The organism is Paraburkholderia sp. USG1 (assembly GCF_031570135.1).
Classification (GTDB): Bacteria; Pseudomonadota; Gammaproteobacteria; order Burkholderiales; family Burkholderiaceae; genus Paraburkholderia; species Paraburkholderia dioscoreae.
On sequence record NZ_JAMWXW010000008.1, the window covers coordinates 228,509 to 286,179 of the forward strand.

A 57,671-nucleotide genomic window follows, 5' to 3' on the forward strand; every position below is an offset into this window, starting at 1 on the left:
TTGATTCGTGCACCGCAGCCTGGCGACAAGGCGCTGCCATTTGGCGCGGACGTGGTCGACGGCAACGGCAAGACCGTGGGTATCGTCGCGCAGGACAGCCGGATTTTCGCGCGCGGACTCGAGGACAAAGGCTCGCTGTTCGTGAAATGGGGCGCGTCGGCCTCCGGGCAATGTCGTATCGATTACATGTTGCCGCCGCAAACAGGTAAGGCAGGAGCGGCCTACACGTCTGTGGAAGGGCACTGCGTGGGTGAGACGCTAACCGAAAAGGCGAACCTTGCTTCCGGCAGTACCAGGCAAACAAATTCGAAGAGCAATTAAATGTCTGCGTTCAAGTTCTGTCCACAACGATCCGGTCGTCTTGACGGACAACACGGACCCGTTCAATCGGTCCAATGTTCTCACTCCGGCCGCGGACTCGACCGCAAAGGGGATTGGTCTTCAGATATTGAATAACAAAGGCGCGCTGGTGTCGTTCGGATCGGACTCATCGGAGCCCTTTACGACCAACCAATGGCTCATCGGTGCGTCACCTGACGGCCGGCTACAAGTGCCTTTGACCGTGCAATAGGTGCGAACGGGGGACGTGGAGGCTGGCTCGATCACAGCACTCGCCACTTTCACGATGTCGTATCAGTAAAGCTTTTGGGGTGGACCCGCCTGAAGCTTCTCCGCCGCACCAGCCCCTTTTCGATACGTCATTCCCCATGACGTGTATCATTCGTTCCCTGCGCTGTTCTGCGCTGGCGATTCCCGTATTGTCGAACGCTCGTTCGTGACCTGTTTCCAACGCGGTCGAGTTGCCGTTGTGACGCGGGCCGCCGGCCCAACTCCCGCAGCCCGACGCCGCCGCGCAAGGCGTGGCACACCGGTAGCCACAAGCCGCCGGGAACCGCCCGAACCCCTATCCGTGACCGCCAGACCCGATGTCAGTCTCCGAACTCAAACGCCGCCGCACGTTCGCGGTCATTTCCCACCCGGACGCGGGTAAGACCACGCTCACGGAAAAGCTGCTGCTGTTCTCGGGCGCGATTCAGATCGCGGGCACCGTGAAGGGCCGCAAGAGCAACCGCTACGCGACGTCCGACTGGATGGAGATCGAAAAGCAGCGGGGCATTTCGGTGGCGAGTTCGGTGATGCAGTTCGAGTACGGCGACGCCGTCATCAATCTGCTCGACACGCCGGGCCACGAAGACTTCTCTGAAGATACCTACCGCGTGCTCACCGCGGTCGACGCCGCCGTGATGGTGATCGACGGCGCGAACGGTGTCGAAGCGCAAACGCTCAAACTGCTCGAAGTCTGCCGCAGCCGCAAGACGCCGATCGTCACTTTCATCAACAAGCTCGACCGGGAAGTGCGCGAGCCGCTCGAACTGCTCGACGAAATCGAGCAGCACCTGGGTGTCGCCGCCGTGCCGTTCACATGGCCGATCGGCATGGGCAAGGATTTCCAGGGCGTCTACGACATCCAGCGCGATCAGGTGCGCCTGTTCCGCGCGGGGCAGGACAAGGCGGGCGGCGAGGTCGAAACGCTGCACGCGCTCAGCGACGAAGAAGGCGAACGCCGCTTCGGCCATGCCTGGGTCAAGGCGAAGGAAGAGATCGATCTGATCACCGGCGCGTCGCCGGATTTCGATCGCGAGCAGTTTCTCGCCGGTCAGCAATCGCCGGTGCTGTTCGGCTCGGCGATCAACAACTTCGGCGTGAAGGAAATTCTCGACGCGCTGGTCGATCTGGCGCCGCCGCCTTCCATGCGCATGACCGTGCAGCGGCCCGTGATGCCGGACGAACCGAAGTTCACCGGCGTCGTGTTCAAGGTGCAGGCGAACATGGATCTGGCCCACCGCGACCGCGTGGCATTCATCCGTGTGTGCTCGGGGCATTTCGAACGCGGCATGGCCGTGAAGGTGACGCGCACGAACAAGACGTTCCGCGCGAACAACGTGGTGACGTTCCTGTCGCAGCGTCGTGAGACGGTGAGCGAGGCCTATCCGGGCGACATCATCGGTATTCCGAATCATGGCACGCTGAGTCTCGGCGATACGCTGACCGAAGGCGAGCAACTGCAGTTCGTCGGCCTGCCGTTCTTCGCACCGGAAATTTTCCAGACGGTGGAAGTGGTCGATCCCATGCGCGCCAAGCAACTTGGCGAAGCGCTCAAGCAACTCGGCGAGGAAGGCGCGATCCAGGTGTTCCGTCCGGAAGTGGGCGGCTTGATGATTCTCGGCGCGGTCGGGCAACTGCAGTTCGAAGTGGTGTCGCACCGTTTGTCGACCGAATACAAGGTCGACGTGCGCATGGCGCCGGCGCGTTACCGCATGTCGCGCTGGGTGACTTGCGACGATGCCGCCGAACTGCGCCGCTTCACCGATTCATACGCGGCGCGGATTGCGCTCGACGCTTCGGATGCACCGACTTATCTCGCGTCGCACGTGTCGGAGATCGAAGTCGCGCAGAAGGCATGGCCGAAAATCGTGTTCAACGAATTGCGCGAGCATTCTGGCGCACCGTTCAAGAGGGCGATGTAAATCCGCAGCGACGGTAGTCGAACGCAAAGCAAGGCAAAGCAAGACAAGCAAATGGCCCCGCCAGAAACGGGGCCATTTGCGTTAACGGCGCTACGACGATTTGTATGCTGCGTCGGCCAGCCGCGCGTTGTCTCCCAAAGACACGCCCTTCCTGGTGCGGTGCCAACCGGCTGCCTGACGGAAGCGCCGCGCGAGCGCCCGACTTCGCCTATGCTGACGAAGACGCACGCCTGACCGCCAGGCGGCTTGCCTTCCCCAGTTTCCGGAGCGCCCGTGACCGTTCGCAATCTCGACGCCTTGTTTCGACCCAAATCCGTCGCCGTGATCGGCGCTTCCGAGCGGCCGGGCAGCACCGGCGCGATGGTGTGGACGCGCGTGCTGGACGGCGGCTTCGAAGGCCCGCTCTGGCCGGTCAACCCGAAGTACCCGACGCTCGGCGGCCATGCCGTGATCGGCGAGACCGGCGACTTGCCGGAAGCGCCCACGGTCGCCGTGATCTGCACGCCTCCGGCCACATGGCCGGGCATCATCCATAAGCTCGGCGGCTTGGGCACGCGCGCGGCGATCATCGTGGGCGAGGTGCGCAGCGATGACGACCGGCTCGCGTTGCGGCATGCGCTCTCGGCGGCACGGCCCAATCTGCTGCGGATCGTCGGGCCAGGCAGTCTCGGCGTGGTGTCGCCGGCGCTGCACGCGCATCTGGGTGCGCCGTCGTGCACGGTGAAGGCGGGCGGTGTCGCGTGGGTGTCGCAGTCGAATGCGCTGACCAATGCCGTGCTCGGCTGGGCACAGGCGCGCGGCCTCGGCTTTTCGCATGCCGTGGCGCTCGGCGCAGAGGCGGACGTGGACGCGGGCGACGTGCTCGACTATCTGGCCAGCGATCCCGGTACGCGCGCCATCCTGCTCGAACTGGACAGCGTGCGCGCGGCGCGCAAGTTCATGTCGGCGGCCCGCGCGGCGGCGCGCAACAAACCGGTTCTGGCGCTACGCTCCGGCCGCGCCGATCCCGCCGACGCGCTCTACACGGCCGCTTTCCGCCGCGCGGGCATGGTGCGGGTCGATTCGCTCGACGATCTGCTCGACGAAATCGAGACGCTGGGCGTGGGCCGCGTGGCGGCGGGCGCCACGGCCACGCTGATTACCAGCGACAGCGGCCTTGCCACGCTCGCCTGCGACGCCTTTGCCGCGGCCGGTGATACGCTCGCGCCGTGGCCCGACGAAGCGTCCGAGGCTCTGCGGCAGGCATTGCCGCATGCCGTCGGCGGCAATCCGCTGCGGCTTGGCGACGACGCGCGCCCCGAGCACTTCGGGACCGCCCTCGAACTGCTCGCGAACCAGCGCGGTTCGGGAACGGCGTTCGTCGTGCATGCGTCGACGCACAGTGCGCCGGTGGGCGAGGTGGCGCAGGCCTTGATCGCGAATCAGCGCTTCGCGTATCGCGGCTTGCTCGCGTGCTTTTTTGGCGGCGTGGATGCCGCCACGCGCGACGCGCTGCACGCTCAGGGCATTCCGGTTCACACGACGCCGCAGCGGCTCGCGCGCGCCTTCGCGCGGCTGGTCGACTATCGAATGGGGCGCGAACTGCTGATGCAAACGCCCGAGGGTTTGCCGGCGCAAATCCCCGCCGCGATCGATGCAGCTCAAGCACAGGCGCGCGAGGCGCTCGCGGAAGGTGGGCATCAACTAATCGGCGTAGCGGCGGCGCAGTTTCTTGAGCGTTTTGGCTTACAGGTGGAAACGGCCCCGCAGGCATTGGACGGCGCGGAAGCGAGCCCCGGTTCAACTGGCAAGCCCATCGTCGACATCGTCGTCGAGCTTCACGACGACGACAACTTCGGCCCCGTATTCCGTTTCACGGCACCAGCGGTCGACGGCATATCCGAACCGCTGCGCGTCTACGGTTTGCCGCCGCTCAATCCCATGCTCGCGCGCGACATCGTCGCGCGTTCGCGCTACGCGCAGCTGATTACGCCGGACCCGGCATTGGCTGCGCTGACGGCGCTCTCGCAAGCGGTGTGCGATGTAAGGGAAATCGTCGGTCTCAGGCTGACACTGCGGGTGTATCGCGATCGCGTGACGGTCGTCGGTCCTTCATTGAGCGTTGCGGCAACGCGCAGCCGTCTCGCGATCGTGCCCTATCCGCGCCGCTTCGAAGAGACGCTGGACTGGCAAGGCTTGCGGGTAACGGTGCGGCCGATCCGTCCGGAAGACGAGACCGCGCACCATGACTTTGTCGAAGCCATGACGCCTGAAGATTTGCGCCTGCGATTCTTCGGCGCGGTGGGCAGTTTCGACCACTCGCAACTCGCGCGAATGACGCAGATCGACTACGACCGCGAAATGGCGCTGATCGCCACCGTGCAAAGCGAAGAAGGTTTCACGCGGACGCTGGGCGTGGTGCGGGCGGTCGCCGATCCCGACAACGAAACAGCCGAATTCGCGGTGGCGGTGCGCTCGGACCAGAAAGGCCGGCGCCTCGGCCAGTTGCTGATGGACCGGATTATCAGATACGCGCGGGCGCGCGGCATCCATTGGCTGATCGGCGAAGCGCTGCGCGAGAACGTCGCGATGATCGCGCTCGCCAAAGCTAGCGGCTTCACGATGACGCGAACGGAAGATCCGGGTGTCGTCGGCTTTCGTATGGCGCTGGATGAACCGGCCGAACCGGGCACGGGGAGCGCGGCGCCAACCGCGCCGGGTTGAACGGATCACTGTTGCGTTGCCTTTACAGCAGGCTGCGCAAACGGCCAAGATAGTTGCTGCGGCGGTGATCGAAGCAGCGAGAGGCGCTGAAGGCCTCTCGCCACAAGAAGCGTGAAGGAAGGGAGCACCTTCTTCAGGCCGGCAGTTTGGCAGCGGCTTCGTCGACTTGCGTGCGCGTTACCGACAGTTCTTCGAGCCATGCGTCGCCATACACCGCACCGGTTTCGCGCTCCAGGCGCGCGATGGTCGCCGCGCAACGGTTCGCATCCTTCGGCGTCGCGATGAACGACTTGACCGAGTCACCGGCTTTGAACGCGTCGAACAAGGGCACGCGAATATCGTCGGGCAGCGGACGGGTCGTCCACTGATACGGTTTGCCGTTAAACGTGAATTGCGGCGGCAGCACGCGTTCTTTCTTCGCGGCCGGAATCAGACCGAAGGTGCGCGCGGCGTCGCCGATCTGCTCGGCCGAAAACAGCTCGTCCGGGCTGATGTCGAATTGCTGGATGAAGGTCTCGATGCTCTGCATCGCCGCCGCGCGATCATCACGGCGCTTTTGCGCATGAGCGACGATGTCGCGCAGTTCGTCGGCTTCTTCAGGCGTGATCGTGAAGCTCGACTGCTTCTGCTGGAGTTCGGAAAAACGCTGGAATTCGGAATCGGTCAGAAGTTTCGCCATTGCTTATTGATGAGCGCGCATGAGCGAACCCATGCGGCGTGATTTTTGAGAGGGTCGCCATTCTAAACCATGTGTGCGAGCGGCCGGTTTTCCAGTCCGGGTGCTGGCTTATTGATAGCTCAACGTAAAGGTCATCCGCCCGCGTACCGTGCCTGATTCAACCTTGCCGGTCGAGATATATTGGGCCGTGAGCGGGATGCCAGTCGTGTTCGCCGACGGGCCGACTAGCCATTGATTTGTCGTACCCGGTGCCGCCGAGTCTGGTCCGAAGCTGACCGGCGATCCGCTACTGTCCAGCACACGCAGGCTTATTCCCGAGGCGGTCGAATCGCCTGTGAGCGTTAGATTGCTGGTTGTGTTGCCCGAATCAGTAGCGTCGGTCAGCGTAACGAAAACGTTGGAGCCGGCCTGGCAGGATAGGTCGATGGTGAAATTCGTATTGCCGGCCGTCGCACCCCGCACGGGGAATGCATTGATTGCAACCGGCGGTAGTGGGACGCCCAAAGACGGAGTCGTCACGTCGCAGGTACTAGCGGCGATTGTCGCTGTACCGATCGAAAGCGTATTTAGCACGGCGGAATCGACATTGTGAGCAATGTCGTGACTTTTCAGCAACGCCAAGGGAAAGTTAAGGATCTGTCCGCTGCTTGCTTCGGCAGAGGTTTTCACAAATTGATATGTGAAAACATAGTCGGCGTTATACGTTGTCCCAGATGCGACAGCCGGCCCAAAATCCCCCGACCTTGTCTTCGACAAAACTGAATTGTTATAAGTGACGTCGGTGACCCGGATTCCGATGCCCGTCAGGTTCGTATCCCACACATCATGCACGGTTGCGTCCACTCCTGCATAGGCGTCGAACTTGAGATAATAGCCGTTGCCTCCAGCATTAACATTATTCGGACAACTTACCCTCAATGTGGTGGACATAGGCGGACCAATCGACGTACCGACTTGAGCGTCGTGCGGCACGGTCACCGTGCCAAAGTCGACTGACCCGTTGCCCGTGATTGAGCATTGGGGAAACGCAGCATCAGCAGGCGCGCTAACTGTCAGTGCGGCGAGAGCTGCGACGCCCAGAGCGGCAAGGGTGAAATATCGATAACGCGCAGTTCGGGGAAGCTTCTCGTGCATGGCAGAGTTTCATGTGCGAGTGAACTCGCAGTTGCGTGGGGGAATCCCAGCAGCCTCGCATAGTAGTTGCTAACCCTGGTGAACACACGCGACGGTTCGTCACGCTACGCGGCGTCCTCATGAAACATCGACAGCGCCTCTACCGTCTCGCGCAGCAGCGCGGTGGCGGCTTCCAGCGTCGGCGCGACGTATTCGTCGATACGCCGCAGATACGGACAGGTGAGCGCGGCAATCGCCTGGCCGGACGGACCCTGGATCGGAAACGTCACGTCGGTCACGCCGAACGTCTGCTGGCTGTCCTTCTGCGAAAAACCCGCCGCGCGAATCCGCTCGCAGGCCTGTTCGAGCGCGTCACGATCGATCGTGACCTCGCCCTTCACCTTGGTGTGTTCGGCCAGCATCTGTTCACGCTGCTCGATGCTTTGAAACGCCAGCATCACGCGGCCCGAACCCGTATCGATCAGCCCGACGCGCGAACCGAGCCGCACCGACATGCCCCACGTACCCGGCCCATCCACCTGCGCGATCACCAGCAGATTGCCGCGGTCGTACACCACGAGGTGACACGATTGTTCGGCAGCATCGGCAAAGCGCTGCATGAGCGGCAGCGCTTCGGAGATCAGCCGGTTCATCGGCGGATGACGATGGGCGAGCGCGTACAGCTTGAGACTGAGCGAATAGCGGTCGCCCGCCGCCGAGCGCACCACGTACTGACGCGCGACCAGCCGTTCGAGCATGCGATACATCTCGCTGGCGTTGCGTCCCAGCAGCTTGGTGATTTCGGCGCGCGTCAGCCCTTCCTTCTGCTCGGCGAGCAGTTCGAGGATGTCGAGGCCTTTGTCCAGCGCCGGGGCGCGATAACGGTCGGCGTCGTCTTTGTCTTCTGCGTCCATCGTGAGCGAGGTTTTGTGTGCTGTTCTCATTATCTGGCGCGTGAGTGTACGTGCGTGACGAATCTCATGCGAGATGTCACCGGTCCAGGGAAAACACGGACGGTTGGTGCAGTGCACATTGCTTGACTTCGAAAAGTCCGTATATGAATAATACGTTCATTGGTGAATGAACGCACGCCAATACTAGATAACAAGCGCAGGACGAAGTGCCGGCATCCCACGTGCCGGTTCACGCAAGTTCAACAACGCATATCAGGAGACAACCATGTCGTTCGCGAAAGAGCCGCACGCGGCTCGCCGTTTGTTCCGCAGTTCGCTATCCGCCGCGGCGGCCGCCGTGTGTTTCGCCGGCCTCGGCGTGACAGGCGCCGCGCAAGCCGCCGAAACAGGCAAGATCGGCCTCGATCTGCCGCTGCTGACGTCGCCGTTCTGGCAGTCGTACAACAACTATCTGCCCAAATACGCGAAGGACATGGGCCTCGACATTCTTGCGCCGGTCAATTCGAACGGCGATCCCGCGCAGCAGATCACGGACATGAACAACCTGCTGAACCTAGGTGCGAAGGGCATCGTGGTCGGCCCGCTGGATTCGGCGGCGATCAGCCGGGCGCTCGACGCCGCCGCGGCGAAGAACGTGCCCGTGGTCGCCGTGGACGTCGCGCCGACGCAAGGCAAGGTCGCGATGGTGGTGCGCGCCGACAATCGCGCGTATGGCGAGAAGGCCTGCAAGTACATTGGCGATCACGTGAAGTCGGGCAAGGTCGTGCAGATCATGGGCGACCTCGCCTCGGTCAACGGACGCGACCGGTCCGAAGCGTTCCGCTCATGCATGAAAGGCTATCCTGGCGTGTCGGTGCTGGAGATCCCTGCGGCCTGGAAAGGCGACGTCGCGGCGACCGCGCTCGACAGCCTGCTGACCGCGAATCCCGACGTGAAAGGCATCTACATGCAGGCTGGCGGCGTCTATCTGTCGCCGACGCTGCAAACCTTGCGCCGCAAGCAGATGCTCTTTCCGGCCGGCGACCCGAAGCACGTGGTGATCGTCAGCAACGACGGCATTCCTCAGGAGTTCGACGCAATCCGCCGTGGCGATATCGACGCGACCGTGTCGCAGCCCGCCGATTCGTACGCGAAATATGGGCTGTTCTATATCAAGGCGGCGTTGGCAGGGCAGACTTTCAAGCCGGGCCCGACCGATCACGGCAGCAACATCATCCAGTTGGCGCCGGGCGTTCTGGAAGACCAGTTGCCCGCACCGCTCGTGACGAAGTCGAACGTCGACGACAAGGCTTTGTGGGGTAACACGGTCAAATGAGCGAACTCACGCCCTCCGCGCCCGTTGTCGAAGCGTTCGAGATCACCAAACGCTTCGGCTCGACGGCTGCGCTGAAAGACGTGAGCATCCGCGTGATGCCCGGCGAGTCGCATGCGCTCGTCGGGCGCAACGGCGCGGGTAAATCGACGCTGGTGTCGATCCTCACCGGCCTGCGCAAGCCCGACACCGGCGAGGTGCGTTTCAGCGGCGTGGCCGCGCCGTCGATCGCGGATCGCGACGCGTGGCGCGAACGTGTGGCGTGCGTCTATCAGCATTCAACGATCATCCGCGACCTGAGCGTGGCGGAGAATCTGTTTATCAACCGGCAGCCGTTGCGCGGCGGCATGATCGATTGGCAGGCCATGCGGCGCGACGCGCGCACGTTACTCGATCACTGGAAGATCGACGTGCGCGAAGATGCTCGCGCCGGCGATCTGACGGTAGAGGCACGGCAACTGGTGGAAATTGCGCGCGCGCTGTCGTATGGCGCGCGCTTCATCATTCTCGACGAACCGACTGCGCAGCTAGACGGCGACGAAATCAAGCGCCTGTTCCGGCGCATCAGCGAGTTGCAGCGCGAAGGCGTGACCTTCCTGTTCATCTCGCACCATCTTCAGGAAGTCTACGAGATTTGCCAGGCCGTGACGGTGCTGCGCGACGCGCGGCATATCGTCAGCGCGCCGGTTTCCGCGCTGCCGCGCGAGCAGTTGATCGAAGCGATGACCGGCGAGCGCGGCGGTCTCGCCGTCGCCGATGCGGCGGCGCGCGACGCGTTGCCCGCCGACACGGCGACCGCGTTGCAAGTCGAAGGCCTCGCGGGTTCCGATTACGAAGGCGTGTCGTTCACCGTCAAGCGCGGCGAAGTGGTCGGCTTGACCGGCGCGACGAGCAGCGGCCGCACGAGCGTGGCCGAAGCGATTGCCGGCCTGCGTGCCGCCAAACGCGGCACGATCCGCGTGGACGGCAAAACCTTGCCGCCCGGCGATGTGCCCGCGGCACTCGCGCACGGCATCGGTTGCGTGCCGAAGGATCGCCACCACGAAGGCCTCGTGCTCACGCAATCGGTTGCGGAAAACGCTTCGATGACGATCGCGCGTTTGCTCGGCAAATTCGGCATCGCGCCGCCCGCGAAGAAGAACGCCTTCGGCCAGAAGATGATCGACGCGCTCGGCATCGTCGCGCAGGGTCCGGAGCATGTGGTGTCCGGTCTGTCGGGCGGCAATCAGCAAAAGGTGGTGATGGCGCGCGCGCTCGCCACTAATCCCAATGTGCTCGTGCTGATCGACCCCACGGCGGGCGTCGACGTGAAATCGAAAGAAGCGCTGCTCTCCGTCGTGGACCGTGTGCGCGAAGACGGCAAGGCCGTGCTGGTCGTGTCCGGCGAACTCGACGATCTGCGCACCTGTGACCGCGTGCTGGTCATGTTCCGTGGCCGTGTCGCGGCCGAATTTTCCGCGGGTTGGCAGGACCACGACCTGATCGCATCCGTTGAAGGAGTCAGTCTCCATGAAGAATAGTGTGCCCAGTCCCGCCTTCGGCACCGCGCAAGCTCAGGCCCAGCCGCTCGCGCAGGCTACGCGCGGCAAACGCGCTCGCTCCGAACTTGCGCGTTTGCGCGAACTGGCGTTGCTGCCCGCGCTCGCGTTGCTGATCGTGATCGGCGCGTTTGTCAGTCCCAGTTTTCTGACCAAAGCGAATCTCATCAGCGTGCTGGGTGCTTCGGCGGCGCTGGCGCTGGTCGTGCTCGCCGAATCGCTGATCGTGTTGACCGGCAAGTTCGACCTGTCGCTCGAATCGACGGTCGGCATTGCGCCTGCCGTGGGCGCGATGCTGGTGATGCCGGCGGCGTCCGCGGGCTTCGGCATGCAATGGCCGGCGGCGGCCGGCTTGCTCGCCATCGTGGCGGTGGGCGCGGTGATCGGTTTTATCAACGGCTTTCTCGTGGTGCGTTTGCGGCTGAACGCGTTCATCGTCACGCTGGCCATGCTGATCGTGCTGCGCGGCATGCTGGTCGGCGCGACCAAGGGCGGCACGCTGTTCGATATGCCGCCGTCGTTTTTCACGCTCGCGACCACCATCGTGTTGGGCTTGCCGTTGTCCGTGTGGCTCGCCGCGGTGGCGTTCGCGATCGCGGCCTTCGTGTTGCGCTATCACCGGCTGGGTCGCGCGCTGTACGCGATCGGCGGCAACCCGGAAGCAGCACGCGCTGCGGGCATTCGTGTGGAGCGCATCACGTGGGGCGTGTTCGTGCTCGGCAGCATGCTCGCCTCGCTGGGCGGTTTGATCGTCACCGGCTATGTCGGCGCGATCAACGCGAACCAGGGCAACGGGATGATTTTCACGGTGTTCGCGGCCGCGGTGATCGGCGGCATTTCGCTCGACGGCGGCAAGGGCACCATGTTCGGTGCGCTCACCGGCGTGCTGCTGCTCGGCGTGGTGCAAAACCTGCTGACGCTTGCCCAGGTGCCGTCTTTCTGGATCCAGGCGATCTACGGCGCGATCATTCTCGGCTCGCTGATGGTGGCGCGCCTCGCAAGCGGCGAAGGCCAGAACTGATGCGCACGCATTCCGGAGAACTTACTTGACCAGCCGCCCATTGCAAACGGACCAAACGGACCAAACGGACTCACGCCTGATCCTCCTCAGCCCCGCCGACAATTGCCTGATCGCGGCGGCGCGCCTGGACGGCGGCACGCAGGTCGAGATCGAAGGCGAGCGCGTGACGCTGGCCAAAACCATCGAACTCGGACACAAGGTGGCGCGCCGTGAACTCGCGAAAGACGACAAGGTGCTGCGCTATGGCGCGGTGATCGGTCACGTGACGGAGGCGGTGGCGCGCGGTGCGCATCTGCATACGCACAATCTCGAAAGCGATTACCTGCCGACGTACACGCACGACGCGGGCCACGAGTTCGTCCATCACTGATGTGAGCACAATCGTGGCCTTCGCGCCGCGCTGGAACGATCATGACTGACACTTCCGTAGCATCTCCATCCGCCGCATCGCAGCAGCCCACGCTGCAAGGTTACCTGCGCCGCGACGGCCGCAAGGGCATCCGCAATGTGGTCGCGGTGGCGTACCTGGTCGAGTGCGCGCATCACGTCGCGCGCGAGATCGTCACGCAGTTTCGCGAACCGCTGGATGCGTTCGACGATCCTTCCGCCGAGCGCGAACCGCCCGTGCATCTGATCGGTTTCCCCGGCTGCTATCCGAACAGCTACGCCGAGAAAATGCTCGAGCGGCTCACCACGCATCCCAATGTGGGCGCGGTGCTGTTCGTGTCGCTCGGTTGCGAGAGCATGAACAAGCACTATCTGGTGGACGTGGTGCGCGCGAGTGGCCGTCCCGTCGAAGTGCTGACCATCCAGGAAAAGGGCGGTACGCGCAGCACGATTCAATACGGCGTGGACTGGATTCGCGAGGCGCGCGGGCAACTCGCCGTACAAGAAAAAGTGCCGATGGCGCTGAGCGAACTGGTCATCGGTACGATTTGCGGCGGCTCGGACGGCACGAGCGGCATCACCGCGAACCCGGCCGTGGGCCGCGCGTTCGATCATCTGATCGACGCGGGCGCGACGTGTATTTTCGAAGAAACCGGCGAGTTGGTGGGCTGCGAATTCCATATGAAAACGCGCGCGGCGCGGCCCGAACTCGGCGAGGAGATCGTGGCTTGCGTCGCGAAGGCGGCTCGCTATTACTCGATTCTCGGCCACGGCAGTTTTGCGGTCGGCAACGCGGACGGCGGTCTCACCACGCAGGAAGAAAAATCGCTGGGCGCGTATGCCAAGAGCGGGGCGTCGCCGATTGTCGGCATCGTCAAACCCGGCGACATTCCGCCGACCGGCGGCCTGTATCTGCTCGACGTGGTGCCGGACGGCGAACCGCGCTTCGGCTTTCCGAACATCAGCGACAACGCGGAGATCGGCGAACTGATCGCGTGCGGTGCGCATGTGATTCTGTTCACGACCGGACGCGGCTCGGTGGTGGGCTCGGCGATCTCGCCGGTCATCAAGGTGTGCGCGAATCCGGCGACGTATCGCAATCTCGCCGGCGATATGGATGTCGATGCAGGCCGTATTCTCGAAGGCCGCGGCACGCTCGACGAAGTGGGCCGCGAAGTGTTCGAGCAAACGGTGGCGGTGTCGCGTGGCGCGGCCTCGAAGTCGGAAACGCTGGGTCACCAGGAATTCATTCTGACCTACAAGACTTTCGAGCCAGTGGGGCCGGCTTGCTTGCCGTCGAGTGCCGCGCCGCAGCACCGGGTGGTCGCGATCGAGCCGCAGTGAGTCGTACCGGGGGGCACCCGGTGGCTTGTTCGCGGGCGTGGCAGCAAGCGGCTGATATACGCTGCGGACAAGTCCCGCTCGTGCATGGTAAAAGATGAATGGGATTGGCGTAAGGAGACGCGCTCAATGACGGCAACGATCGCATCGAAGATCGGGCAACGGCGCCGCATCGGCCGCACGGCGTTGCAGGTGACAGGACTGGCACTCGGTACGGCGCCTCTCGGCGGCCTCTACCGCGATCTGTCCGACGAGGAGGCTCACGCCACCATCGCCGCCGCGTGGGACGCAGGCGTGCGCTATTTCGACACCGCGCCGCACTACGGCAACACGAAGGCCGAGCATAGGCTGGGCGACGTTTTGCGGCGTTATCCGCGCGGCGACTATGTGTTGTCCACCAAAGTGGGACGCCGGTTCGTGCCGCGCACCACGCCTTTCGACGACAGGGAAGGCTGGCAAAACCCGCTGCCTTTCGAAGCAATCTACGACTACACGCACGACGGCATTCTGCGCTCGTTCGAAGACAGCCAGCAGCGGCTCGGCATTGTCGATATCGACATTCTGCTGGTGCACGATATCGGCCGCATTACGCACGGCGACAACCATCCGCACTACTGGCGGCAACTCACCGAAGGCGGCGGTTTTCGCGCGCTGGACGGGTTGCGCTCGGCGGGCGCGATCAAGGCCGTCGGACTCGGGGTCAACGAGGGCGCGGTCATTCTCGACGCGATGGCCGAGTTCGATATCGATTGCGCGTTGCTCGCGGGCCGTTATACGCTCCTCGAACAGAGTACGCTCAACGACCTGTTGCCGGCCTGTGAAAAGCGCGGCGTCAGCATCCTGTTAGGCGGCGCGTTCAACTCGGGCATTCTGGCGCGCGGCGTCGAAGGTGATCTGAAGTTCAATTACGGCGAGGCGCCGCGCGAAGTGATCGAGCGCGTCGCGCGGCTCGAAGCGGTGTGCCGTGCGCACGGTGTGCCGCTGGCGGCCGCCGCCTTGCAGTTTCCGTACGCGCATCCGGCGGTCGCTACCGTGTTGACCGGCGCGCGCAGTGCCGACGAATTGCGCGAGAACGCCGCGTCGTTCGGGCAGCCGATCCCTGCGGGCTTGTGGTCCGCGTTGCGTGACGAAGGCTTGCTCGACAGCCGCGCGCCCGTGCCGGAGGATTGAGTTGACGATGCATATCGATGCCCACCAGCACTACTGGGATCCTGATCGTGGCGATTACGAGTGGCTCACGCCGGAGTTGAAGATCCTGTACCGTGCGTTTGGCCCGGCGGATCTCAAACCGTTGCGCGAGCGCGCGGGCATCGAACGGACGGTGGTGGTGCAGGCCGCGTCGACCATCGACGAAACACGTTATTTGCTGGACATTGCGCGGCATGAGCCGTCGATCGCGGGCGTGGTCGGCTGGGTACCGTTGCTGCTGCCCACGGCACCGGCGGTAATCGAAGCACTGGCGCATGAGCCGAAGTTCAAGGGCGTGCGGCCGATGCTGCAGGATTTGCCGGACGATACATGGATCGCGAACCCCGATCTCGCGCCGGCGATCGAAGCGCTGATCGCGCACGACCTCGCGTTCGACGCGTTGATTTACGCGCGCCACGCCGAGCCCTTCGAAATCTTCGCAACGCGGTTTCCGGCGCTGCGCATCGTGGTCGATCATGGCGCGAAGCCGCCCATCCGCTACGGACGCGCGGGCTATCAAAGCTGGGCCGACGCGATCACACGTCTCGCGCAACTGCCGCACGTGCATTGCAAGCTGTCGGGCCTCGCCACCGAGGCTTCGCCCGGCTGGACCGAGGCAACGCTGCAGCCGTATGCTGACCATCTGCTGAAGTCATTCGGCCCGGCGCGTTTGATGTGGGGCAGCGACTGGCCGGTGCTCGATCTGAACGGAGACTATCTGCTCTGGCATTCGGTGGCGAACACCTTGCTCATCTCCTTGAGCGACGGCGAGCGCGAAGCGGTGTTCGGCGGCAACGCCGCCGCGTTTTATCGACTGTGAATTGCGAAAAGAGACAAGCAACAGCCCATTCAACTGGAGTCGTAGATGACACAAAGATTGGCCGGCAAGACGGCCCTGATCACGGCGGCAGGACAAGGCATCGGACTCGCCACCGCCGAACTCTTCGCACGCGAAGGCGCGCGTGTGATCGCCACTGACATCCGCATCGACGAACTTGCCGGCAAGCCGGTCGACGCCCGCAAGCTCGATGTGCGTGACAACGCGGCGATCAAGGCGCTGGCCGCCGAACTGGGCGCGATCGACGTGCTGTTCAACTGCGCGGGTTTCGTGCATGCGGGCAACATTCTCGAATGCAGCGAAGAGGATTGGGACTTCGCGTTCGACCTGAACGCGAAGGCGATGTACCGCACGATCCGCGCGTTTCTGCCCGCCATGCTGGACAACGGCGGCGGTTCGATCATCAATATGTCGTCGGCGGCGTCTAGCGTGAAGGGCGTGCCGAACCGCTTCGCGTACAGCGCCTCCAAGGCCGCGGTGATCGGGCTGACCAAATCCGTTGCTGCCGACTTCATCACGCGTGGTGTACGCTGTAACGCGATCTGCCCGGGCACGGTGGCTTCGCCGTCGCTCGAACAGCGGATCGTCGACCAGGCTCAGGCACAGGGCGCGACGCTGGACGCCGTGCAGGCGGCTTTTGTCGCCCGTCAGCCGATGGGCCGTATCGGCAAGCCGGAAGAGATCGCCGCATTGGCGCTGTATCTCGCGTCCGACGAATCGTCGTTCACCACGGGCCACGCGCATGTGATCGACGGCGGCTGGTCGAACTGACGCAGGTTCATGCGCGCCGAACTACGAACCGAATACCACTGAAAGGAAGTGTCAGGATGAAACTGCTTCGTTATGGGCCGAAAGGCCAGGAAAAGCCGGGCTTGCTCGACGCACAAGGCAAGATTCGTGATCTGTCGAAAGTGGTCGCCGATATCGACGGCGCCGCGCTGACCGACGAAGGTCTCGCCAAACTGCGCGCGCTCGATCCGGCCTCGCTGCCGCTGGTCGAAGGCAATCCGCGCATCGGCCCGTGTGTCGGCAAGATCGGCAAGTTCATCTGCATCGGCTTGAATTACGCGGATCACGCGGCGGAATCGAATCTCGCGGTGCCGGCCGAGCCGGTCATCTTCAACAAGTGGACGAGCGCGATCAGCGGCCCGAACGACGACGTGGAAATTCCGCGTGGCTCGAAGAAAACGGATTGGGAAGTCGAACTTGGCGTGGTGATCGGTAAGCCTGCGAAATATATCGACGAAACCAACGCGCTCGATTACGTCGCCGGTTACTGCGTGATCAACGACGTGTCGGAACGCGAATGGCAGATCGAAAAGGGCGGCACGTGGGACAAGGGCAAGGGCTTTGACACGTTCGGCCCGATCGGTCCGTGGGTGGTCACGCGCGACGAAGTCGCCGATCCGCAGAATCTGAGCCTGTGGCTCGAAGTGGACGGCCATCGCTATCAGAACGGCAGCACGAAGACGATGGTGTTCGGCGTCGCGAAACTGGTCTCGTACGTGTCGCAGTGCATGAGCCTGCAACCGGGCGACGTGATTTCGACCGGCACGCCGCCGGGCGTCGGCATGGGCGTGAAACCGAATCCGGTGTTCCTGAAGCCGGGCCAGACGATCCGTCTGGGGATCGAAGGTCTGGGCGAGCAAACGCAGAAGACTTACGCGGCGGAGTAAATTTCGCTCGCGAGCTTTGCTGCATGAAGAAAGGCGATTTCTGCATCTACAGGCAGGAACCGCCTTTTTTGTGCGCGCTGCAGATCAGCCGCGCTGTTCCGCGAGCAGTCGCGCAAGCAACGCCACCAATTGATCGACGTGCTTGTCCTCAGTGCGCCACGACGACACGCTGATCCGAAACGCCGGCCGGCCTTGCCAGACAGTCTGGCCGAACCACGTTTCGCCCGACGCCTGCGCGGCTTCGCGAATCGCGACCGTCTGCGCGTCGGTGTTCGCCCGCACCAGTACCTGGTTCAGCACGACGCGGTTCACCACCTCGAAGCCCGCGGCGCGCAGACCTTCGGCAATCCGCGACGCCTGCGCGCAATGCCGGTCGACCATCTCCTGCACGCCGCTGCGCCCGAGCGAACGCAGCGCCGCCCAGATCGGAATGCCGCGCGCACGGCGCGAGAATTCGAGGTTCAGATTCTTCTGCGCGTCATGCGCGCCGCTCAGATAGACCGCGTCGCTGTTCATCGCCGTCGAGAGCGCCTGGGCGTCGCGACAGATCGCCATCGCGCCGTCATAGGGCGTATTGAGCCATTTGTGGCCGTCGGTGGTCCAGCTGTCGGCACCGTCGATGCCCTCGGTCAGCGCCCGTTGCGACGACGCGCGCGCCCACAGGCCGAACGCGCCATCCACATGAACCCACGCACCGGCGGCTTTGGCGCGAGGAATCAGATCCGCGAACGGATCGAATTCGCCGGTGTTCACTTCGCCGGCTTGCACGCAGAAGATCGTCATGTCGTCGAGCGGCGGCAACTGCGCGGGATCGATACGGCCATGCTCATCCACGGGCGCGCTGATCACGCGCTTCATGCCGAAGCCGAGCACACGCAGCGCTTTCTTCACCGTGATATGGGCCATCTCCGAGATCACGACCCGCACCGATGGCGCACCGTCCAGACCGTCGTTGTCGAAATCCCAGCCCTTGCGTGCGAGCAGCGCGCGCCGCGCGGCCGCAATGCAAACGAGCGTGCACGCCGTTGCGCTGGTGCCGAAGCCGATCGCCGCTTGGCGCGGCAGATCGAGCGCGTCGAGTACCCAGCGCGCGGCGATTTTCTCGAGCGTGGCCGCGACCGGCGAGTTGTCGAAGGTCGACGCGCACTGATCCCACGCGCCCATCAGACGCTCGGCCGCGGCGGCGGCCGGCAGCACCGCGCCGATCACGAAGCCGTAATAGCGCGGATCGTTCGAGGCGACCGTGGCAGGCGTTCCGCTTTCGTCGAGCAGGCGCAGCACGTCGGCGGGCGCGTGGCCGTGTTGCGGGAAGGCCTCGTCGAAGGCGGCGAGTTGCGCGAGCGCGGCCGCGTCCGGAAACACCCGGCGCTTACCGATGCCGGCAAGGTAAGCGTGCGCGCGCCGGTCAGCGTCGGCGGCAAGTGCGAGTTCGTCCATAGGGCTCCCTGAATCAATCAAGTATCGAAAGGTGGCGGCGTGATCTCGTGAAGACCCTGCGCCTAGAGATTGGCGAGGTCGCGGCCGAGCTTCTGCAATTCGGCGTCGATCCGCTTGTAATAGGTGAATTTGCCCATCCGCTGCGCGCGCACGAGTCCCGCGTCGGCGAGGATGCGCATGTGACGCGTGGTCGTGGCAGGCGCGATGCCGAGCTTCTCCGTGATGAACGTGCAGCACACGCCGACCGTTTCGATATCGGCGTGATCCTGATAGGGGAAATGCAGCGTCGGCTCCTTCAGCCAGCGCATGACGGCGAGCCGGCTGGCGTTCGCAAGCGCGTTGATGCGGGTGAGGTCGTCTTTCATGAAGCGGCGCGTCCAACGGAGCCATGAGTCGATAACGTTTCGTATATTAGCTAAATGATGAAACGTGGACAAGCGGCTGCACGATGGCGCGAAGTGCTTCGGAAAGAGGCGAAGGCGTCAGTTCCCGTGTTCGTGCTCGCCGCTCTCGCTGATCCGGTTGACGGTGCCTTGCGCGACGGCAATCAGCTTTTCGCGATTGCCTTCCATGACAAACACGTTGCATTGGCAGGTTGCTTGATGCTGACCCGCATAGACCACCTTTGCGCGCGCGATCAGCATGCCGTTGACGGCCGGGCGCAGATAATTGATCTTGTATTCCCCGGTCACGACCTTCGGCCCCAGCAGCAGCGCGCCGGCGAACGTCAGCGCATTGTCGACGAGATAGCCGATCACGCCGCCATGCACGAAGCCGTGCTGTTGCCGCAACTCGTCGCGGATCGGCAGGCTCAGCGTGAGTTCATTGGTGCCCGTGTGCATCAACTCTGCGCCCAACAGCATGCTGAACGGCTGGGCATGCAGTGCGCCGCGCGCCCGGTCGAGGAGGTCGGTCATTGTGATTCCTTCGGGCGTGGCCCGCGGTGGCAATCTGCACTGGCCTGCGTTGTGCAGTCCCTACCCACTCTAGGAAGCGCGCACGCACCGCGTCAAGGTGAATCGGCAATCTGCGCCCTGCATTGTTGTGCGAAACGATTGCAGTAGTGAAGTTGGCCGATGAAAAGGGGATGTAAGACGATCTTTGATGGAATTGGCCTCAAGGGCGGCTCGCCTATGCCGTTAACCCTGACGTAGCTCCCGTTATTCTTTGTCTTCAGGTATTCACGATGTTCAGCAAGATCAAGGTCGCATCCGGCCTGCTGTGTGTTCTGGCCGCGTTCTGTGTTTTCCAGCTTGTCACGATCGGTTTGGGGTTCTGGTCGCTCACGCACACTCATAACGACGTGAACGATCTGTCGAACATCGCCTTGAAGCAGGTGAACGCGGTCAACGAAACGACCCAGCGTCTGATGGACGCGCGCATCAACCTCTCGCGGGCCGGGACGCGCATGGTGCGCGGCGGCTCGGAGCCGACCGACATCGTGCAGCACGCCCGCGAACAGTTGACGGCCGCTGACCAGTCGTTCGCTGCCTTCATGAGCGCGCCCAAGACCGGCGACGAAAACGGCGCCCGCGCCGCCGCGCTTGCCGAGCGCTACAAGAAGCTGCACGATGCGCTCGCGGAACTGGTGCAGTTTCTCGACTCGAACAATATTCAGGCTTTCCTCGATCAGCCGACCCAGTCGTTCCAGGACGCGTACCTCGGCGAGTCGCATAACTTCGTGCAGTTCGGCACCGCCGCGAGCCAGGCATCGCTCGATTCGATCGATACGCGCATGGCGACGTTTCGCGCGGTCAGCATCGTGATTCTCGCGGCGCTGGTGGCCGGCACGTTCGCCGTGCACACGGCGTTGCGCCGGGGCGTGGTGGCGCCGCTGGAAGAAGCGGGCCGTCACTTCGACCGTATCGCGCAAGGCCGGTTGGACCAGCCGATCGCCGCGCACGGCACCAATGAAATCGGCCGCCTGTTCTCGGGCCTCGCCAAAATGCAGGCGAGCGTGGCGCGTACCGTGCAAACCGTGCGCGAATCCGCGGACTCGATCCACCTCGGCGCCGACGAAATCGCGACCGGCAACGCCGATCTGTCGGCGCGCACGGAAAACCAGGCGGCGTCGCTCGAAGAAACCGCGTCGAGCATGGAGGAGCTGACCGCCACCGTGCGCCAGAACGCCGATCACGCCCGTGAGGCCAACGCACTCGCCGGGACCGCGCTCGAAGCGACCTCGCGCGGCAGCGAGGTGGTCAACCAGGTGGTGGAGAAGATGCGCGGCATCGCGCAGAGTTCGGACAAAATCGCCGAGATCATTTCGGTGATCGACGGTATCGCGTTCCAGACCAATATTCTCGCGTTGAACGCGGCCGTCGAAGCGGCGCGCGCGGGCGAGCAGGGGCGCGGTTTCGCCGTGGTGGCGGGCGAAGTGCGGGGCCTCGCGCAGCGCAGCGCGCAATCGGCGAAGGAAATCAAAACGTTGATCAGCGAATCGGTGGCCGAGATCCGGGGCGGTTCGACGCTGGTCGAGCATGCCGGAGAAGCGATGAGCAACGTGTCGACATCAATTTCGCGCGTCACGCAGATGATGGCGGAAATCAGCGCATCGTCGCTCGAACAGAGCACGGGTATCGAGCAGGTCAACCAGGCGGTGGTGCAGATGGATGAGATGACGCAGCAGAACGCGGCGCTCGTTGAACAGGCAGCGGCGGCGGCGGCTTCGCTGCATCAGCAGACGCAGCAGTTGAAGCAGGCTGTTTCCGTGTTCGAAATTTCTGAATCTGTGTTGCGCACGCAACAAATCGACGAAGCACGGGGCCGACCGCTCGATTTCGCGTTGTCGGGCATGCGCGCAATTTAAGCTCGTGCACGCTCAGGAAGGGCCGTCTGGGAAAAGAAAATGGCCCGCCAAAGCGGGCCATTTTGCATCAGACGCAAGCGCCTAAGGGTGCCTCAACGTACCTGACGGTACTTAGGCCGGCTGGATGTTCGCAGCTTGCTTGCCCTTCGGGCCTTGCTTAACTTCAAACGTCACCTTCTGGTTTTCCTGCAGGGACTTGAAGCCGCTGCCTTGAACTTCCGAAAAGTGCGCGAACAGGTCTTCGCCGCCGTCGTCCGGCGTGATGAAGCCAAAGCCCTTTGCATCGTTAAACCACTTCACAGTACCTGTTGCCATTTTTAATCCAGTAAATGTTGTGTGTTGCATTCGCGACCGCTATTTCTCAACGCGAGATCGAGCGCGAAGTAGGAGTTGTATCACGTCTTTATGATGGACGCCAACCAACCAGTATTCGGGTATTCCCCGGCATCGGCCTTTTTTCGGCCTGGCGAGCAATTGGAAGGGTGCTCCGTCCGGTAGGGTAAACTGCTTGTATTACTCTTCCAGGAAAAACATTGACACATTATTTGCAAGAAGAACTTACCTCGTTCTGGAGTCGTTTGACCCCCTATCTGGCGATATTGGAGTCTAAATCCCCTCAAGAAGGCGCCCCTGACCCGGTCGGCCGTATTACTGTCGATACCGTAGACCGCCAGGCTTTCGCCCTTCATACAACCGATCAGAAGCCGGACGGCGACGCATCGGATATCCCCACCGGGCAGAGCGCAACTTATATGCGTTTTAAATCTGCCGGCTCCGACTGGAGCCCCTGGCAGCGCGAAGAGTATTGATCGGGCGGCCGGTTCTCGCGGCCGCGCGGTGGCCGCGCCCGTTGCGTGGCTTGCCGGTGGTGTCAGGCCGGCAACGCTTCATAGGCAGTCGCGAGGTGATAGGGCGTGGTCGACGGCATGTCGGCGCGCGCCACCTCACCCGCCGGCGTCTTGCATTCGAACCAGCCCTGCGGACGCAGGAAACGTTGCTGGAACAGTTCGATTTGCCGTGGCAGCGCGGCGAGCGCGGTTGGCTCGTCGTAGCTTGCCAGCGCGCGCAGATATTCCGTTTGCGCCCAGATCCGCTGGGTCGCGTCCTTGACCCGCCCGGTTTCGTCGAGCGAGGCGCACACGCCGCCTGTCTCCCGGTCCACCCCGTTTTGCTGCGCGAAACTGAACGCACGCGGCATGGCTTCGGCAAGACCGGAGCCTTCGAACACGGCGCCCGCCTGCCTGACCAGCCAGAACCACTCGAACTGGTGACCGGGTTCCAGACGGTTATCGTCCGCACCAATCGGCAATTCGGCGATACAACCCGTAGGCGCATGGATGAAGTGACGGGCGACCGCGCCGGCGAGGCGCCGCAACGCGGCGTCGAAAGCGTTGTCGTGCGTGGCTTCGCGAGCGGCCAGCCAGGCTTCGGTCAGGTGCATCAACGGATTCTGGATCGGCGTGCCCGTTACGCTGGCGAAATCCGCGCTCAGCGCGGCGTTGAACAGATCGCCTTCAGCGGCGAAGTTCGACTGGATCAGCGCCGACGTGCGATGCACGATTTCCAGCGCGTCGCGATTGCCGGAGCGCCGGCCATATTCCGCGCAAGCAAACACGACGAACGCGTGCGTGTACAGATCCTTCGTGGTGTCGAGCGGTGCGCCTTGCGGATCGACGCTGTAGAACCATCCGCCGTGGCGGGTGTCCTGAAAGGTATGCGTCAACGAGTCGAACAGCACTCGCGCATGCGCTTCGTCGCCCGCTTGCGAGAACACGAACAGTTGCCGCGCGCAGGCCATAGCCCGGTAACGCGCGGGAGGTAACGGCTGATGGTCCTCGGCGCTGAGCGCTTCGTAGGGCAGCTTCAGTGCGGTATTAAAACCCGGGCCGCGCCACATGGGCAGCACTACGCCTGTGAAGTGATCGCGCAGCCGGGTAGCGAGCGCGATGGTGGAAGCGGCGGGAGGGTTCATGCTCTGCATAGTCAAATTGATTCAGCTCGTATTTCGAAGCGCCCACGGACTCATGCCGTAGCCTGAGTTGCTGCGCGGCGCGGTTACCGGCAAGCCTGTTGGTGAGCGCGGATGCTACCTGCTTTACGGGCCAGCAGCAGCACGACGACTTGCCGCGCGACCCGCTTAACCGCCTGGCGGCGTGCGGCTTAGCATAAAGCAAACGGATCCCGCTGGCACTCCGGCGCCGACGCGGAAAACACTTCAAATAATTGCCGACAAGGAGGAACAACAATGTTGGGGAATCTCGAACTCATCGCCCGTCTGGTGCTGGCCGCGGCGCTCGGCAGCGTCATCGGCTTCGAGCGGGAACGGCTTTCATGGGCCGCGGGTTTGCGTACGCACATGCTGGTGTGCGTCGGTTCGACGCTCATCATGATCGTATCGGCCTATGGCTTTGCGGAAGTGCTGAGCGGCGAGCACGTGGTGCTCGATCCGTCGCGGATGGCCGCGCAGGTGGTGTCGGGCATCGGCTTTCTCGGTGCGGGCTCGATCCTGCTGCGCGGCGAGATCGTGCGCGGGCTGACCACGGCGGCGAGCCTGTGGTCGGTGGCCGCCATCGGTCTGGCGGTTGGCGGCGGACTGTATACGGCGTCGATCGCGGCGACCATCATCATTCTGATCATCCTTGCCGGCATCAAGCCGCTGGAGCGCCGCTTCATCACCGTCAAGCAACGGCGCCAACTGACGATGATCGTCGAGCGCGGCGCCATGACGTTCCACTCGCTGCACGACGAGCTCGGCGCCGCGAGCCCGCGCGTCAAACAGTTCGTGATGCAGCAAAGCGAGGACGCGCCCGAGTGCGACGAGGTGGTGATCACCTTGCATCGTGTGTCGAATACGGAATATGAGGCGATCTGCAGCCGCTTGCGTCAGTTGCATGGCGTCAAGCAGTTCCGGCAGGACGACGCGACTTCGTAAAAACGGAAAATCCTCGGCGAATGGCTTCGGCGGGCGCGGGCGGCCATGCGACAATGCGGTCTCGAAAAATTCCAACGGCATTGACGAGCGGTGTCCGGCGCCCGCTTTCCGGCGACGACCGCTTTTTTCTCTATGGCAGATTCCGTAGCATCCACGCAGTCCCGGCCTTCGCGCGCAGCTTCGAAGAAGCGGCGTCAGGCCACCGTCTCGACCGAAACTGAAAACAAGCTGGCGCGCGCCGCGCGCTCGGCACAACGTCTCGCGCAATTGAGCGACGCCTCTCGCGACGACGCCACGCTCGATCTATTTCCCGACGATCCCACCCGCGCGACGCTGGAAGCGATGAATATCGATATCCGGCAAGGCACGCTGCATGGTTTCGAATTACCCGATGTGGTGCTGGCCGCGGTCGGCGCGGTCGATACGGGCGACAGCGCGTCGCTTGAGGCGCGCGCGGCTCGCCGCGCGCCGCGTGCCCCGAAGTCCGATGAGCCGGTGCCGGTCAATGCGCAACTGAGTGGGCTCGAAATCGAGCCGGTGGCGGCAATGGTTCCGCCGGCTGGCGAACCGGCTCTGGGTGACACGAAACCGGCAACGGACGCTAACGCCGAAGAGAAACCGGCGGTGTCGGCGCCGCTGACGCCGGCTATGGCGGCTGCAACCGTGGCGCGCAGCGTGACCGCGCTGCGGCAGGCGTCCGAGCCGGGCGCGACCACTGATACCGCAATTGCATCGACCTCGGGCGTCGGCAAGGCGCCGCAACGTTTCGCCGCGACTTTCGCCAAGGCGGCATCGGCTTCGGCATCGGCATCGGCATCGCGGGAAGCGCCTACGGCTGAAACGGCAAGCGCGGTGGATGAACCCGCTCCGGCCGAATCAGACGCTGCGCCCACCGAGTCGAAGCCCGGCAAGGAGACACTGGTGAATTCATCGGTATCTGCTCAGGCGAGCGCCGAGTTCGCCGCTCCGTGGCGCGAAGCCCGGCGCGCCGAGGCGGCTGCGGCCGCGTTGCGCGCCGCGCCGGAACTTGATCGCGCGCGGGCAACCGCCTTCGCCGATACCGTCGATGCGCTGTATGGTGTGATCGCCGATCAGCGCCGCGCCGCGACCGATCATTCGCGACGCATGAAGTGGATGCTATCGATCGTGGTGGGCGCGTTGTTGGCCACGGTCGCCATCGGCATCACGCAAACCGTGCTGCTGATGCGCCTGACGCGTGAGACCACCGCGCAGCAGCACCGTATGGAACAGATGATGCAGAACCAGCAGGCGGCCATGACCAGCTTACTCGACACCCACTTGGCGATGGCGAACGCAACCGCTGCGAATGCTGCTTCCGACGCGGCCACGGCCGCGCCCGCTGCACCTCAGCAAGCCACCGCCCCGTCGGCGCACACGAGGCGCACCGCACGGGCGCAGCATCCGCACAAGCCGAAAGCGGCCAGCCCGCATTGACGGTCAGCGACCGCCGCGCCGGCGACCAAGCCGGCTGCGGCATTCCGCTCGACGACCGCCTACCAGCGGTTCCTCAGTTCCTCTCTCGCGAAAACCGGCGGCGACATAGCACCGGGTTAGATCACTCGGCAATAAGCCATTCCTTCCGGCCCTGAAATCTAAAAAACGGGGACGTTGTCATGATGCAACGCACCATGCGCGGAAAACCCGCGTCCACGGACCGCGCCCAAAAAATTGCTGCATTGCACTAGCATTTAACTAGGGAAAACCCTATAATTATTCTTAAGGGAAAACCCTAGCAAATGCAGTCACCAACCGGGAGTCGCCATGAGCTTCATCTTTGCATTGTTCCAAAAGGTCAGCGACCTCTTTGCGTCGCCCCATCTGCCGCTGGATGCGGATTACTCGTACAAGGCACGCAGCCGCGAAGCAGAGCGCGTGCGCCGCTCACAGGCTACGTTGTTCGGCATCAAGCTGAGCGACTAAAAGCCGGGCTGTACCGGCCCGAAGTGCGGACAATCGCGCGCGGGCTCGCATTACGGGTGCGCATCGCATTAATTATTGAAGCCACAGTTCGCGAAACGCGTACTGTGGCTTTTGTTTTTGGACCGCCTCCCCGCTCGGTCTTTCTGTCCGAATATTTCCATACCGAAATGAATGTAACGGCGCCTGACACTGCGCCGCTTCGCCGCAGGGCCGAACCATCGCGCATGGCTTGATACGTCGGCGTTAGAGGCTGAAACGGCCACCGCTCATCCGTCCCTAACATTGAAATGAGCGCTTACAAGTGCTCACGTCTTCCCGTAGTTCGCGCCGCTAAAGTTGCCCTCAAGCGTACGGCGTCCGATTCGAGCCTGAGATTGCAGGTCGAGGCCAATCGAGCACGGACGCTGGCTCGATACAAAACTTTTGACGGGAGGTCAGTATGAAAACCTTTAACAAGACATCGCGTTCGCTCATTGCAACCCTGCTTGCGGGCGGCGCGCTGCTCGCAGCGGGCAGCGCATTCGCCCAGGAACGGGTGGTGGAGAACGGTCCGGGACCGGCGGTCTACGGTCAGCCGCATATGATGCCGGTTGGCGTGTCGATCAACATCGGCTGGCATGGCGATCGTTACTACGACGGCCATCGCTACTGGGCTCATGACGACTGGATGCGCCATCATCCGCACGACTACGATCCGCATCATCACGGCGACCATCGTCCGCCGCAGCATTACTGATCCGCGCGTGACGCCGCCGCGTAACGCGGCGTGAAGCCGGCACCAGCAAGCAGGCACCAAGCAGGCGTGAAGCAAACAAGGCCGGTCCTTCCTCGCGGAAGACCGGCCTTGTCACGTTCAGCCTTGCAAATCCGCGCGCTGCGCTATGCTTCAAAGCTTTCGACGGCAGCAGGAGAGCGGCGTGGACAAGGCAGTGATAGGCGTAGTGGGCACGGGATTGATGGGCGTCGGTATTGCGACGCAAAGTGCATTGCACGGACACAGGACGCTCGTCCACGACGTGGATCCGGCGCGTCTGGCGAGCGTCGCGTCGAAAGCGCAAGCCGTGCTCGACGAACTGATCGATGTCGGGCGTATCGACCGGGCGGCGAGCCAGGCAGCGCTGGCTCGCATCGAAACCCATGCGCAACTTGACGTGATGGCGTCGGCGCAATTCGTGATCGAGGCAATTCCCGAAGTACTCGAACTGAAGCATCGCCTGTATGCGGCGCTGACCGGGTTGCTGACTGACGACGCAATTCTCGCGAGCAACACCAGCGGCTTCCCGCCCGATCAACTGGTCGCGCCGTTGCGCGCGAAAGAGCGCTTCGTGATCGCGCATTTCTGGAACCCGCCGCACATGATTCCGCTCGTCGAAGTCGTGCCGGGCACTGCGACCGCGCCGGAAGTGACGCAGCAGACCGCCGCGTTGATGAGCGCGATCGGCATGGAGCCGGTGGTGCTGGCGAAGGCGATTCCGGGTTTCGTCGGCAACCGGTTGCAGTTCGCGGTACTGCGGGAGGCGTTGAATATCGTCCGCTCCGGCGCGGCGACGCCCGACGTGGTCGATCGGGTGATGAAGGCGTCGCTCGGCCGTCGCTGGGGGATCGTCGGACCGTTCGAGGGCGCGGACATGGGCGGCCTCGACACCTTCCTCGATATCTCCTCGCATCTGATGCCGGAACTGGCCAAAGACGAAGGTGTGCTCGACTTGTTACGCGAGCAGGTCGATGCAGGGCGGGTCGGCGTGCGCAGCGGCGCCGGCTTTTACGAATGGGACGATGCGCATCTGGCGCAGGTGAAGGAAGGGCGCAGGCGCGTGATCAGTCGCGGTTAATGAGCGATCGCGGCGAAGGCGGCTGATATGACCGACGCGGACGAGGCTTCATGTGCAACGACACGAGGAAATGCTTCGCGGTCAGTGCAAGCAGAGCGGCGGCCGCCGCTCTGCGGTATAAATGCCATCTAGCCAAAATCCGCAAAGCCAACCCATCTCCATGTCCCACTACTTCTACGATCCCGCCACCGGCCACGGCCTTGCGCACGATCCGTTCAAAGCCATCGTCGCCCCGCGTCTGATCGGCTGGATTTCGTCGCGCGATACCGAAGGCACCTTGAACCTCGCGCCGTACAGTTTCTTCGGCGCGTTCGCCACCTTCCCGCCGATCATCGGTTTTTGCAGCGAAGGTCATAAGGACAGCGTCACCAACATCGAAGCCACCGGCGAATTTGTCTGGAACCTCGCCACCAAACCGCTCGCCGAGCAGATGAATCGTTCGTCGGCGCCGGTCCCGCCGTCTGTCGATGAGTTCGAACTCGCCGGCCTCACGCCTGCGCCGGGCCGCAACGTTGCCGTGCCGCACGTCGCCGAATCGCCGGCCGCGCTCGAATGCAAACTGCTGCAAGTGGTGCGTCTGCACACGCTCGACGGCACGCCGATGGATAACTACCTGTCGCTCGGCCAGGTGGTCGGCGTCCACATCAACGAGGCGTATCTGAAAGACGGCCTGTTCGACACTCACGCCGCGCAGCCGATCATGCGCGCCGGGTACCGCGCTGACTACGCGGAAATCGGCGACATGTTCCAGATGTTCCGCCCGAGCGTATAAGCGCCGCCGCGTTTGAAAACACGTCGCGCCGTGCAAGGCGGCGCGGCGTTCACCGCATCGCCGCTGAATCGCGCGAAACCGCAGCCCGCACACTGGCCCGCTTGATGCTTGCAACCGACGCTCCAACGCGTCGTTTTCAACTGCCGGCTCACTTCCAGGAGCGCGATCATGTCCACCGAATTCGCCACGCAATTCAGCCATGTCCGTCCGCAAGACACGTCCTACGAGGATCAGGGCTTACGCGACTTTTTTCTCTATCGTGATTTAGGCATTGCGCAGGCGACCGGCGGCAAGGTGCTCGCGCAACTCGTCAAGGCGAATCACGCACCAGAGCAAGGCACTGGTTGGCACCGTCATGAGGCCGATTTCCACATTGTGATCATGCTGAAGGGCTGGGCGCGTTTCATGTACGGCGACAAGGAGACGCTCGTCGCCGCCGGTGACTGCGTGCACCAGGCGCCGGGCATCGTCCACTATCTGTTCGATTACTCGGACGATATGGAGTACATCGAAATTGTCTCGCCGGCGGACTTCAAATCGATCGAAGTCGAAGGGCCATGTGACGTACCCGCGGTGACGCCGTGGAAGGGCGTCACCGCTTAGCGCAAGCAGCGCGTCTGCGTGCGCGCGCAGCGCGAACATCACGCACGCCCCACGCACGCGGCCGTTTCGCTGGAAGGCGCTGAGCCGCCCCCGCGCGCGTTATGTCGCCGGTGGTCGCCTGCGCGGAGCGCGCGACGTCTGCGGTTTGATGGCAGCAGTTGAACCCGCACCCGACGCGGCGTCAGATTCGTTCGAACCGGCCGCCATCGCCGCATCCACTTCCACGTCGACCACCGCCGCCGCAGCGGGCGCTGCCGCCGTGACCGCGGCGGCCGTTGCCGCGGGCACCGGCCGGATCGTGTGCGCCCGCGAGCCCACCAGTACTGCGCGCGGTTCGTTGTCGTAAATCACGGCCCGCACGCGCGGATAGACCTGCCGTTCCCAGCGGTGTCCGTTGAATACCCCGTAATGCCCGACGCCGGTCTGCACGTGGTGCGTCTTCAGATACGGCCGCAACTTGTCGCACATATCCTGTGCCGCAAGCGTCTGCCCGACGGCGCAGATATCGTCCTTCTCGCCTTCCACCGTGAGCAACGCGGTGCGGCGAATCCTGGACGGCTCGACGAGGCGGCCCTTCACTTCGAGGGCATGCAACGGCAGCGCATGCCGCTGAAAAACCGTATCGACGGTCTCCAGATAGAAGTCGGCCGTCAGATCCATTGTCGCGAAGTATTCTTCGTAGAACGTGTGAATCGTGTCGGCCTTTGCCGGATCGCCTTTGGCGCGCTCGTAATACATCGTCTCGAACGAGTCGAGATGGCGGTTGAGATTCATCGCCATGAACGCGGTCAATTGCACGAAGCCCGGATACACGCGCCGGTGCGCACCCGCAAAACCGAACGGCACCGCGCTGATCAGATTCTGCTCGAACCACTCGATCGGCTTGCTCTTGGCGAGGTCGTTGACGCGCGTCGGGTTGATGCGAGTGTCGAGCGGGCCGGCCATCAGCGTCATGCTCGCCGGCTGCGCGGGATGATCGTCGGCGGCCATGAGCGCGACCGCGGCCAGCGCGGCGACGGTCGGCTGGCACACGGCCAGCAGATGCGCGCCGGGCCCCATCGTCTCGGTGAAGTCGATCACGTGCTGCACGAATTCGTCGAAGCCGAAGCGGCCCTGGCTCAAGGGCACGTCGCGCGGGTTATGCCAATCGGTGATGTAGACGTCGTGTTCGGCCAGCATCGTGCGCACAGTGCCACGCAGCAGCGTCGCAAAGTGGCCGGACATGGGCGCGATCACCAGCACGCGGGGCTGCGGCACCGACGGCTGGGTCTCCTTACGGAAATGCAGCAGCGAACAGAACGGCGTGTGCGCGGCAACTTCCTCGACGATCGCGACGGATTTGCCTTCCGTCACTACACTGTCGATGCCGAACGGCGGTCGCACGGGCGTGAGACCGGCGAGCGTCAACAACTCACAGGCGGCGCGGATCGAGCGTCCATGCGGTGTTTCGCCGAACGCGGGCCAGGCGTCGAGCGAGTGATTCATGAGAGCCGCACCGTGCCGCATCGGCAGCATCATGTCGGCGAAAGCCTGATATGTGGGATATGCGAACAGGTTCATAACCTTCGCACGAATGCTGAAGAGGAAGGAACCCAAATAGAGGCAAGTCATGTGCCAATCATGCATACGCACAGGCGCGGCCCTGACTGCACGTTGGCATAGCATTTGCGCGAGTGAAGTCAACGGGCCGAAATTGCCGCGCTTTGGTGCGCGCGCGCACGGCAACGTGCACGCACGGCGTCAGGCGTCGACCGAACGCCTCATCTGGAGGAGAATCGTATGGCGAATACCACGCTCACCATCAGCAGCAAGAATTATTCGTCGTGGTCGTTGCGCGGCTGGCTGTTGACCAAGTTCAGCGGCTTGCCTTTCGAAGAGATCGTCATGCCGATCGACGATCCCGCCGCACGCGCTGAACTGCTGTTGCTGTCACCGTCGATACTGGTGCCGTGTCTGTTTCACGACGGCATCAAGATCTGGGACACGCTGGCGATTGCGGAATATCTGAACGAACTGAAGCCGGACGCGAAACTGCTGCCCAGGGATATTCGCGCACGCGCGCATTGCCGCTCGATATGCGGCGAGATGCATTCGGGTTTCGGCTCCCTGCGCTCGGCCTTGCCGATGAACCTCAAAGCGCATTTCCCAGGCTTCAAGGTGTGGGCGCGTGCTCAATCGGACATTGATCGGATCGTGGCGATCTGGAGCGATTGCCTGAAGCAGTACGGCGGCCCGTTTCTGTTTGGCGAGCGGACCACGGCGGACGCGATGTATGCGCCGGTGGTGACGCGTTTCGTCACCTACGACGTCAAACTCGATCCGGAAATTGTCGAATACGGACAGCGGATCATGGCGCTGCCCGAGATGCAGGAATGGATCGCCGACGCGCAACAGGAAGTGGAAGAGATCGACGAACTGGACGTCGAGTTCTGAAGCGGGCGCGTTGAACAAGCGCGGCGTGCAGACGGCTGGCGGCGGTGCGCGCCGCGCCAAGCAGCACCGCGCCCGCAATGGCCGTTAGCCATTAATCAAACTCAATCGCGCCCGCTTTCCAGCTTGAACACACTGACCACCTGTGCGAGACGCGCGGCCTGATCGCGTAACTCCGCTGCCGCCAGTTCCGCCTCGCCGACAATCATAGCGTTCTGCTGCGTTGCTTCGCCGATCTGCGTGACGGCGAGATTGACCTGTTCGATGCCGCCCGACTGCTCGCGCGAGGCGACGCTAATTTCGCCCATGATCGCGCGCACCTGGCCGACCTGTTGAACGATGCCCTGCATCGTCGAGCTGGCTTCTTCGGCGATCCGGAAACCGCTTTGCACGGTCGCCGTGGAAGTCGCGATCAGGCTTTCGATCTCCTTGACTGAGGCCGCGCTGCGTTGCGCCAGCGCGCGCACTTCCGATGCCACCACCGCGAAGCCCTTGCCGTGTTCGCCGGCCCGCGCCGCTTCCACGGCGGCGTTCAGCGCAAGGATATTGGTCTGGAAGGCGATGCCTTCGATCACGGACGTGATCTCCGCGATCTTCTGCGACGAGCGGCTGATCTCGCCCATTGTCGAGACCACACGTTCGACCGCACGGCCGCCTTCGAGCGCGGCGTCGGCGGCGCGTGTGACGAGCGTGTTGGCTTGCGCGGCGTGGTCGGCGTTCTGCTGCACGGTCGAGGTGATCTCTTCCATGCTGGCCGCCGTTTCCTCGAGGCTGCTCGCCTGCGTGGCGATCCGCGCGGCGATATTGCCGCTGCCGGTGGCGATCTTCTCGGTGCCGTGGGACATATCCGCCGACGCGTTGCGCACTTGCGAAACAATGCGCGCGAGTCCTTCGCCGATGCCGTCGATCGACTGCATCAGGCGGCCGATTTCATCGGCGCGCGCGTTTGTGCCGTTTGCCACGCGCACGCTCAGATCGCCCGAGGCGAAACGCTCGGACGCCTTGGCGGCTTCCTCGAGCGGTCGGCTCACGAGGCGCCGCACCGCAATCAGGAACACCACCGCGAACACGCCGACGAGGATGAAGCCGAGCAGCAGGAATTCATTGCGGGTGGCAACGACGTCGGCCATCACTTCGTCGCGCGGCGCGACACCGCCAACCAGCCATTGCCATTCCGGCACGGTAACGAACGAGACGAACTTGTCGCGCGCGCCGCGTTCGCCGAGGGTGGCGTCGGCCGAGCTGTATTCGAGCTGGCCGTCTTTCATGTCGAGCATCTGTTGATAAGGTGCGTTCGCGTTGTCGGCGTTCTGACCGGCCGCTGCCGGATGCACGATCAGCTTGCCGCGATCCGCGCCCTTCGACGCGTCGACGACGAAGTAGTAGCCGCTGTCACCGATCTTCAGATTGCGAATGCCGTCTTCGACCGACTGGATTTCCTCGTCCACATTGACGCCGACGAACAGCGCGCCGATCACGCGGCCGCTCGCGTCGGTGATCGGCCGGTATTGCGTGATCAAACGTTTGCCAAAGAGCGCGGCAAGTCCCGTATAGGATCTGTTCGCGAGGAGCAGCGCATAGGCCGGTGCCTTGCGATCGAGCAACGTGCCGATGGCGCGCGAGCCGTCCTGTTTCTTCAGCGAAGTCGTGACGCGCACGAAGTCGTCGCCGTTGCGCGCGAAGACGGTGGCGACCGCGCCGCTGCGTTCGAGAAACAGATCGGGAATGGAAAAGTCCATGTTCAGGACTTTGTCGCCCGCCTTGATGGTCGGCGTGGCGACACCGCCGATGTCGACCTTCTGGGTCTCGTCGAGCGTATAGCCGGTGGGCAGGAAACTCGCGAACAGCGACATCGAGCGGTCGACTTCGTTCGACAAAGCCTTGTCGAACAGTTTGATCATCGCGGCGATCGAACGGTCTTTATCCGCGATGCGTTCGAGCACCTGGCCGCTGATCTGCGTGCCGGCGGTGCGGGTGAGTGCCCACGTGAACGCGGCGAAGATCAACGCCACCAGCACGCACGAAAGAATGGCGAGCCGCGCGCCGACGCTGGCGCGGCGCAAAGAGAGAAATTCCATGGGCGATTGCGGAGTAAGAGAGCACGAGCGGGATGCATGGGCCATGCGTGGGCATGGCCGGCATCGATGGCTGGTTTACGGCTGCTGCGTCCGTCTTCTTTAGCAATCTGAAAGCATTTCGTAATGACCGTGCCGTCCGCGGGGTGTTTCCGCGCGCACTCGCTTAGCGTCCCGGACCATTCTGCGCACCGCGCCAGGTGCGCAGCAGCAGCGCATTGGTGACCACGCTGACGCTCGAAAAAGCCATCGCCGCGCCGGCGAGCATCGGGTTTAGCAAGCCGAAGGCGGCCAGCGGAATGCCGATCAGGTTGTAGACGAAGGCCCAGAACAGGTTCTGCCGGATCTTGCGCCATGTTCTGCGCGAAATGTCGATGGCGTCGGCCACCAGCGCCGGATCGCCGCGCATCAGCGTGATGCCGGCCGCGTGCATGGCGACGTCGGTGCCGGTCGCCATCGCGATGCCGATGTCGGCGGCGGCGAGCGCGGGAGCGTCGTTGATGCCGTCGCCCGCCATTGCCACAATGCCGGCGCTGCGAATTTTCAGGTCGCGGATGACGCGGGCTTTGTCTTCGGGCAGCACTTCCGCATGGAATTCGTCGATGCCGAGCGCCCGGGCGACGCTCGCCGCGCTGCCGCGGTTGTCGCCGGTGACCAGCACGCTCGTAACGCCCATTTGCGCCAGCCGCTCGACGGCCGCGCGCGCTGTCGGTTTGACGGTGTCGCCGAAAGCGATCAATGCCAGTGCTGCCGGCGCTTGCGGGGCGCGCTGCATGAGCCAGGAAACCGTGTTGCCGGCGGCTTCGAGCTCGCGGGCCCGCGCGGCGAATTCGGGCGGCAATTCAATGCCGAGTTCGCCGAGCCAGCGTCCGCTGCCCAACGCGAGGGTGCGGCCGTCGACGTCCGCTTCGACGCCCCGGCCCGCCACGGCGCGCGCGGCGCTGGCGTGCAGCGCACGCGTTTGAGTGGGCGAGGCAACGGTTTCGCCAATTGCCGCAGGCATGTCGGCGGCCTCTGTCGCTGCCGCTTCGTACGCCTTGACCACCGCGCGCGCCAGCGGGTGCTCGCTGTTGCGCTGCACCGCCGCGGCAAGTTCCAGCGCCTCGTCGCGGCTGATGCCGCCGATCGGCTCGAACGCCGTCACCGACGGCTGGCCGAGCGTCAGCGTGCCGGTCTTGTCGAACGCGACTATCGTCACCCGATGGGCGGTTTCCAATGCCTCGGCGTCCTTGATCAGCACACCGCGCCGCGCGGCGACGCCGGTGCCGGCCATGATGGCCGCCGGCGTGGCCAGTCCGAGCGCGCATGGGCAGGCGATCACCAGCACGGCGACCGCGTTCAGAATCGCCGTTTCACCGCCCGCGCCGGCGATCAGCCAGCCGACCAGCGTGAGCGCGGCGATGGCGAGGATCGCCGGCACGAAGATTTCGCTGACCCGGTCCACCAGGCGCTGGATCGGCGCCTTCTCGGCCTGCGCGCTTTCCACGAGGCGGATGATGCGCGCAAGTGTCGTCTCCGCGCCGATCGCCGTGGTCGTCACGGCAATCGCGCCTTCGCCGTTGATCGAGCCGGCGGTGACTGCGTCGGCTACCTGCTTCGGCACCGGCAGGCTTTCGCCGGTGATCAGGGATTCGTCGATATGCGTGCGGCCTTCGAGCACCGCGCCGTCGACCGGCACGCGCTCGCCGGGGCGCACGATCACGATCGTGCCGACCCGCACTTGCGCGAGCGGCACGTCGCGTTCGTCCGCGCCGACCCGAATGCGCGCGCGGTCGGGGCGCAGCGCGTTGAGGGCACGGATGGCGTCCGTGGTCTGGCGCTTGGCGCGCGCTTCGAGCCACTTGCCGAAGCGCACCAGCGTGATCACGACCGCCGACGCTTCGAAATACAGATGCATCATGTCGCCGGGATGGGTCGCCAGTTCGTAGACGCTGATGCCATACGCCGCCGACGTGCCGAGCGCCACTAGCAAGTCCATGTTGCCGGCGCCGGCTCGCACGGCGCGAAAGGCCGCGCGATAGAAGCGCGCGCCGAATACGAACTGCACGACCGAAGCGAGCGCGAATTGCAGCCAGGGCGACAGCATTGCGTGGAAACCGAACCATTCGCCGACCATTGGGCCGATGAGCGGCAGCGTCAGCACGGCGGAGGCGAGCACGGCTGCCAGTTCGCGGCGGGTCTGGTCGCGCTTGCGGTTGGCGGGGGCCGACTCGGCGTCGGCAGCGGCGGGTGTGTCCGGCGGCGCGACCAGGGTCGCTTCATAGCCCGCTTTCCTGACGGCGGCGATCAGCGCGTCCGGGCCGGCGGCCGCGCCGTCCAGATCGACGGTCGCCGTTTCGGTCGCGAGATTCACCGACGCGCTCACGACGCCCGGCACTTTGGAGAGCGCCTTTTCGACGCGCATCGCGCACGAGGCGCAAGTCATGCCGCCGATGTCGAGTTCGGCGGTGTGGGCGGAAGTGTCGGCGGCGTCCGCGGGGCGCAGGGCGGTGGCAAGTTCGGTCATGGCAGGCAGGGCTCGTCGCGGCAGCAGGCCGCATCATGAGGCCAGTATTGACCTTCCCATGATGGGAAGGTCAAGAGTGAATTGCAGGATTGCCTCAAAGCGACCGATGCATGGGCAAAGTGCCGCTCAGAAAGCCGGCGGCGCGTCCAGCATGGCCTGGCCGACGGCCTGCTGTTCATCACCCGGGCGCGCCAGCAAGGTTTCCGCCGCGCCGCGACGGTCGGCCGCAGCCTTGTTCTGGCCGAGCTTCCACTTTCCGACCAGCCGCGTCACCTCGATCTCGATGCCGACGATCGCGCCGAGCATCTGCGCGATGAAGTCGGCGGGCGCATCGCCCATCTTCCACGGCACCGGTTCGCCGGCTTCCATCTTGCGGGTCAGGCGCGCGACGAGGCCGCGCACGAACGACTCGTCGTCGCGCACGACGATCCGGCCGTGCGCATGCACCACCATATAGTTATAAGTCGGCACCTGCCGATGCGCTTCATGCTTGCCCGGATACCAGTTCGGCGAGATATACGCGGACGGGCCCTGGAAGATCACGAGCGCTTCGGGGTTCGCTCCGGCTTCCTGCCATACCGGGTTGGCGCGGGCGACGTGAGCGCGCAGGATGCCGTGAGTCTCACCCGAGGCCGCATCGGACTTGTCCCCCGCAGGCGGCACTTCGAATTCGAACGGCAAATGATTCGCATCGAGCCCGTTCGGCCCGTTGGTAATCAGTGCGCCGAAAGGCTGCTCGGCGATCAGGCGGTGGAGAACCTCTGGACGGTTCTCTTCGAAATGGGCGGGCATGTACATGAAACGCTCCGGATACGAGAGGACGAAAGAGCAGCGATGAAAAATCGCCCAAGGCGTGGGGCGCCGGGCCGGATGTAATAAAAAAACGTCAACCGTACCGCGAAAAGGCCGTGCGCGCGCCCGAACCGGCGCTATTGCTGCCTTTGCGCTTGCCTGGTGAGCAAGGATACGATACAACCCGATGTTGTCGGCATCGCGAACCGCGGACTGGATGCGTTGGGCTTTGGGAGGCCGCGCAAGCAGGGTTCGTAGCGCACCGGCGTCTCCCTTAGGACCGCACGTTCCGCCACCTGAACGAATGATAAAAAATCGCCGAGAGTTGTTTTCGATTCACTGGACCTGCGCATCGCTCGCAGGCCTCGCATTTCTGGCCGGTTGCGCGTCGACTCCCACCGCGTCGCAGAAATCCACCGGCTGGATCAAGGATGAAGTCGCCGATTCGTATGTGTTCGGTTATCCGCTGGTGCTGATGGGCGTTGCGCGCGACGCGGCGGTCGGCACCGATCCGGGCCAGGCGCCACTCAATACGCTGCGCCACGCGCAGGCATTGCCGCCGATCGGCGCGGCCAATCCGATGCAGCCTAGTCTCGATACGTTCGATTCGACCGGCTGGCTGGACCTCGGCAGTGAACCGGTGATCGTATCTTTGCCCGATTCGCATGGCCGCTACGTCGACGCTCGCGTGCTCGACATGTGGACTAACGTGGTCTGGTCGACCAGTTCGCAGTTCGCCACTCGCGCGGCAGGCATCAAGGCGCAGACGATCGCCTTCGCGGGTCCGGGCTGGCAGGGAGAGTTGCCCAAGGGTGTGAAGCGCGTCGACGTGCCGACCCGCAACGCATGGGTGAGCGTGCGTATCCAGTCGAACGGCACGCGCGATCTGACAGCGGTCCGCAAGCTGCAGCGCGCCATTCGTGTCGCGCCGCTGAGCGTCTACGCGGGTGACACCCGTTCCGCGACGATCGCGCCGCCGCGCAGCAACGCCGCCGACGCCGCCGCGGCAGCAGCCGCTTCCGGCACGCCGGCCGCGCAAGTCGCGGCGCTCGACGCGAACGATTTCTTCAGCCGGCTCGCGCAGGCCTTGCCCGACAATCCGCCGACGCCGGCCGATCCGCATGCGCTCAAATTCCTCTCGGACCTCGGCGTGACGCCCGGCGAACCGGTCAAGCTGCCGAAGGCGCCGGAAGCCATTACGGCGGGCCTTGCCGATGGCCATGATCGCGTGGTCACGCCGCCGTCCAATCTGCTGACCGGCAACGGCTGGAGCTGGTTCGGCGACGGCGTGGGCACCTACGGTCCCGACTACGCGCTGCGCGCCTATGCGGCTTACGCGCAACCGGGCATCGGCACGAAAGACGACGAAGTTCGCGCGGTCGTCACCCAGGACAGCGACGGTCATGCGCTCAACGGCGCAAACCGTTACGTGATCCACTTCGCGCCGAATCAGTTGCCGCCGGTGCGCGGCTTCTGGTCGATCACCGCGTACACGAAAGACGGCGCCTTGGGCGAGAGCGCGCCGGCGCGTCTGGCGGTCGGCGACCGCAATGGCGCACGCCGCAATCGCGACGGCTCGCTCGACGTGACCGTGTCGTCCACTCGCAGCAAGAGCGGCAACTGGCTGCCGGCGCCGCGTGCCGATCTGAAACTCGTGCTGCGTCTGTACGCCCCCAAGCCGCAAGCCACCGACGGCAGCTGGCAACCGCCGGCCGTCGTGCGTCAGTGATTGCTGCGTGTCGCTGACATGACAGCGGTGCTTCAGTAACGACCCGGAAACGAATCGGGCAAAAGTATCGGGCAAACATCGGGCAAAGCATGTCCGCCACTTCATCGCGGCGGACATGCGGCGCTATCGCGCAAGGGAATGTGTAAGCCTCGCCTTACATTTATATCCCGCGAAAGATTCACGACTTATACTGCCGCTTGCGGGATTTTCGTTTTCGCGGCGGGCTTGCCGCCGCATTACCCAATACCGAGCATGGCAAGCCTCAATAAAGCATCACTAGCCTCGTCCATGCAGACCGTGCGCGATGTCGCGCAGTCACGCCGCACCCGGCGTGTCATCACCGGCCTGCTGATCTTCCTTGTAGTGTTCGGTCTACTCGGCTTCTTTGCGGCGCCGCCGCTGATTCGCCACGTTGCCGAGCAACAGCTCAGCAAACAGCTCGACCGCCCTGCCACGATTGGCCGCATTGCGCTCAATCCGTACACGCTCCGGCTCGAAGCCGACCGTGTGCATATCGGCGAGCGCGGCGGCGCGGGCGACTTCGTGGACATTTCGCGGCTCATCGTGCAGCCGTCATGGAGTTCGCTGTTTCGCGCGGCACCGATCATCGATCAGGTGCAGCTCGATTCGCCGCGCTTTCATATTGTTCGCTACGATGCGCAACGCTTCAATTTCACGGACCTGATCGAGAAATTCTCGAAGCAGCCGGCCAAGCCGGATAGCAAGCCGACGCTGTTCTCCGTATCGAATATTCGCGTTGAAAACGGCCAGATCACGTTCGACGACAAGCTACTCGGCGCCACGCACGTGATCGATCAATGGAAGCTCGGCATTCCGTTCATTGCCACGCTGCCTTCGAAAACCAATATCTTCGTCGAGCCGCTGCTGCGTGCGCGGATCGACGGCAGTCCGCTTGCCATCGATGGCAAGACCAAGCCGTTTGCCGCGTCGCGCGAGTCGGAAGTGTCGTTGCGCTTCGACGGGCTCGATGTGCCGCGTCTCATGTCCTACGTGCCGACCAAACTGCCGGTGATCGTGCAGTCCGGCAAACTGTCCACGGATCTCAAGCTCAACTTCGTGGTCTCCAACGACGCGCCTTCGCTGCGCGTGGCGGGCACCGTCGATCTGAACGACGTGGACGTGCAGGATCAAGGCAAGACGCCGTTCTTCGCGGCGCGCGCGGTGCATGTGGCCGCCGCCACGCTCGAACCGTTCAGGAACCTCTATCACTTCGACGAGATCCGTATCGACGCGCCGACCGCCAATCTCGCGCGCGATAAAGACGGCGTGCTGAGCGTCGAGAAGATGTTCGCGCCCGGGCCGGCCGCGGCGCAACCGGCTGCGAGCGCGCCGGTTGCCGCATCAGCCGCCAATGCCGCGGCAAAGGCGGCGCCGCCGCTGGACCTCGCGATCAAACGCTTCGTGCTCAATGACGGCACCGTCAATGTTCGCGACAACGCCGCCTCGCGGCCTGTCGATGCCGGCCTGCAAAAACTGGCCGTGACGCTGACCGATTTTTCGACGCTTGCCGCGGCACCCGCGCACTACACGCTGAACACCGATCTCAAGGACAGCGGAGGGTCACTCGGTGTGGCCGGCGCGTTCGGCCTGGCTGCGAAGACGGCGAGCGCGAAGCTCGATCTGAAGTCGGTGAAGTTGCCGTTGCTGCAACCCTATATCGACACCGCGACCGTGGCGCAAGTCACGGACGGCGCGCTTTCCGCCACCGCCAATGTCGGTGCGAACTGGTCGAAGTCGCCGGTAGCGGTGATGGTCACTGATTCGCAACTGGACCTGCAATCGCTGAAGGTCGCGACGCGCAGCAGCAAGGATCCGCTGATCTCGCTCGCGCAAGGCAGCGTGAAGCTCAAGCAGGTGGACGTGGCGGCGCGCAGCGCCGAGATCGCCAGCATCGACACGACCGGCCTCGCGATCGACGCCCAACGCTTGAAAGACGGCAGCATCAACCTCGCGGCGCTCGGCGGGCAGCACGAGGTCGCACCGCAGCGTACGGCGATCCACGCGGTGAAGAAGGCGCAGGCTGAAGGGCCCGCGTGGCACTACAAGATCGGCGAACTGGTCCTGAAAGATGCCACCGCCAACTTCACGGACAACACCACGCCGCAGCCGGTGAAGCTGAACATCACGCCGCTGCAACTGAAGGTGCAGAACATCAGCGACGACCTGAGCCGTCCGCTGCCCGTCGACCTGCAGGCCACGCTGAACAGGAAGGGCACGCTCGGCGTCAAGGGCGACGTGACGGCGACGCCGCTCAAGGTGGCCGTCAAGGTGAATGCCAACCGGCTCGACGCGGCGGCTTTCGAACCGTACTTCGGCGGCAAGCTGAATGCGGTGATCGCGAGCGCGCTGCTCAATGCGAACGGCGACCTCGCGCTGAGCCAGGCCAAGTCGCTGAAAGCAACGTATCGCGGCGACATGGCGCTCGTCGATGTCCGCATGCTCGACAAGGCGACCTCGGATCCGTTCGCGGGTTGGGGTTCGCTCGCGTTGTCCAACCTGAAGGCCGATTACGACGAGCATGGCACGGTGGTCGATGCGGGCCGCGTCACGTTCACGAAGTTCTATGGGCGCGTGTTGCTCGACGCGCAGGGCAAGCTCAACCTGAACGATGTGGTCGCGCACGAAACCGGTGCCGCGCAATCGCTGACGCGCGACAAGAGCGGTGCGGACCCCGTGTCGCTGACGCCGCAGTCGGCATCCACGGTCGCCGCCGCATCCGCACCCGTGCCGGCGTCGGCCTCCGCCGCCACGGTTACGGCTGCCACGGCGCCGCAAAGCCCGGTCAAGCTGCACTTCGGTCAACTGGTGCTGCAACAGGGTCGCGTGACGTACACGGACAATTTCATCAAGCCGAACTACACGGCGAACCTGGTCGGCATTCAGGGCACCGTCGGTGCGTTCGGCACGCAATCCACCACCGCCGCGCCGGTCGACATTGCCGCTAAACTGGCCGCCAACGGTCCGCTGTCGATTCGCGGCACGATCAATCCGCTGATTGCGAAGCCGGCGCTCGATCTCACGGCGGTCGCGCACGATATCGAACTGACCAATCTCACGCCGTATTCGGCGAAATATGCCGGCTATCCGATCACCAAGGGCAAGCTGAACGTCGATCTGCACTACACGCTCGAAAACGATCAACTGAACGCGAACAATCACATTTTCATCGATCAGCTCACGTTCGGCGATCACGTCGAAAACGATACGGCGACCAAGCTGCCCGTGCGCCTCGCGATCTCGCTGCTGAAGAATTCGCGTGGTGAAATCGATGTGAACCTGCCGGTGTCGGGCTCGCTGTCGAATCCCGAGTTCAGTATTGGCGGCCTGATCTGGCATGCAGTGCTCAATCTGCTGCAGAAGGCGGTGACCGCGCCGTTCTCGCTGATCGCCAACGCATTCGGCGGCAGTGGCGAGGAACTGGGTTATGTGGAGTTCGAGCCAGGCTCGGCGAAACTCACGGACGCCGACACCCGGAAGCTCGACACGATCGTGAAGGCGTTGGCCGACAAACCGTCGATCCGCATGGACCTGATTGGCCGTGTCGATCCAGCCGTCGACGAGCCCGCCTTGCGCACCGGCTATGTCGAGCGCCTCGTCAAGCAGCAGAAGATCAAGGACGTGGTGGGCAATGGCGAGAGCGTCGATCTGTCGACCGTCACGGTTGATCCAAAGGAGTACGACAAGTATCTGAGCAAGGCCTACAAGTCGGCGGACTTCAAGAAGCCGCGCAATTTTGTCGGCTTGACGAAGAGCTTGCCGGACGACGAGATGAAGAGTGCGCTCGCCGCCAACGCACCGATCGACGACGCCAGTCTGCGCCAGCTCGCACAACAGCGCGCGCAGAGCGTGCACCAGTATCTGGACGGCAAGATCGACAGCAGCCGCGTGTTTATCGTCGCACCGAAACTGAATGCCGACGGCATCAAGGACAAGGGTGCAACGACGCGTGTGGACTTCGGGTTGAAGTGAGCGACCCGGAAGTCGAGCGCGTAGTCGCCGGTCGCCGCTATTCGCGGCGGTGGCGCTCAAGCGGCGCGTGTCGGCGCCTTCAGTGCGGTTTGCTCGATCACGCGCGCGAGTGTGTCGAACGCGGGACCGATCTTGTCGTTCGGCACGCACGCATAGCCGAGCAGCAGTCCGCGCCGCGCGGGCGTATCGCTGCTGTAGTAGCTCGCGAGCGGGCGCACGATCACGCCGGCATCGTAAGCGGCGGCCGTCACCGCGCGATCGTTCGCGTGATCCGGCAGGCCGAGCACGAGATGCAGGCCGGCTTCGTCGCCCATCACCGGCAACTCGGTGCCGAAACGCGCGGTGATGGCGTCGATCAGAATCTGCCGGCGTTCGCCGTACAGCGCGCGCATGCGCCGCACGTGCGAGGTGAGATGGCCGTCCATGATGAAGTCGGTCATCACCGCTTGCTGCATCAACTGACCCTCACGGTATAACTCGGCAACGCCCGTGCGGAACGTGTCGACCAGATGTTCCGGCGCGATCATGTAGCCGATCCGCAAACCCGGAAACAGCATCTTCCCCAGGCTGCCGACGTAGATCACCTGGCCGGCGTCGTCGAGTCCTTGCAGCGAGGCGAGCGGACGGCTGCCGTAACGGAACTCGCTATCGTAGTCGTCCTCAATGATCCACACGTTGTGCTGGCGCGCGTATTCGAGCAGCGTGCGGCGGCGCGCGAGGCTCATCACCATGCCGAGCGGATATTGATGCGACGGCGTGACGAGCGCGAGCCGTGGCGGCTGTTGCAGATCCTGTTCGCGCGGATTCAGGCCTTCGTCGTCCACCGGCACCGGCACCAGGGTGATCCCGGACGATTGCAGCACACTGCGCGCGCCCCAATAGCAGGGTTCTTCGACCCACGCACGGTCGCCGACATCGGTCAACAAACGCACGGCGAGATCGATGGATTGGTGAATACCCGTGGTGATGATGATCTGATCCGGCGTGCAATTCACCGAGCGCGCCACGCGCAAATAATCCGACAACGCCCGCCGCAATGGCCGATAGCCGCCGCCGGGTGCGTAGGTGAGCAGGTCGGGATTGGCTTCCTTCCACAAACGCGCCTGCAGGCGGCTCCACGTGCGCGCCGGGAATTCCGCGACGTCGGGCACGCCCGGCATGAATGCGCCCCATTGCTTGGCGGAAACGCCGGCGGTATCGATCAGACGGCGTCCGCGAGTCGAGAGGTCGCCCAGATCGCGTTTCGGCCGCCTGGTGGTTTCAATGGCCGCGTCGGCATCTGTTTCGACGCCGCCCACCACCACTGGCTTCTTGCGCGCATTCACGGCGGCCGTGTCCGGCCGCGTGTCGGCGACATAAGTGCCGCTGCCGGTGGTCGAAATGACGTAGCCTTCAGCGGTCAACTGGTCGTAGACGTGCAGCACCGTGTTGCGCGCAATGCCGAGGTCTTCGGCGAGCGTGCGCGAACTGGGCAGCTTGGTGCCCGGCGGCAGCTGGCCGGTCAGGATGGCCTGCTGCATGAGCCGCAACGTCTGTCTGTAGACCGGTTCAGCGGCCGAGCGATCGAGCCGCGCGGCAAGCCAATCCGACAAGATCACGGTGTCCAAGTGGTTCTATCCGGAATAATGAAATGGTTCCATATTGTAGAACCGTAACGGTCTATAGTGGTCCACGCAATGGATGCAATCCCGCTGCTTTGCACGGGAGTTAGCCGGACCGCAGAGGAGACCTGGACGATGAAAACCGATGACGTGATCGTCAGCTTTCGAGGTGTGCGCAAGACGTACGACGGAGAAACGCTGGTCGTCAAACAACTTGATCTGGATATATACCAGGGCGAATTTCTGACGCTACTCGGGCCGTCCGGATCAGGGAAAACCACCTGTCTGATGATGCTGGCGGGTTTTGAGTTTCCCACCGGCGGAGAGATCTGGCTGGACGGCACGTTGCTCAACACCGTGCCCCCGCATAAGCGCAACATCGGCATGGTGTTTCAGAACTATGCGCTGTTTCCGCATCTGACGGTTGAGCAGAACGTTGCTTATCCGTTGACCGTGCGCAAGATTTCGGCGCAGGAGCGCGCGCATCGCACCAACAACGCGCTGAAGATGGTGCGTATGGAGAGCTTCGCGAAGCGCTATCCGGCGCAGCTTTCCGGCGGGCAGCAGCAGCGTATCGCGCTCGCCCGTGCGCTGGTGTTCGAGCCGAAGCTCGTGCTGATGGACGAGCCGCTCGGCGCGCTGGACAAACAGTTGCGCGAACACATGCAGTACGAACTTAAATCATTGCACGAGAAACTCGGCGTGACGTTCGTGTACGTCACGCACGATCAGGGCGAGGCGCTGACCATGTCCGATCGCGTGGCCGTGTTCGACAAAGGCATCGTGCAGCAACTCGATACCGTGGATCGTCTATACGAATCGCCGTGCAACGAGTTCGTGGCGAACTTTATCGGGGACAGCAACAGGCTGCGCGGCACGATCGCGAATGTCGACGGTGAGTATTGCGAATTTCGTCTGAGCGACGGCACGCGTCTCACTGGGCGCAACATCGGCGGTGCGCGGGCGGGCACGCCGGCGGTCGCGTGCATTCGCCCCGAGCGCATGAAGCTCGCCAACGGCCTGTCGCGGCCCGGCGCCAATGCGCTCGCCGGTGAAGCGCGCGGGCTGATCTATTTCGGCGACCACGTGCGCATGCGCTGTGGTTTGCCGGAACAGGACGAGTGCTTCGTCAAGGTGCCGCTCGGCACCGACGCGCTCGAAACCTTCGCGCCTGGCGCACCGGTCGCGCTGGAGTTCGCACCCGAGCATCTGCGGGTATTCGCAGGGGCGTGAATGCGCCGGACACGCAATGTGTTCGACGCAGGCAGGTCGGATCAGGCAGTACATAACAAAGTCGCACTGTATTGAGCTGGAAGCACACCACCAAAGGAGAGCAACACACCATGAGCAAGATCGGGAAATCGCGCTGCGCCATCGCTGTCGGTGCTGTGGCGCTCGCGCTGGGCGCCGCGCAAGTCAATGCCGCCGAATTGACGGTCGTCAATTTCGGCGGTGCAAACGGCGATGCGCAAAAGGTCGCATTCAACCAGCCGTTCGAAAAGGAGACCGGCAATAAAGTCACCGCCGTCGAATACAACGGTGAGCAGGCCAAAGTGAAAGCGATGGTCGAAGCCAAGCACGTGAACTGGGACGTGGTGGAAGTCGAATCGGGCGACATCGGCCGTGGCTGTGATGAAGGGCTGTACGAGAAACTCGATTGGTCGAAGATCGGCAAGAAGTCGGATCTGATTCCTGACGCACCGCAAACCTGCGGCGTGGGCTTCTTCGTGTGGTCGACGGCACTCGCGTACAACGCCGACAAGCTGAAAACGGCGCCGGCCGGCTGGGCCGATTTCTGGGACGTCAAGAAATTCCCGGGCAAGCGCGCAATGCGCAAGGGCGCGCGCTACAACCTCGAATTCGCATTGATGGCCGACGGCGTGCCGCCGAAGGACGTCTACAAGGTGCTCGCCACCAAGGCAGGCCAGGACCGCGCGTTCAAGAAGCTCGACGAACTGAAGCCGAACATTCAGTGGTGGGAAGCGGGCGCGCAGCCGCCGCAATTCCTCGTTGCGGGCGACGTGGTGATGTCCACCGCGTACAACGGCCGGATCGACGCCGCGCAGAAGGAAGGCAAGAACCTGAAGGTGGTGTGGAACGGCAGCATCTACGACCTCGACTACTGGGCGATTCCGAAGGGCACGCCGAACAAGGCGCTGGCCGAGAAGTACATCGCCTATTCGATTTCGTCGAAGCCGCAGCAGGATTACGCGCACAACATCGCGTACGGCCCGGTGAACGTGGCGGCCATCAAGGCGCTCGATCCGAAGACGCTCGCCAATCTGCCGAACTCGCCGGCTAACGGCAAGAACGCGGTGCTGCAGAACCTCGCGTTCTGGACCGATCACGGCGACGAACTGGAGCAGCGTTTTTCGTCGTGGGCTTCGAAGTAACGAGCCTGGTGTGAGAAGGCGCGGCTTGAGCTTCGGCGAAGCCGCGCTGTGTTGATGTGATGGAACGCGCGGGCCGGGGCGAAGGGTGAACCGCTTGTCCCGGAACGGCAGCTTTGCATGGGACCAGAGCAAGCGCTAAAGCGCTCTGGTCGACAAAGGAGAACGGGTGTGACTACGATGACCATCGCTGCCGATTCGACGCCTGAATCAAGCGGCCGGCTCAAGCGCGAGTTGAGAGCCGCGGAGTCCAGAAAGCGGGCCGTGGCCCTGCTGCTGATCGCACCGCTCGCCATCTTTCTGCTACTGATTTTCGTCGTGCCGATCGGCGCGCTGCTCACGCGCGCCGCGCAGAATCCCGAAGTCGTCAACGCGCTGCCGCATACGCTGACGGCATTGAGCGCGTGGGACCGCAAGACCCCGCCTCCGGACGCCGCGTATGTCGCCCTCGCTACCGACCTCGCCGCGGTCGCCGACAGCGATGGCATGGGCGCACTTGCGCGCCGCCTGAACGTCGAGATTCCGGGTTATCGCTCGCTGATCGCCAAGTCCGCGCGCGCCATGCCGTTCGCCGACGACAACAGCAAACCCTTGCAACTGACGCCCGCCCAGCTCCGCGCCAAATTCGTCGAGCTGGACGAACGCTGGAACGACATCGCCTACTGGCAAGCCATTGCAAAAAATTCGAGCGCGTATTCGCCGTTCTATCTGCTCGCTTCGCTGGATCACAAGCAGGACGCGTTCGGCCACGTCATTCCGACCGATCCCGAGCAACAGATCTATCTCGCCGTATTCAGCCGCACCTTTGTGATCGGCGCGGCGGTGACCCTCTTCGCGCTGCTGCTCGGCTACCCGCTCGCATACTGGATTTCGACGCTGCCGGAACGTCGCGCGAATCTGGTGATGATTCTCGTGCTGATTCCATTCTGGACCTCGATTCTCGTGCGCGTGGCGGCGTGGATCGTGATTCTGCAAAGCGAAGGGCTGGTGAACAAGGCGTTGGTCGGCAGCGGGCTGCTGCATGATCCGCTGTCGCTGCTGTTCAACCGTACCGGTGTCTACATCTCGATGACGCATATTCTGCTGCCGTTCATGATCCTGCCGCTCTATAGCGTGATGAAGTCGATCCCGCCGACCTATCAGCGCGCCGCGGTTTCGCTCGGCAGCCATCCGTTCGCTGCGTTCTGGCGCGTGTATGTGCCGCAAACCTATCCGGGCATCGGCGCGGGCGCGTTGCTGGTGTTCATTCTGGCGATCGGCTACTACATCACGCCGGCGTTGCTGGGCGGACCGAACGATCAGATGGTCAGCTACTACGTGGCGTACTACACCAACGTGACGATCAACTGGGGCATGGCGTGCGCGCTCGGCGGCTTGCTGCTCGCCGCGACGCTCGTGCTGTACGTCATTTACGGGCGCTTCACGCGTTCGTCACTGAGCCTCGGCTGAACGGAGTCATTGCGATGAAACTTGCCAAGCCATTGTTCGCGCCGCATACGTCGTGGGTCGAGCGCGTCTGGTATTTCGCGCTGCGCGGTCTCGCCGTGCTGACGTTGCTGTATCTCATCTTGCCGGTGCTGGCGATCGTACCGTTGTCGTTTTCGTCGAGCACGTTCCTGGTGTATCCGATTCCGGGCTGGTCGCTGCGCTGGTATCAGAACCTGATTGCATCCGACGAATGGCGCATGGCCGCCAAGAACAGCTTTATCGTCGCGCCCTCGGCGACGGTGGTCGCAACCGTGCTCGGCACGCTGGCGGCGATCGGCCTGACCAAGGCGAACTTCCGCGGCAAGGGGCTGCTCATGGCGATCCTGATCTCGCCGATGATCGTGCCGGTGGTGGTGGTCGGCGTGGGCATGTATCTGTTCTTCGCGCCGCTCGGGCTGGCCAATACGTATATCGGCCTGATTCTCGCGCATGCGTCGCTCGGTGTGCCGTTTGTCGTGACCACGGTTGCGGCGACGTTGCAGGGTTTCAACTACAACCTGGTGCGCGCGAGTTTGTCGCTGGGTGCGAATCCGGTGAAGACGTTTTTCCGCATCACGTTGCCGGTGATCGCGCCGGGCGTGATCTCGGGCGCGCTGTTCGCGTTCGCGACTTCATTCGATGAAGTCGTCGTGACCCTGTTCCTCGCGGGCGCGGATCAGACTACGCTGCCCCGGCAGATGTTCACCGGCATTCGGGAAAACATCAGCCCGACCATCGCCGCGCTGGCGACAATTCTGATTATCTTTTCGACCAGCCTGTTGCTGGCGCTCGAGTGGCTGCGTGGGCGAAATGCTGCACGGGCGGTCAAGGCTTGAGTGCAGTGCAATCGGAAGGCCGCCTTTATTCGAGATGCATCATAAATAGCAAATTGTCGGCGTTATTCTAAGATTGTTCCCATTCCCTGCGTATCTGCGTCTCTTCATACTCGTAGCCGTCGATAAGAAGATGCGCTCGTCGCAGAGAATCAATGAAACACCAGCTAACGGTGCTTGTGTGCGCGCTGGCCTTGACAGCCTGCGCGGACCACGCCGCGCGTGAACGACTCGGCATCGAAGATGCCACATTGCTGAAAACCGGTTTCGGCGCCACCCAGGACGAAGCCGCAGGCGCGGTCAACGCGCAATGGGTCAGCACCTACGCACCCATCGCAAGCGGCAATACGGCGCTGGCCAGCCTGCAGACGCGGCTCGACCGTTTGCCGGGCGATAAGAACGGCTATTTTCACGCCAAAGCACAATGCTGGATCAATGCCGCCCAACAGGCGCGTCAAGCTAACGACCAGTGGGGCTTCGTCCAGGAAGCGATCGGCCAGGCGGCCACCATCACGATGGGCCTCGAGAACGGCACGCCGTTATCCGCCGCCAATCCCGCGTTGCGCACTGTGTCCACGGTGCGCCCCGATCTGTGGAAAATCGTCAATACCATCAAGGCGGATCCCGCGGTTGTTCAATGCCCGCAGGCGCAGCAGCCGCTCGCCTGCGCCGAAGTCGAACTCGCACAAGCCGGACATGATGCATGGCGCCGCAGCTTCACCAACGCCGAAAAGCGCTTGCCCGAGGTGCAGGACAACTTGCGGCAGTCGGCGCAAAGAGCGCTGCAATGCACGCCGGCGGTGCAAGCGCCCGCATCCACGTCCGCACCGGTGCCGGTTCCTGCTGCCAGGCCGCAGCAAAAGATCACGCTGAAGGCCGATTCTCTTTTTCGTTTCAACGGCGGCGACGAAGCCGCCATGCTGCCGGCCGGCAAGCGCCAGCTTGACGATGTGGCAACAGGTCTGAAGAACGCTCCTGCGCTGCATGAGTTGAAGATCACCGGCTATGCCGACCGCCTCGGCGACAAGTCATACAACCTCGATTTGTCCATGCAACGTGCGCGGACGGTCGAGCGATATCTGCGAGCGCATGGCGTGAGCTTGCCGATGACTGCGCAAGGCAGAGGCAGCGCGAATCCTCTGGTCGACTGCCGGCGAACGAAGCGCGATGCCTTGATGCAATGCCTCGCGCCGAATCGCCGCGTCGAGATCGAACCTGTCGCGGCGCGTTCCTAGTGTGTTCTTGCATCTAACACGATCCTGCGTTCCGGCGCGCGAACAACAGCGCGCAGAAGGTCGATCGTTTCGACGAGTCCGTGTCGTACCACCATTCGCCACGGGCCATTGTGCCGCACACATTCGTGCGTCCTCAAGCTTGGCGCTGACATCCATCGGCGCTGCAACGCGTGCGTTCAGAAGGAAAAAAATATGTCAACTATTCTGGTTATCGATGACCATCCGGCGTTCCGAATGGTCATCAAAATGCAGCTCATGCAATTGCTTGGCGTGGAAGAAGTGATCGAAGCCGATAATGGCCAGACGGCTGTGGAGATGGCCCGGCTGCACACCCCGGAACTCGCCATACTGGATCTCGACATTCCGCGCATTAGTGGACTCGATGTGATTCCCCGTCTCAGGCTCGTTCACCCTCCTATTCGAGTGATGGTGTTGTCGGGCCACGACCCGGCCACGTTCGCGCCGCGCGCGATGCGCTCGGGTGTCCACGGCTTCGTCGGCAAGTCACAGGAGATGAGAGAGATCATGCGCGGCGTGGAGGCGGTACTGGCCGGCTATACCGTATTCCCTGTGACGGCCAATGGCGCCGGCATCGTAGCCGCTGCCGGCGCGGGAGGAGAAGAGCAAAGGATTGGACTGCTGTCGGATAAAGAACTCGTGATTCTGCAGATGTTGTCAAAAGGCATGTCCAACAAGGCAATTGGAGATGCCCTGTTCATCAGCGACAAAACCGTCAGCACGTATAAGAGCCGTATTCAGGAAAAACTCGGTCTTTCGTCGTTGGCAGGGCTGATTGAGTTCGCGGCTACGCACCGTTTGATCGACTAGGTTCTGCGGGCTATGAACACTGCCGGCCTGTCTCGTTCTTCTTCGCGTACATGGAGGTTCTGCGGGCTATGAACACTGCCGGCCTGTCTCGTTCTTCTTCGCGTACATGGGGCCAAACGCTTGGCGATCTGCTGGACGCCTCGCCGCTGGAGGCTCGCGCTTTCGTCCTTGACGAGAGCGTGACGAACTTGCGTGAAGTCATCCACGGTGTTGCCGCACTGCTCACTCCGTTTGCGCGTTGTCGCGAGTTGCGCTTGCGCGCGCGCATCGATCAATCGGTGGCTGAAACGATTCTCGCCGACGGTGCCCGGTTAGGCCAGCTGGTTTTCCATTTGCTCAACCGAACGATCCAACTCTCCGCGCAGGGAGAGATTTCGCTTATCGTGCGGGCGCAGCCTTTGAATTCGGGTTCCCAGCGAATTTTTATCAGCGTAGTCGATGCGGTGGTAAAGTGCGCGCCCGACGCGTTGCCGCCACTTTTCGACCCAGCCATAGAGGATCCGTACGTGGCGAAATGGCTCGCCGACGCTGACGCCTGTTTGCCGCTCTGCCGAATACTGGCGCAGCGTATGCGCGGCGAGCTCTCCGTCACGAGCGGAACCGAGAAAGGCCCTCGAGCAATTTTCAACGCGCCGTTCGGCGTCGAACGATGGGCGCCCTCCGCGAAAACGGCTCGCGGCAGCGTACAGATGCCCCTTTTTTCCAGTGCAACGCAGTCAGGCGAAGTTTCCGCGAGTGCCTCCTTTGAGCCTTTTGACAGTCATTATCTGGACGCATTGTCTGAAGAGGGGGTCGATCTTCAAGCGTTTCTCAGCAATTGGCGCGACGCAATGAATGAGGATCTCGGGCGACTCAGTGGGTTGCTCCGTGAAGGTCAACACGATCATCTGCATGGTGTGCTGCACAGGTTGAGCGGAGCCGTGGGTCTTGTCGGTGCGAGCGGCTTGATGGAGGCGTTGCGGCGAGCGAGTAAATCTCCACACAAACGCGGCGCAACTTCAGTCGACACACTATTGGCGAGAGCGAAAATCCTCGTCGTGCAACTTGAAGCAGCAGCTCGCGCATACCGGAGCCCTTCGCGATGAACCGACCACTGGCCTTGATCGAAGGCGACCTGGCGCTTCCGAGCGCGCGGCCGTTCGATGCGTTGCCGCCGCCCTTCGGCTCCCGGCGCGGGCCCGCGCAGGCCGCGGCACCACGCGAACCGCGGCCCAAATCACGCACCGACGCGCAACGGGCAATTCAGAATGCCGTACAACCCCAGGCGTCGGCGATACGCCGTGGGACGTTCCCACCGGGCGTGAAGTTTCTTTTGTTCTATAAGTTGCCGCAACAACGCGACCATTCGCGTCGCTTTGACGAGCAGTTGGCCGAAGCCAGGCATTATCTGGAGATAGGAGGGGTACGTCCGCGCTCGACCCGTTCGGATCATGTCCTGGGAGCGGCGATCTTCGCGGGCTGCGGCATTGCGCTGGCCTGGTTGCTGACCACCTGTGCGACGCACGGCGCCGACAAGGCGGCCACGGCTGTGATAGGGCGGGTGGCGGTTCGTCCGCCGGTTGAATTTACCGGCACGGTTACGCAAAGCGGATCTTCGGCGGCTAATTCGACACCGAAGCCGGCGGCTTCCAAAGCGTCTGCGCCGGCCAATGCGACGCCGGGGGCGGCGTTTGGCAACGTCCCTACGTCAGAGTCACAACGTGTCGAACACCTCGTGAAACAGTGGGCCACGCGAGTGTCCGCGGATCAGGCAGCGCCGAGCCGGCCCGCAAAGGCCAATCGCCAGGTTTCCATCGCGCGTTTGAGCAAACTCCACGTCGACGGGCGTCTCGCATTGAGCCGCATCACCAACGCAGCCACACAGCCTTCCCCGTCGAAGTCGGGCGAATGGACCGCACGCTCCTCGTCCGTGAACGAAACAGCCGAGCGCGCAACACTATTCGACTGGGCCGCGCAGCAGCGGCGCGCTGCAATCACGACGCACGCCGGCGTGCCCACGCCGGGTGACACCGACTGGAACGCCCGCATGACCCAGCGCAGGGTCACTGACAACCCTGACGCCTTCAACACGAGCCGCAGCATGCAGTAGCAGCCCAAAAAAAAGCCCGACCAGTGGTCGGGCTTCAAAGTCGGCTGCGCCCTCCACAGGACGCAGCCCCTGCAAAACAGCCGTGCTGTTTGCGTTATCGCCAGCTTCAGGCAGCCAGCAGCGAACGCAGCACGAACGGCAGAATCCCGCCGTGCTTGTAGTAGTCGACTTCGATCGGCGTGTCGATACGCAGCAGCACCTGAACGCGCTTTTCCTTGCCGTCCTTGCCGCGAATCACCAGCGTCACTTCCTGTTGCGGCTTGAAGTCTGCGCCGAGGCCTTCGATGTCGTACGTTTCTTCGCCGGTGATACCGAGCGATTGCACGCTATCCGAGCCCTTGAACTGTAGCGGCAGAACGCCCATGCCGACCAGGTTCGAGCGGTGGATCCGCTCGAAGCTGCGTGCGACCACGGCCTTCACGCCCAGCAACTGCGTACCCTTCGCTGCCCAGTCGCGCGACGAGCCCGTGCCGTACTCTTCGCCCGCAAACACGATGGTCGGCGTGCCGGCGTCGATGTACTTCATGGCTGCGTCATAGATCGACAGTTGTTCGCCGCTCGGCTGATGAATCGTCAGGCCGCCTTCCACGCGCGAGCCGTCTGCCTTCGTCGGGATCATCAGGTTCTTGATCCGAACGTTCGCGAACGTGCCGCGCATCATCACGTCGTGGTTGCCGCGGCGCGAGCCGTAGCTGTTGAAGTCGGCCTTCTGCACGCCGTTTTCCTTCAGCCACTTGCCTGCCGGCGAGTCTTCCTTGATCGAGCCAGCCGGGCTGATGTGGTCGGTCGTGACCGAGTCACCGAAGATGCCCAGTGCGCGTGCGTTCGTCACGGCAGCGATGCTGTCGGCCGGCGTCATCGAGAAGTCCTTGCCGAAGAACGGCGGCTCAGCGATGTAGGTCGACTTCGGCCAGTCGTAGACTTGACCTTCTTCGCCTTCGATCTTGCTCCACAGGTCGCCCTTCTTGGTCAGCGACGAGTAGTTCTTGCGGAACGCTTCCGGATCCAGCGCGAACTTGAGCAGGTCGTTGACTTCTTCGCTGGTCGGCCAGATGTCGCCCAGGTAGATGTCCTTACCGCCCTTGCCCTTACCGACCGGTTCGGTCATCAGGTCGCGCGTGATGTTGCCGGCGATCGCGTAAGCGACGACCAGCGGCGGCGAGGCCAGGAAGTTGGCGCGAATGTTCGGGTGAATACGCGCTTCGAAGTTACGGTTGCCCGACAGAACCGCTGCCGCGACGATATCGTTCTTCGTGATCGCTTCGTTCAGTTCTGGCGTCAGATCGCCCGCGTTACCGATACAGGTCGTGCAACCGTAAGCGGCCAGCGTGAAACCGAGCTTGTCGAGGTACTTCATCAAGTCGGTCTTCGTCAGGTATTCTGTGACGATGCGCGATCCCGGCGCGAGCGACGTCTTGATGTGCGGAGCGACCGTCAGGCCGGCTTCCACGGCCTTCTTCGCCAGCAGGCCTGCGGCCAGCAGCACGCTCGGGTTCGACGTGTTCGTGCACGAGGTGATCGCGGCGATCAGCACGTCGCCGTTCTTCACGTCGACGCCGTTGCTCGTCGTGTATTGCGCTTCGAGATCTTCCGCCTTCTTGGCAAAGCCGTTTTCCGCAACCGGCTTCGAGAACAGGTCGCTGAACGTTGCCTTCACATTGCCGATTTCGATACGGTCCTGCGGGCGCTTCGGGCCTGCCAGCGACGGTGCCACCGAGCCGAGATCCAGCGTGACGACCTTGGTGTAGTCGATATCGCCTTCCTTCGGAATGCCGAACAGGTTCTGTGCCTTGAAGTAGTTCTGGAACGCCGCGATTTCTGCGTCCGTGCGGCCCGTGCCCTTGAAGTAGTCGATCGTCTTTTCGTCGACCGGGAAGAAGCCCATGGTCGCGCCGTATTCCGGCGCCATGTTGCCGATCGTAGCGCGGTCCGGCAGCGACAGCGAGCGCGTGCCTTCGCCGAAGAACTCGACGAACTTGCCGACAACCTTTTCCTTACGCAGCAGTTCGGTGATGGTCAGCACCAGGTCGGTTGCCGTCACGCCTTCGCGCAGCTTGCCCTTCAGGTTCACGCCGACCACGTCCGGCGTCAGGAAGTACACCGGCTGGCCGAGCATGCCGGCTTCCGCCTCGATACCGCCCACGCCCCAGCCCACCACGCCGATGCCGTTGATCATGGTGGTGTGGCTGTCGGTGCCGACCAGCGAATCCGGGTAGTACACCGTGTCCGCGCCTTCAGCCTTCTTGTGCACGCCGCGTGCGAGGTATTCCAGGTTCACCTGGTGAACGATACCGACGCCCGGCGGCACGACCTTGAACGTGTCGAATGCCTGCATGCCCCACTTCATGAACTGGTAGCGCTCGTTGTTGCGCTGGAATTCCAGTTTCATGTTCAGGTCGAGCGCATTCTTTTCGCGGAAGTGGTCGATCTGCACCGAGTGATCGACCACCAGATCGACCGGGACCAGCGGTTCGATCGACTTCGGATCCTTGCCCATGTGTTTCGCGACACCGCGCATGGCAGCGATGTCGGCGAGCAGCGGCACGCCGGTAAAGTCTTGCAGCACGACGCGCGACACGACGAACGGGATTTCATCGACGCGCGAAGCAGTTGGCTTCCAGTTGGCGAGTTGCTCGATGTGTTCTTCGGCGATTTTCTTGCCGTCGTAGTTACGCAGCACCGATTCCAGCACGATTCGGATCGAAACCGGCAGGCGGTCGATCTTGATGTCCAGTGCCTTGCCGAGTTGCGGCAGGGAGTAGAACTTGCCTTTGCCGGAACCGCTGTCGAATTCCTTGAGCGTTTTGTGGAGGTTGTGGGCCATGGTGTTTTCCTTGGTTTGATCGCGGAACTACGGTACTTGACTTGACTAGATGACGTACAGATCGACGTATTCATTGACCGGCATGGCTTCGAGCCTTGCCTGGTCCAGCGACACGTCGAGAATCGCCAGCTGTTGCTTGACCGGAAAGCGGCGCGCGAGGTTGGTCTTGAACTTCTCGACCAGCAACGGAATCCCGTCTTCGCGACGACGTTTATGACCGATCGGGTATTCGACTACGACTTCGTCGAATGTCGAACCGTCGTTGAATTCGATCGTCAGTGCATTGGCGATCGAACGCTTCTCGGGATCGTGGTAATCCTTCGTGAACTGCGGGTCTTCGACACATTCCATCTTTGCGCGCAGCACGTCGATGCGCGCGTCCTGTGCGGTCGAATCTTCATAATCGGCGGCCGTCAGGCGGCCGTGGATCAGCGGCACGGCGATCATGTACTGAATGCAATGATCGCGGTCGGCTGGATTGTTCAGCGGGCCTTTTTTATCGATGATGCGAATCGCAGCCTCGTGCGTGCGGATCGTGATCTTGCGAATGTCCTCTACACGCTTGCCGGCTGCGTTGAGTTGCGCATGCAGGTTCATTGCGGCTTCCGCCGCCGTTTGCGCGTGGAATTCCGCCGGGAACGAAATCTTGAACAGCACGTTCTCCATCACGTATGAACCATACGGGCGCTGGAACCTGAACGCGTTGCCCTTGAAGAGCACGTCGTAAAAGCCCCATGTTTTCGCGGTCAGCACCGAGGGGTAGCCCATCTCGCCGGTCTTCGCAATCAACGCGAGGCGCACTGCGCGCGATGTCGCGTCGCCCGCAGCCCATGACTTGCGCGAGCCGGTATTCGGCGCGTGGCGGTACGTGCGCAGCGCATGCCCATCGACAAACGCCTGCGAGACCGCATTGATCAGCTCGTCGCGAGTGAGACCGATCAACTGGCCGACCACCGCGGTCGACGCCAGTTTCACCAGCAGCACATGATCGAGCCCGACCTTGTTGAAGGAGTTTTCGAGCGCGATACAGCCTTGAATTTCGTGCGCCTTGATCATGGCGATCAACACGTCTTTCATCGCCAGCGGCTGTTTGCCGGCTGCGATGGCGCCGCGCGAGAGCCAGTCGGCCGTCGCGAGAATTCCGCCGAGATTGTCCGACGGGTGGCCCCATTCGGCGGCCAGCCATGTGTCGTTGAAGTCGAGCCAGCGGATCATGGCGCCGATGTTGAAGGCGGCCTGAACCGGATCCAGCTGGAACGACGTACCGGGCACCTTCGCGCCGTTGGGGACGATCGTGCCCGGCACAATCGGTCCCATC

The 57,671-nt window shown here is 63.3% G+C and carries 47 protein-coding genes (2 of these 47 running past the window's edge); 32 read left to right on the forward strand and 15 right to left on the reverse strand.

All coding sequences use genetic code 11. The annotated features are described in order from the left end of the window. From NE850_RS13595 to NE850_RS13605, 3 genes are all read left to right on the forward strand, one after another. Positions 1-321, forward strand: the 3' portion of a protein-coding gene (locus NE850_RS13595; protein ID WP_007178705.1) for a fimbria/pilus outer membrane usher protein. Its footprint begins 2,343 nt before the window's first position; only the last 321 of its 2,664 coding nucleotides appear in the window; its start codon lies off the left edge, out of view; it ends in the stop codon at positions 319-321. A 605-nt stretch (positions 322-926) separates the two neighbouring features. Then, complete coding sequence (locus NE850_RS13600) at positions 927-2,528, forward strand: peptide chain release factor 3 (RefSeq protein WP_007178706.1); 1,602 nt, start codon at positions 927-929, stop codon at positions 2,526-2,528. A gap of 273 nt (positions 2,529-2,801) precedes the next feature. Further along, on the forward strand, positions 2,802-5,231 hold the full coding sequence (locus tag NE850_RS13605; protein WP_165187569.1) for a GNAT family N-acetyltransferase: 2,430 nt from the start codon (positions 2,802-2,804) through the stop codon (positions 5,229-5,231). Between the two features lie 133 nt (positions 5,232-5,364). Here NE850_RS13605 and NE850_RS13610 read toward each other — a convergent pair whose 3' ends face one another. The 3 genes from NE850_RS13610 to NE850_RS13620 all read right to left on the reverse strand — a co-directional run bounded on the left by NE850_RS13610 (position 5,365) and on the right by NE850_RS13620 (position 7,937). Beyond that, a complete protein-coding gene (locus NE850_RS13610) occupies positions 5,365-5,910 on the reverse strand; it encodes a hypothetical protein (protein WP_007178708.1) in 546 nt (181 codons plus the stop codon). Between the two features lie 108 nt (positions 5,911-6,018). Further along, positions 6,019-7,044 carry a fimbrial protein gene (locus NE850_RS13615; protein ID WP_165187570.1) on the reverse strand — a complete coding sequence of 342 codons (1,026 nt, stop codon included), beginning with the start codon at positions 7,042-7,044 and terminating at the stop codon, positions 6,019-6,021. A gap of 104 nt (positions 7,045-7,148) precedes the next feature. Then, positions 7,149-7,937 carry an IclR family transcriptional regulator gene (locus NE850_RS13620; protein WP_035516882.1) on the reverse strand — a complete coding sequence of 263 codons (789 nt, stop codon included), beginning with the start codon at positions 7,935-7,937 and terminating at the stop codon, positions 7,149-7,151. A gap of 265 nt (positions 7,938-8,202) precedes the next feature. On the opposite strand from NE850_RS13620, the gene NE850_RS13625 reads away from it, so the two are divergent. From NE850_RS13625 to NE850_RS13665, 9 genes are all read left to right on the forward strand, one after another. Beyond that, a complete protein-coding gene (locus tag NE850_RS13625; protein ID WP_007178711.1) occupies positions 8,203-9,252 on the forward strand; it encodes a sugar ABC transporter substrate-binding protein in 1,050 nt (349 codons plus the stop codon). Beyond that, entirely contained in the window at positions 9,249-10,769 is a 1,521-nt protein-coding gene (locus tag NE850_RS13630; RefSeq protein ID WP_007178712.1) for a sugar ABC transporter ATP-binding protein, read from the forward strand. Before NE850_RS13625 ends, NE850_RS13630 begins: the two co-directional genes overlap by 4 nt. Continuing rightward, positions 10,759-11,808, forward strand: coding sequence for an ABC transporter permease (locus NE850_RS13635; RefSeq protein ID WP_007178713.1), 1,050 nt, complete (start codon positions 10,759-10,761; stop codon positions 11,806-11,808). Before NE850_RS13630 ends, NE850_RS13635 begins: the two co-directional genes overlap by 11 nt. Before the next feature lie 25 nt (positions 11,809-11,833). Further along, positions 11,834-12,178, forward strand: a complete 345-nt coding sequence (locus NE850_RS13640; protein WP_310698852.1) for a UxaA family hydrolase — start codon at positions 11,834-11,836, stop codon at positions 12,176-12,178. 41 nt (positions 12,179-12,219) lie between these two features. Next, positions 12,220-13,539, forward strand: a complete 1,320-nt coding sequence (locus NE850_RS13645; RefSeq protein ID WP_310698853.1) for a UxaA family hydrolase — start codon at positions 12,220-12,222, stop codon at positions 13,537-13,539. A gap of 126 nt (positions 13,540-13,665) precedes the next feature. Beyond that, the gene (locus NE850_RS13650; RefSeq protein WP_007178716.1) at positions 13,666-14,706 is read left to right on the forward strand and encodes an aldo/keto reductase; all 1,041 of its coding nucleotides are present in this window, start codon (positions 13,666-13,668) and stop codon (positions 14,704-14,706) included. A 7-nt stretch (positions 14,707-14,713) separates the two neighbouring features. Continuing rightward, the gene (locus NE850_RS13655; RefSeq protein ID WP_007178717.1) at positions 14,714-15,544 is read left to right on the forward strand and encodes an amidohydrolase; all 831 of its coding nucleotides are present in this window, start codon (positions 14,714-14,716) and stop codon (positions 15,542-15,544) included. A gap of 45 nt (positions 15,545-15,589) precedes the next feature. Further along, entirely contained in the window at positions 15,590-16,333 is a 744-nt protein-coding gene (locus NE850_RS13660) for an SDR family oxidoreductase (RefSeq protein ID WP_007178718.1), read from the forward strand. A gap of 56 nt (positions 16,334-16,389) precedes the next feature. Next, positions 16,390-17,238, forward strand: coding sequence for an ureidoglycolate lyase (locus NE850_RS13665; protein WP_310698854.1), 849 nt, complete (start codon positions 16,390-16,392; stop codon positions 17,236-17,238). Between the two features lie 84 nt (positions 17,239-17,322). Here the strand turns inward: NE850_RS13665 and NE850_RS13670 are convergent, their stop codons facing one another. From NE850_RS13670 to NE850_RS13680, 3 genes are all read right to left on the reverse strand, one after another. Next, positions 17,323-18,675 (reverse strand): aminotransferase class V-fold PLP-dependent enzyme, encoded by a 1,353-nt coding sequence (locus tag NE850_RS13670; protein ID WP_310698855.1) that lies wholly within the window; start codon positions 18,673-18,675, stop codon positions 17,323-17,325. Positions 18,676-18,737: 62 nt separating this feature from the next. Continuing rightward, positions 18,738-19,040 carry a helix-turn-helix transcriptional regulator gene (locus tag NE850_RS13675; RefSeq protein ID WP_007178721.1) on the reverse strand — a complete coding sequence of 101 codons (303 nt, stop codon included), beginning with the start codon at positions 19,038-19,040 and terminating at the stop codon, positions 18,738-18,740. A 117-nt stretch (positions 19,041-19,157) separates the two neighbouring features. Beyond that, a complete protein-coding gene (locus tag NE850_RS13680) occupies positions 19,158-19,592 on the reverse strand; it encodes a PaaI family thioesterase (protein WP_007178722.1) in 435 nt (144 codons plus the stop codon). A gap of 269 nt (positions 19,593-19,861) precedes the next feature. Between NE850_RS13680 and NE850_RS13685 the strand changes: the two genes are divergently transcribed. Then, positions 19,862-21,484: a methyl-accepting chemotaxis protein gene (locus NE850_RS13685; RefSeq protein WP_310698856.1), complete on the forward strand. Its 1,623-nt coding sequence runs from the start codon at positions 19,862-19,864 to the stop codon at positions 21,482-21,484. Between the two features lie 111 nt (positions 21,485-21,595). On the opposite strand, the gene NE850_RS13690 is transcribed toward NE850_RS13685, so the two are convergent. Beyond that, positions 21,596-21,799, reverse strand: a complete 204-nt coding sequence (locus NE850_RS13690) for a cold-shock protein (RefSeq protein WP_007178724.1) — start codon at positions 21,797-21,799, stop codon at positions 21,596-21,598. Positions 21,800-22,017: 218 nt separating this feature from the next. On the opposite strand from NE850_RS13690, the gene NE850_RS13695 reads away from it, so the two are divergent. Next, positions 22,018-22,293, forward strand: a complete 276-nt coding sequence (locus tag NE850_RS13695) for a hypothetical protein (protein WP_007178725.1) — start codon at positions 22,018-22,020, stop codon at positions 22,291-22,293. Between the two features lie 62 nt (positions 22,294-22,355). Here the strand turns inward: NE850_RS13695 and NE850_RS13700 are convergent, their stop codons facing one another. Further along, the gene (locus tag NE850_RS13700; RefSeq protein ID WP_007178726.1) at positions 22,356-23,465 is read right to left on the reverse strand and encodes an AGE family epimerase/isomerase; all 1,110 of its coding nucleotides are present in this window, start codon (positions 23,463-23,465) and stop codon (positions 22,356-22,358) included. A 264-nt stretch (positions 23,466-23,729) separates the two neighbouring features. Between NE850_RS13700 and NE850_RS13705 the strand changes: the two genes are divergently transcribed. The 7 genes from NE850_RS13705 to NE850_RS13735 all read left to right on the forward strand — a co-directional run bounded on the left by NE850_RS13705 (position 23,730) and on the right by NE850_RS13735 (position 29,564). Continuing rightward, a complete protein-coding gene (locus NE850_RS13705; protein ID WP_007178727.1) occupies positions 23,730-24,416 on the forward strand; it encodes an MgtC/SapB family protein in 687 nt (228 codons plus the stop codon). A gap of 132 nt (positions 24,417-24,548) precedes the next feature. After that, positions 24,549-25,871, forward strand: a complete 1,323-nt coding sequence (locus NE850_RS13710) for a hypothetical protein (protein ID WP_310698857.1) — start codon at positions 24,549-24,551, stop codon at positions 25,869-25,871. A 327-nt stretch (positions 25,872-26,198) separates the two neighbouring features. Next, entirely contained in the window at positions 26,199-26,357 is a 159-nt protein-coding gene (locus NE850_RS13715) for a hypothetical protein (RefSeq protein ID WP_007178729.1), read from the forward strand. 439 nt (positions 26,358-26,796) lie between these two features. Further along, complete coding sequence (locus NE850_RS13720; RefSeq protein ID WP_007178730.1) at positions 26,797-27,093, forward strand: hypothetical protein; 297 nt, start codon at positions 26,797-26,799, stop codon at positions 27,091-27,093. A 145-nt stretch (positions 27,094-27,238) separates the two neighbouring features. After that, positions 27,239-28,189 (forward strand): 3-hydroxyacyl-CoA dehydrogenase family protein, encoded by a 951-nt coding sequence (locus NE850_RS13725; protein WP_197740260.1) that lies wholly within the window; start codon positions 27,239-27,241, stop codon positions 28,187-28,189. 160 nt (positions 28,190-28,349) lie between these two features. Further along, positions 28,350-28,961, forward strand: coding sequence for a flavin reductase family protein (locus NE850_RS13730; RefSeq protein ID WP_007178732.1), 612 nt, complete (start codon positions 28,350-28,352; stop codon positions 28,959-28,961). 168 nt (positions 28,962-29,129) lie between these two features. Further along, the gene (locus NE850_RS13735) at positions 29,130-29,564 is read left to right on the forward strand and encodes a cupin domain-containing protein (RefSeq protein ID WP_007178733.1); all 435 of its coding nucleotides are present in this window, start codon (positions 29,130-29,132) and stop codon (positions 29,562-29,564) included. A 99-nt stretch (positions 29,565-29,663) separates the two neighbouring features. Here the strand turns inward: NE850_RS13735 and NE850_RS13740 are convergent, their stop codons facing one another. Continuing rightward, positions 29,664-31,124: a polyhydroxyalkanoate depolymerase gene (locus NE850_RS13740; RefSeq protein ID WP_035516887.1), complete on the reverse strand. Its 1,461-nt coding sequence runs from the start codon at positions 31,122-31,124 to the stop codon at positions 29,664-29,666. Positions 31,125-31,343: 219 nt separating this feature from the next. On the opposite strand from NE850_RS13740, the gene NE850_RS13745 reads away from it, so the two are divergent. Continuing rightward, positions 31,344-31,997: a glutathione S-transferase family protein gene (locus NE850_RS13745; protein WP_007178735.1), complete on the forward strand. Its 654-nt coding sequence runs from the start codon at positions 31,344-31,346 to the stop codon at positions 31,995-31,997. Between the two features lie 101 nt (positions 31,998-32,098). On the opposite strand, the gene NE850_RS13750 is transcribed toward NE850_RS13745, so the two are convergent. The 3 genes from NE850_RS13750 to NE850_RS13760 form a co-directional block, all read right to left on the reverse strand. Continuing rightward, positions 32,099-34,072 (reverse strand): Cache 3/Cache 2 fusion domain-containing protein, encoded by a 1,974-nt coding sequence (locus NE850_RS13750; RefSeq protein ID WP_310698858.1) that lies wholly within the window; start codon positions 34,070-34,072, stop codon positions 32,099-32,101. A gap of 163 nt (positions 34,073-34,235) precedes the next feature. Next, on the reverse strand, positions 34,236-36,575 hold the full coding sequence (locus tag NE850_RS13755; protein WP_197740261.1) for a cation-translocating P-type ATPase: 2,340 nt from the start codon (positions 36,573-36,575) through the stop codon (positions 34,236-34,238). 126 nt (positions 36,576-36,701) lie between these two features. After that, positions 36,702-37,373 (reverse strand): FMN-binding negative transcriptional regulator, encoded by a 672-nt coding sequence (locus tag NE850_RS13760; protein WP_165187577.1) that lies wholly within the window; start codon positions 37,371-37,373, stop codon positions 36,702-36,704. Between the two features lie 298 nt (positions 37,374-37,671). Here NE850_RS13760 and NE850_RS13765 point away from each other — a divergent pair, with 298 nt between their 5' ends. Beyond that, positions 37,672-39,096, forward strand: coding sequence for a DUF1254 domain-containing protein (locus tag NE850_RS13765; protein ID WP_007178739.1), 1,425 nt, complete (start codon positions 37,672-37,674; stop codon positions 39,094-39,096). A 252-nt stretch (positions 39,097-39,348) separates the two neighbouring features. After that, positions 39,349-43,086, forward strand: a complete 3,738-nt coding sequence (locus NE850_RS13770; protein ID WP_310698859.1) for a DUF748 domain-containing protein — start codon at positions 39,349-39,351, stop codon at positions 43,084-43,086. A 56-nt stretch (positions 43,087-43,142) separates the two neighbouring features. Here NE850_RS13770 and NE850_RS13775 read toward each other — a convergent pair whose 3' ends face one another. Continuing rightward, positions 43,143-44,693, reverse strand: coding sequence for a PLP-dependent aminotransferase family protein (locus NE850_RS13775; RefSeq protein WP_007178741.1), 1,551 nt, complete (start codon positions 44,691-44,693; stop codon positions 43,143-43,145). Between the two features lie 129 nt (positions 44,694-44,822). Between NE850_RS13775 and NE850_RS13780 the strand changes: the two genes are divergently transcribed. The 8 genes from NE850_RS13780 to NE850_RS13815 all read left to right on the forward strand — a co-directional run bounded on the left by NE850_RS13780 (position 44,823) and on the right by NE850_RS13815 (position 53,529). Continuing rightward, positions 44,823-45,920: an ABC transporter ATP-binding protein gene (locus NE850_RS13780; RefSeq protein WP_007178742.1), complete on the forward strand. Its 1,098-nt coding sequence runs from the start codon at positions 44,823-44,825 to the stop codon at positions 45,918-45,920. Between the two features lie 110 nt (positions 45,921-46,030). Continuing rightward, positions 46,031-47,080, forward strand: a complete 1,050-nt coding sequence (locus NE850_RS13785; protein ID WP_007178743.1) for an ABC transporter substrate-binding protein — start codon at positions 46,031-46,033, stop codon at positions 47,078-47,080. A 177-nt stretch (positions 47,081-47,257) separates the two neighbouring features. Then, positions 47,258-48,526 (forward strand): ABC transporter permease, encoded by a 1,269-nt coding sequence (locus NE850_RS13790; RefSeq protein WP_197740296.1) that lies wholly within the window; start codon positions 47,258-47,260, stop codon positions 48,524-48,526. 14 nt (positions 48,527-48,540) lie between these two features. After that, positions 48,541-49,380: an ABC transporter permease gene (locus NE850_RS13795; protein WP_007178745.1), complete on the forward strand. Its 840-nt coding sequence runs from the start codon at positions 48,541-48,543 to the stop codon at positions 49,378-49,380. 152 nt (positions 49,381-49,532) lie between these two features. Continuing rightward, complete coding sequence (locus NE850_RS13800; RefSeq protein WP_007178746.1) at positions 49,533-50,612, forward strand: OmpA family protein; 1,080 nt, start codon at positions 49,533-49,535, stop codon at positions 50,610-50,612. 192 nt (positions 50,613-50,804) lie between these two features. Next, on the forward strand, positions 50,805-51,440 hold the full coding sequence (locus tag NE850_RS13805) for a response regulator transcription factor (protein WP_310698860.1): 636 nt from the start codon (positions 50,805-50,807) through the stop codon (positions 51,438-51,440). A 68-nt stretch (positions 51,441-51,508) separates the two neighbouring features. After that, positions 51,509-52,525 (forward strand): HAMP domain-containing sensor histidine kinase, encoded by a 1,017-nt coding sequence (locus NE850_RS13810; protein WP_007178765.1) that lies wholly within the window; start codon positions 51,509-51,511, stop codon positions 52,523-52,525. Next, the gene (locus tag NE850_RS13815; RefSeq protein WP_007178766.1) at positions 52,522-53,529 is read left to right on the forward strand and encodes a hypothetical protein; all 1,008 of its coding nucleotides are present in this window, start codon (positions 52,522-52,524) and stop codon (positions 53,527-53,529) included. The genes NE850_RS13810 and NE850_RS13815 overlap by 4 nt, the downstream gene beginning before the upstream one ends. 106 nt (positions 53,530-53,635) lie before the next feature. Here NE850_RS13815 and acnA read toward each other — a convergent pair whose 3' ends face one another. Beyond that, positions 53,636-56,353 (reverse strand): aconitate hydratase AcnA, encoded by a 2,718-nt coding sequence (gene acnA, locus NE850_RS13820; protein WP_007178767.1) that lies wholly within the window; start codon positions 56,351-56,353, stop codon positions 53,636-53,638. 45 nt (positions 56,354-56,398) lie between these two features. After that, positions 56,399-57,671, reverse strand: the 3' portion of a protein-coding gene (locus NE850_RS13825; RefSeq protein WP_007178768.1) for a bifunctional 2-methylcitrate dehydratase/aconitate hydratase. The gene runs 179 nt beyond the window's last position; only the last 1,273 of its 1,452 coding nucleotides appear in the window; its start codon lies beyond the right edge, outside the window; it ends in the stop codon at positions 56,399-56,401.

Bases quoted from the DNA above. Each gene is read 5' to 3' on its own strand.
- NE850_RS13600 (WP_007178706.1), top strand. From the start codon at position 927: ATGTCAGTCTCCGAACTCAAACGCCGCCGCACGTTCGCGGTCATTTCC.
- NE850_RS13610 (WP_007178708.1), bottom strand. From the start codon at position 5,910: ATGGCGAAACTTCTGACCGATTCCGAATTCCAGCGTTTTTCCGAACTC.
- NE850_RS13615 (WP_165187570.1), bottom strand. From the start codon at position 7,044: ATGCACGAGAAGCTTCCCCGAACTGCGCGTTATCGATATTTCACCCTT.
- NE850_RS13620 (WP_035516882.1), bottom strand. From the start codon at position 7,937: ATGGACGCAGAAGACAAAGACGACGCCGACCGTTATCGCGCCCCGGCG.
- NE850_RS13625 (WP_007178711.1), top strand. From the start codon at position 8,203: ATGTCGTTCGCGAAAGAGCCGCACGCGGCTCGCCGTTTGTTCCGCAGT.
- NE850_RS13630 (WP_007178712.1), top strand. From the start codon at position 9,249: ATGAGCGAACTCACGCCCTCCGCGCCCGTTGTCGAAGCGTTCGAGATC.
- NE850_RS13635 (WP_007178713.1), top strand. From the start codon at position 10,759: ATGAAGAATAGTGTGCCCAGTCCCGCCTTCGGCACCGCGCAAGCTCAG.
- NE850_RS13645 (WP_310698853.1), top strand. From the start codon at position 12,220: ATGACTGACACTTCCGTAGCATCTCCATCCGCCGCATCGCAGCAGCCC.
- NE850_RS13650 (WP_007178716.1), top strand. From the start codon at position 13,666: ATGACGGCAACGATCGCATCGAAGATCGGGCAACGGCGCCGCATCGGC.
- NE850_RS13655 (WP_007178717.1), top strand. From the start codon at position 14,714: ATGCATATCGATGCCCACCAGCACTACTGGGATCCTGATCGTGGCGAT.
- NE850_RS13660 (WP_007178718.1), top strand. From the start codon at position 15,590: ATGACACAAAGATTGGCCGGCAAGACGGCCCTGATCACGGCGGCAGGA.
- NE850_RS13665 (WP_310698854.1), top strand. From the start codon at position 16,390: ATGAAACTGCTTCGTTATGGGCCGAAAGGCCAGGAAAAGCCGGGCTTG.
- NE850_RS13670 (WP_310698855.1), bottom strand. From the start codon at position 18,675: ATGGACGAACTCGCACTTGCCGCCGACGCTGACCGGCGCGCGCACGCT.
- NE850_RS13675 (WP_007178721.1), bottom strand. From the start codon at position 19,040: ATGAAAGACGACCTCACCCGCATCAACGCGCTTGCGAACGCCAGCCGG.
- NE850_RS13680 (WP_007178722.1), bottom strand. From the start codon at position 19,592: ATGACCGACCTCCTCGACCGGGCGCGCGGCGCACTGCATGCCCAGCCG.
- NE850_RS13685 (WP_310698856.1), top strand. From the start codon at position 19,862: ATGTTCAGCAAGATCAAGGTCGCATCCGGCCTGCTGTGTGTTCTGGCC.
- NE850_RS13690 (WP_007178724.1), bottom strand. From the start codon at position 21,799: ATGGCAACAGGTACTGTGAAGTGGTTTAACGATGCAAAGGGCTTTGGC.
- NE850_RS13700 (WP_007178726.1), bottom strand. From the start codon at position 23,465: ATGCAGAGCATGAACCCTCCCGCCGCTTCCACCATCGCGCTCGCTACC.
- NE850_RS13705 (WP_007178727.1), top strand. From the start codon at position 23,730: ATGTTGGGGAATCTCGAACTCATCGCCCGTCTGGTGCTGGCCGCGGCG.
- NE850_RS13710 (WP_310698857.1), top strand. From the start codon at position 24,549: ATGGCAGATTCCGTAGCATCCACGCAGTCCCGGCCTTCGCGCGCAGCT.
- NE850_RS13715 (WP_007178729.1), top strand. From the start codon at position 26,199: ATGAGCTTCATCTTTGCATTGTTCCAAAAGGTCAGCGACCTCTTTGCG.
- NE850_RS13720 (WP_007178730.1), top strand. From the start codon at position 26,797: ATGAAAACCTTTAACAAGACATCGCGTTCGCTCATTGCAACCCTGCTT.
- NE850_RS13725 (WP_197740260.1), top strand. From the start codon at position 27,239: ATGCTTCAAAGCTTTCGACGGCAGCAGGAGAGCGGCGTGGACAAGGCA.
- NE850_RS13730 (WP_007178732.1), top strand. From the start codon at position 28,350: ATGTCCCACTACTTCTACGATCCCGCCACCGGCCACGGCCTTGCGCAC.
- NE850_RS13735 (WP_007178733.1), top strand. From the start codon at position 29,130: ATGTCCACCGAATTCGCCACGCAATTCAGCCATGTCCGTCCGCAAGAC.
- NE850_RS13740 (WP_035516887.1), bottom strand. From the start codon at position 31,124: ATGAACCTGTTCGCATATCCCACATATCAGGCTTTCGCCGACATGATG.
- NE850_RS13745 (WP_007178735.1), top strand. From the start codon at position 31,344: ATGGCGAATACCACGCTCACCATCAGCAGCAAGAATTATTCGTCGTGG.
- NE850_RS13750 (WP_310698858.1), bottom strand. From the start codon at position 34,072: ATGGAATTTCTCTCTTTGCGCCGCGCCAGCGTCGGCGCGCGGCTCGCC.
- NE850_RS13755 (WP_197740261.1), bottom strand. From the start codon at position 36,575: ATGACCGAACTTGCCACCGCCCTGCGCCCCGCGGACGCCGCCGACACT.
- NE850_RS13760 (WP_165187577.1), bottom strand. From the start codon at position 37,373: ATGTACATGCCCGCCCATTTCGAAGAGAACCGTCCAGAGGTTCTCCAC.
- NE850_RS13765 (WP_007178739.1), top strand. From the start codon at position 37,672: ATGATAAAAAATCGCCGAGAGTTGTTTTCGATTCACTGGACCTGCGCA.
- NE850_RS13770 (WP_310698859.1), top strand. From the start codon at position 39,349: ATGGCAAGCCTCAATAAAGCATCACTAGCCTCGTCCATGCAGACCGTG.
- NE850_RS13780 (WP_007178742.1), top strand. From the start codon at position 44,823: ATGAAAACCGATGACGTGATCGTCAGCTTTCGAGGTGTGCGCAAGACG.
- NE850_RS13785 (WP_007178743.1), top strand. From the start codon at position 46,031: ATGAGCAAGATCGGGAAATCGCGCTGCGCCATCGCTGTCGGTGCTGTG.
- NE850_RS13790 (WP_197740296.1), top strand. From the start codon at position 47,258: ATGACCATCGCTGCCGATTCGACGCCTGAATCAAGCGGCCGGCTCAAG.
- NE850_RS13795 (WP_007178745.1), top strand. From the start codon at position 48,541: ATGAAACTTGCCAAGCCATTGTTCGCGCCGCATACGTCGTGGGTCGAG.
- NE850_RS13800 (WP_007178746.1), top strand. From the start codon at position 49,533: ATGAAACACCAGCTAACGGTGCTTGTGTGCGCGCTGGCCTTGACAGCC.
- NE850_RS13805 (WP_310698860.1), top strand. From the start codon at position 50,805: ATGTCAACTATTCTGGTTATCGATGACCATCCGGCGTTCCGAATGGTC.
- NE850_RS13810 (WP_007178765.1), top strand. From the start codon at position 51,509: ATGAACACTGCCGGCCTGTCTCGTTCTTCTTCGCGTACATGGGGCCAA.
- NE850_RS13815 (WP_007178766.1), top strand. From the start codon at position 52,522: ATGAACCGACCACTGGCCTTGATCGAAGGCGACCTGGCGCTTCCGAGC.
- acnA (WP_007178767.1), bottom strand. From the start codon at position 56,353: ATGGCCCACAACCTCCACAAAACGCTCAAGGAATTCGACAGCGGTTCC.